This is a genomic window from Amycolatopsis sp. NPDC102522 (genome assembly GCF_055584485.1).
In genome coordinates, this window is sequence record NZ_JBVJLY010000001.1 from 756,866 (window position 1) to 814,073 (window position 57,208).

Annotated in this window: 52 protein-coding genes and 1 pseudogene (1 of these 53 only partly in view); 31 read left to right on the forward strand and 22 right to left on the reverse strand. The window is 68.5% G+C overall.

Going from position 1 to position 57,208, the window contains the following annotated elements; genetic code table 11:
- Positions 1–144 precede the first annotated feature (144 nt).
- Positions 145–1,677: a dynamin family protein gene (locus ACZ6YV_RS03395; protein ID WP_465508523.1), complete on the reverse strand. Its 1,533-nt coding sequence runs from the start codon at positions 1,675–1,677 to the stop codon at positions 145–147.
- A gap of 195 nt (positions 1,678–1,872) precedes the next feature.
- On the opposite strand from ACZ6YV_RS03395, the gene ACZ6YV_RS03400 reads away from it, so the two are divergent.
- The 3 genes from ACZ6YV_RS03400 (at position 1,873) to ACZ6YV_RS03410 (ending at position 4,229) form a co-directional block, all read left to right on the forward strand.
- A complete protein-coding gene (locus ACZ6YV_RS03400) occupies positions 1,873–3,081 on the forward strand; it encodes a sensor histidine kinase (protein ID WP_465508524.1) in 1,209 nt (402 codons plus the stop codon).
- Positions 3,078–3,734, forward strand: a complete 657-nt coding sequence (locus ACZ6YV_RS03405; RefSeq protein WP_465508105.1) for a response regulator — start codon at positions 3,078–3,080, stop codon at positions 3,732–3,734. Before ACZ6YV_RS03400 ends, ACZ6YV_RS03405 begins: the two co-directional genes overlap by 4 nt.
- Positions 3,735–3,815: 81 nt before the next feature.
- Positions 3,816–4,229, forward strand: a complete 414-nt coding sequence (locus tag ACZ6YV_RS03410; protein ID WP_465508106.1) for a VOC family protein — start codon at positions 3,816–3,818, stop codon at positions 4,227–4,229.
- A gap of 18 nt (positions 4,230–4,247) precedes the next feature.
- On the opposite strand, the gene ACZ6YV_RS03415 is transcribed toward ACZ6YV_RS03410, so the two are convergent.
- Together ACZ6YV_RS03415 and ACZ6YV_RS03420 are read right to left on the reverse strand one after the other, a co-directional pair.
- Positions 4,248–5,159: an SDR family NAD(P)-dependent oxidoreductase gene (locus ACZ6YV_RS03415; RefSeq protein ID WP_465508107.1), complete on the reverse strand. Its 912-nt coding sequence runs from the start codon at positions 5,157–5,159 to the stop codon at positions 4,248–4,250.
- A complete protein-coding gene (locus ACZ6YV_RS03420; protein WP_465508108.1) occupies positions 5,160–5,738 on the reverse strand; it encodes a TetR/AcrR family transcriptional regulator in 579 nt (192 codons plus the stop codon).
- A 190-nt stretch (positions 5,739–5,928) separates the two neighbouring features.
- Between ACZ6YV_RS03420 and ACZ6YV_RS03425 the strand changes: the two genes are divergently transcribed.
- The 6 genes from ACZ6YV_RS03425 (at position 5,929) to trmB (ending at position 11,047) form a co-directional block, all read left to right on the forward strand.
- The gene (locus ACZ6YV_RS03425; protein WP_465508109.1) at positions 5,929–6,867 is read left to right on the forward strand and encodes an ABC transporter ATP-binding protein; all 939 of its coding nucleotides are present in this window, start codon (positions 5,929–5,931) and stop codon (positions 6,865–6,867) included.
- A 29-nt stretch (positions 6,868–6,896) separates the two neighbouring features.
- The gene (locus ACZ6YV_RS03430) at positions 6,897–7,628 is read left to right on the forward strand and encodes an ABC transporter permease (RefSeq protein ID WP_465508110.1); all 732 of its coding nucleotides are present in this window, start codon (positions 6,897–6,899) and stop codon (positions 7,626–7,628) included.
- Positions 7,629–7,780: 152 nt separating this feature from the next.
- Positions 7,781–8,698 (forward strand): ABC transporter ATP-binding protein, encoded by a 918-nt coding sequence (locus ACZ6YV_RS03435; RefSeq protein WP_465508111.1) that lies wholly within the window; start codon positions 7,781–7,783, stop codon positions 8,696–8,698.
- Positions 8,695–9,447, forward strand: a complete 753-nt coding sequence (locus ACZ6YV_RS03440; protein WP_465508112.1) for a hypothetical protein — start codon at positions 8,695–8,697, stop codon at positions 9,445–9,447. The genes ACZ6YV_RS03435 and ACZ6YV_RS03440 overlap by 4 nt, the downstream gene beginning before the upstream one ends.
- A 159-nt stretch (positions 9,448–9,606) precedes the next feature.
- A complete protein-coding gene (locus ACZ6YV_RS03445; RefSeq protein ID WP_465508525.1) occupies positions 9,607–10,158 on the forward strand; it encodes a hypothetical protein in 552 nt (183 codons plus the stop codon).
- Positions 10,159–10,363: 205 nt separating this feature from the next.
- Positions 10,364–11,047: a tRNA (guanosine(46)-N7)-methyltransferase TrmB gene (trmB, locus tag ACZ6YV_RS03450; RefSeq protein WP_465508526.1), complete on the forward strand. Its 684-nt coding sequence runs from the start codon at positions 10,364–10,366 to the stop codon at positions 11,045–11,047.
- Between the two features lie 224 nt (positions 11,048–11,271).
- On the opposite strand, the gene ACZ6YV_RS03455 is transcribed toward trmB, so the two are convergent.
- Positions 11,272–13,521 carry an FtsX-like permease family protein gene (locus ACZ6YV_RS03455; RefSeq protein ID WP_465508113.1) on the reverse strand — a complete coding sequence of 750 codons (2,250 nt, stop codon included), beginning with the start codon at positions 13,519–13,521 and terminating at the stop codon, positions 11,272–11,274.
- Positions 13,521–14,255, reverse strand: a complete 735-nt coding sequence (locus ACZ6YV_RS03460) for an ABC transporter ATP-binding protein (protein WP_465508114.1) — start codon at positions 14,253–14,255, stop codon at positions 13,521–13,523. Before ACZ6YV_RS03460 ends, ACZ6YV_RS03455 begins: the two co-directional genes overlap by 1 nt.
- A 231-nt stretch (positions 14,256–14,486) precedes the next feature.
- Here ACZ6YV_RS03460 and ACZ6YV_RS03465 point away from each other — a divergent pair, with 231 nt between their 5' ends.
- The 3 genes from ACZ6YV_RS03465 to ACZ6YV_RS03475 all read left to right on the forward strand — a co-directional run bounded on the left by ACZ6YV_RS03465 (position 14,487) and on the right by ACZ6YV_RS03475 (position 18,419).
- On the forward strand, positions 14,487–16,268 hold the full coding sequence (locus tag ACZ6YV_RS03465; protein ID WP_465508115.1) for a sensor histidine kinase: 1,782 nt from the start codon (positions 14,487–14,489) through the stop codon (positions 16,266–16,268).
- Entirely contained in the window at positions 16,265–16,915 is a 651-nt protein-coding gene (locus ACZ6YV_RS03470; protein ID WP_465508116.1) for a response regulator, read from the forward strand. The genes ACZ6YV_RS03465 and ACZ6YV_RS03470 overlap by 4 nt, the downstream gene beginning before the upstream one ends.
- 196 nt (positions 16,916–17,111) lie before the next feature.
- Entirely contained in the window at positions 17,112–18,419 is a 1,308-nt protein-coding gene (locus tag ACZ6YV_RS03475; protein WP_378238968.1) for an amidohydrolase family protein, read from the forward strand.
- A 204-nt stretch (positions 18,420–18,623) separates the two neighbouring features.
- Here the strand turns inward: ACZ6YV_RS03475 and ACZ6YV_RS03480 are convergent, their stop codons facing one another.
- The 8 genes from ACZ6YV_RS03480 to ACZ6YV_RS03515 form a co-directional block, all read right to left on the reverse strand.
- Entirely contained in the window at positions 18,624–19,310 is a 687-nt protein-coding gene (locus ACZ6YV_RS03480) for an SDR family oxidoreductase (RefSeq protein ID WP_465508117.1), read from the reverse strand.
- Positions 19,311–19,405: 95 nt separating this feature from the next.
- Positions 19,406–21,133 (reverse strand): arabinofuranosyltransferase AftB family protein, encoded by a 1,728-nt coding sequence (locus tag ACZ6YV_RS03485; RefSeq protein WP_465508118.1) that lies wholly within the window; start codon positions 21,131–21,133, stop codon positions 19,406–19,408.
- A 53-nt stretch (positions 21,134–21,186) separates the two neighbouring features.
- Complete coding sequence (locus ACZ6YV_RS03490) at positions 21,187–21,807, reverse strand: class I SAM-dependent DNA methyltransferase (protein ID WP_465508119.1); 621 nt, start codon at positions 21,805–21,807, stop codon at positions 21,187–21,189.
- A gap of 364 nt (positions 21,808–22,171) precedes the next feature.
- Positions 22,172–23,806 carry a DUF7850 domain-containing protein gene (locus tag ACZ6YV_RS03495; RefSeq protein ID WP_465508120.1) on the reverse strand — a complete coding sequence of 545 codons (1,635 nt, stop codon included), beginning with the start codon at positions 23,804–23,806 and terminating at the stop codon, positions 22,172–22,174.
- A gap of 135 nt (positions 23,807–23,941) precedes the next feature.
- Positions 23,942–26,053, reverse strand: a complete 2,112-nt coding sequence (locus tag ACZ6YV_RS03500) for a PhoX family protein (protein WP_465508121.1) — start codon at positions 26,051–26,053, stop codon at positions 23,942–23,944.
- Between the two features lie 178 nt (positions 26,054–26,231).
- Positions 26,232–28,274, reverse strand: a complete 2,043-nt coding sequence (locus ACZ6YV_RS03505) for a PhoX family protein (RefSeq protein ID WP_465508122.1) — start codon at positions 28,272–28,274, stop codon at positions 26,232–26,234.
- A gap of 97 nt (positions 28,275–28,371) precedes the next feature.
- Entirely contained in the window at positions 28,372–29,589 is a 1,218-nt protein-coding gene (locus ACZ6YV_RS03510) for an MFS transporter (protein ID WP_378238976.1), read from the reverse strand.
- Positions 29,579–30,049: a MarR family winged helix-turn-helix transcriptional regulator gene (locus ACZ6YV_RS03515; RefSeq protein WP_465508123.1), complete on the reverse strand. Its 471-nt coding sequence runs from the start codon at positions 30,047–30,049 to the stop codon at positions 29,579–29,581. The genes ACZ6YV_RS03510 and ACZ6YV_RS03515 overlap by 11 nt, the downstream gene beginning before the upstream one ends.
- A 77-nt stretch (positions 30,050–30,126) precedes the next feature.
- Here ACZ6YV_RS03515 and ACZ6YV_RS03520 point away from each other — a divergent pair, with 77 nt between their 5' ends.
- On the forward strand, positions 30,127–30,825 hold the full coding sequence (locus ACZ6YV_RS03520) for an HAD family hydrolase (RefSeq protein ID WP_465508124.1): 699 nt from the start codon (positions 30,127–30,129) through the stop codon (positions 30,823–30,825).
- 114 nt (positions 30,826–30,939) lie between these two features.
- Here ACZ6YV_RS03520 and ACZ6YV_RS03525 read toward each other — a convergent pair whose 3' ends face one another.
- From ACZ6YV_RS03525 to ACZ6YV_RS03535, 3 genes are read right to left on the reverse strand one after another with little or no spacing between them, the layout of a single operon-like run.
- Entirely contained in the window at positions 30,940–31,434 is a 495-nt protein-coding gene (locus ACZ6YV_RS03525) for a contact-dependent growth inhibition system immunity protein (RefSeq protein WP_465508125.1), read from the reverse strand.
- Complete coding sequence (locus ACZ6YV_RS03530) at positions 31,409–32,584, reverse strand: putative T7SS-secreted protein (RefSeq protein WP_465508126.1); 1,176 nt, start codon at positions 32,582–32,584, stop codon at positions 31,409–31,411. The genes ACZ6YV_RS03525 and ACZ6YV_RS03530 overlap by 26 nt, the downstream gene beginning before the upstream one ends.
- The gene (locus ACZ6YV_RS03535) at positions 32,577–32,897 is read right to left on the reverse strand and encodes a hypothetical protein (RefSeq protein ID WP_465508127.1); all 321 of its coding nucleotides are present in this window, start codon (positions 32,895–32,897) and stop codon (positions 32,577–32,579) included. Before ACZ6YV_RS03535 ends, ACZ6YV_RS03530 begins: the two co-directional genes overlap by 8 nt.
- Before the next feature lie 326 nt (positions 32,898–33,223).
- Here ACZ6YV_RS03535 and ACZ6YV_RS03540 point away from each other — a divergent pair.
- Positions 33,224–33,355, forward strand: a pseudogene (locus ACZ6YV_RS03540) (HAD family phosphatase); the annotation flags it as partial.
- A gap of 105 nt (positions 33,356–33,460) precedes the next feature.
- On the opposite strand, the gene ACZ6YV_RS03545 reads toward ACZ6YV_RS03540, so the two are convergent.
- Entirely contained in the window at positions 33,461–34,543 is a 1,083-nt protein-coding gene (locus tag ACZ6YV_RS03545) for an inositol-3-phosphate synthase (RefSeq protein WP_465508128.1), read from the reverse strand.
- Positions 34,544–34,605: 62 nt separating this feature from the next.
- A complete protein-coding gene (locus tag ACZ6YV_RS03550; protein ID WP_101611504.1) occupies positions 34,606–35,151 on the reverse strand; it encodes a PadR family transcriptional regulator in 546 nt (181 codons plus the stop codon).
- Positions 35,152–35,398: 247 nt separating this feature from the next.
- Between ACZ6YV_RS03550 and ACZ6YV_RS03555 the strand changes: the two genes are divergently transcribed.
- The 3 genes from ACZ6YV_RS03555 (at position 35,399) to ACZ6YV_RS03565 (ending at position 41,524) form a co-directional block, all read left to right on the forward strand.
- A complete protein-coding gene (locus ACZ6YV_RS03555) occupies positions 35,399–35,812 on the forward strand; it encodes a DUF5318 domain-containing protein (protein ID WP_378238984.1) in 414 nt (137 codons plus the stop codon).
- Between the two features lie 508 nt (positions 35,813–36,320).
- Positions 36,321–38,729: a transglycosylase domain-containing protein gene (locus ACZ6YV_RS03560; RefSeq protein WP_465508527.1), complete on the forward strand. Its 2,409-nt coding sequence runs from the start codon at positions 36,321–36,323 to the stop codon at positions 38,727–38,729.
- Positions 38,730–38,983: 254 nt separating this feature from the next.
- A complete protein-coding gene (locus ACZ6YV_RS03565) occupies positions 38,984–41,524 on the forward strand; it encodes a transglycosylase domain-containing protein (protein WP_465508129.1) in 2,541 nt (846 codons plus the stop codon).
- A gap of 71 nt (positions 41,525–41,595) precedes the next feature.
- Here ACZ6YV_RS03565 and ACZ6YV_RS03570 read toward each other — a convergent pair whose 3' ends face one another.
- Positions 41,596–42,630: a Gfo/Idh/MocA family oxidoreductase gene (locus ACZ6YV_RS03570; RefSeq protein WP_465508528.1), complete on the reverse strand. Its 1,035-nt coding sequence runs from the start codon at positions 42,628–42,630 to the stop codon at positions 41,596–41,598.
- A 69-nt stretch (positions 42,631–42,699) separates the two neighbouring features.
- Between ACZ6YV_RS03570 and ACZ6YV_RS03575 the strand changes: the two genes are divergently transcribed.
- Both ACZ6YV_RS03575 and ACZ6YV_RS03580 read left to right on the forward strand, forming a co-directional pair.
- Positions 42,700–43,788 carry an ROK family transcriptional regulator gene (locus ACZ6YV_RS03575; protein WP_465508130.1) on the forward strand — a complete coding sequence of 363 codons (1,089 nt, stop codon included), beginning with the start codon at positions 42,700–42,702 and terminating at the stop codon, positions 43,786–43,788.
- A 17-nt stretch (positions 43,789–43,805) separates the two neighbouring features.
- Positions 43,806–45,344, forward strand: coding sequence for a glycosyltransferase family 87 protein (locus ACZ6YV_RS03580; protein WP_465508131.1), 1,539 nt, complete (start codon positions 43,806–43,808; stop codon positions 45,342–45,344).
- Here ACZ6YV_RS03580 and ACZ6YV_RS03585 read toward each other — a convergent pair.
- The 3 genes from ACZ6YV_RS03585 to ACZ6YV_RS03595 all read right to left on the reverse strand — a co-directional run bounded on the left by ACZ6YV_RS03585 (position 45,301) and on the right by ACZ6YV_RS03595 (position 47,162).
- Positions 45,301–45,636, reverse strand: a complete 336-nt coding sequence (locus tag ACZ6YV_RS03585; protein ID WP_465508132.1) for a hypothetical protein — start codon at positions 45,634–45,636, stop codon at positions 45,301–45,303. The two genes, ACZ6YV_RS03580 and ACZ6YV_RS03585, sit on opposite strands and share 44 nt — an antisense overlap.
- Before the next feature lie 44 nt (positions 45,637–45,680).
- Positions 45,681–46,190: a hypothetical protein gene (locus ACZ6YV_RS03590; protein ID WP_465508133.1), complete on the reverse strand. Its 510-nt coding sequence runs from the start codon at positions 46,188–46,190 to the stop codon at positions 45,681–45,683.
- A 192-nt stretch (positions 46,191–46,382) separates the two neighbouring features.
- Positions 46,383–47,162 carry a deoxyribonuclease IV gene (locus ACZ6YV_RS03595; RefSeq protein ID WP_465508134.1) on the reverse strand — a complete coding sequence of 260 codons (780 nt, stop codon included), beginning with the start codon at positions 47,160–47,162 and terminating at the stop codon, positions 46,383–46,385.
- A 120-nt stretch (positions 47,163–47,282) separates the two neighbouring features.
- Between ACZ6YV_RS03595 and ACZ6YV_RS03600 the strand changes: the two genes are divergently transcribed.
- The 12 genes from ACZ6YV_RS03600 to dnaB form a co-directional block, all read left to right on the forward strand.
- Positions 47,283–48,086, forward strand: a complete 804-nt coding sequence (locus tag ACZ6YV_RS03600; protein ID WP_465508135.1) for a hypothetical protein — start codon at positions 47,283–47,285, stop codon at positions 48,084–48,086.
- Between the two features lie 124 nt (positions 48,087–48,210).
- Positions 48,211–49,110 (forward strand): hypothetical protein, encoded by a 900-nt coding sequence (locus tag ACZ6YV_RS03605; RefSeq protein WP_465508136.1) that lies wholly within the window; start codon positions 48,211–48,213, stop codon positions 49,108–49,110.
- 167 nt (positions 49,111–49,277) lie between these two features.
- Positions 49,278–50,159, forward strand: a complete 882-nt coding sequence (locus ACZ6YV_RS03610; RefSeq protein WP_465508137.1) for a hypothetical protein — start codon at positions 49,278–49,280, stop codon at positions 50,157–50,159.
- A gap of 100 nt (positions 50,160–50,259) precedes the next feature.
- A complete protein-coding gene (gene rpsF / locus ACZ6YV_RS03615; RefSeq protein WP_174720483.1) occupies positions 50,260–50,580 on the forward strand; it encodes a 30S ribosomal protein S6 in 321 nt (106 codons plus the stop codon).
- A 17-nt stretch (positions 50,581–50,597) separates the two neighbouring features.
- Positions 50,598–51,110 (forward strand): single-stranded DNA-binding protein, encoded by a 513-nt coding sequence (locus ACZ6YV_RS03620; protein WP_101611516.1) that lies wholly within the window; start codon positions 50,598–50,600, stop codon positions 51,108–51,110.
- Between the two features lie 76 nt (positions 51,111–51,186).
- Positions 51,187–51,435, forward strand: coding sequence for a 30S ribosomal protein S18 (gene rpsR / locus ACZ6YV_RS03625; RefSeq protein WP_005168122.1), 249 nt, complete (start codon positions 51,187–51,189; stop codon positions 51,433–51,435).
- A gap of 12 nt (positions 51,436–51,447) precedes the next feature.
- Complete coding sequence (gene rplI / locus ACZ6YV_RS03630; RefSeq protein WP_020632570.1) at positions 51,448–51,903, forward strand: 50S ribosomal protein L9; 456 nt, start codon at positions 51,448–51,450, stop codon at positions 51,901–51,903.
- A gap of 165 nt (positions 51,904–52,068) precedes the next feature.
- The gene (locus ACZ6YV_RS03635) at positions 52,069–52,479 is read left to right on the forward strand and encodes a hypothetical protein (protein ID WP_378238996.1); all 411 of its coding nucleotides are present in this window, start codon (positions 52,069–52,071) and stop codon (positions 52,477–52,479) included.
- The gene (locus ACZ6YV_RS03640; protein ID WP_465508138.1) at positions 52,479–53,087 is read left to right on the forward strand and encodes a DUF3558 domain-containing protein; all 609 of its coding nucleotides are present in this window, start codon (positions 52,479–52,481) and stop codon (positions 53,085–53,087) included. The genes ACZ6YV_RS03635 and ACZ6YV_RS03640 overlap by 1 nt, the downstream gene beginning before the upstream one ends.
- Before the next feature lie 3 nt (positions 53,088–53,090).
- Positions 53,091–54,455 carry a PPE domain-containing protein gene (locus tag ACZ6YV_RS03645; protein ID WP_465508139.1) on the forward strand — a complete coding sequence of 455 codons (1,365 nt, stop codon included), beginning with the start codon at positions 53,091–53,093 and terminating at the stop codon, positions 54,453–54,455.
- Positions 54,456–54,552: 97 nt separating this feature from the next.
- Positions 54,553–55,350 carry an ESX secretion-associated protein EspG gene (locus ACZ6YV_RS03650; protein ID WP_465508140.1) on the forward strand — a complete coding sequence of 266 codons (798 nt, stop codon included), beginning with the start codon at positions 54,553–54,555 and terminating at the stop codon, positions 55,348–55,350.
- A 476-nt stretch (positions 55,351–55,826) separates the two neighbouring features.
- Positions 55,827–57,208, forward strand: the 5' portion of a protein-coding gene (gene dnaB, locus ACZ6YV_RS03655) for a replicative DNA helicase (RefSeq protein ID WP_465508529.1). 1,231 nt of this gene lie beyond the right edge of the window; only the first 1,382 of its 2,613 coding nucleotides appear in the window; it begins with the start codon at positions 55,827–55,829; the stop codon falls past the right edge of the window.

Below are 57,208 nucleotides of genomic sequence, written 5' to 3' on the forward strand. Positions count from 1 at the left end.
ATACATCGGGGGGGTGCCTCTGGGGTGGCGGGGCCCGGGGGACGGGGTCGGGGGGGGGGGCGGGCGGTCCCGGGGGGTGGTCGGGGGCGTTGGTCGTTCTAACGACACTCGCCACTCACGACCAACCCGACCCGCGGAAGGGCGTCAGGCCTGCGGCTCGCGGATCTGCTGCCAGATGAGGAAGTACGCCCGGTGCACAACGTGCGCGACGCGGCTCTGGGCGGGCGTCGCGCCGAAGGACGCGAAGGAGCGCCACCAGCCGGCGCGTTCCAGCGCGTGGGCCGCGAGCTCGGCGCGGGGAGCGCCCGGCTTGCCGAGCTGGGCGCCGATGTCGGCGTTGCTACCGACCCGCAGGACCTCCTCGGACAGGTCCTCGGGCATGTCGACGGCGCCGGACGCGACCAGCGTGAGCGCTTCGAGCAGCCGGAGCTGGTGTGCCTCGGGCTTGGCGAGCAGGACTTCGATCGCGTCGTGGACGCGCTGCCGTTCGGCCGGGTCGCCCGACGCGTGGGCCAGCGCGGTGACCGAAGCCAGCGCGGCGGCCGCCTTGATGCCGTCGGCGCGGGCGGCGAAGACGATGCTCAGCCGCTGGCGGACGGCTTCGAGACCGGAGGCGTCGAGCAGCTTCCGCCGCAGTGAGCCCGCGGTGATCTCCGGCTCCGCGCGGATCGCCTCGACGGCGTACCGGACGCCGAACAGGTCCAGTTTCTCCAGCAGCCGCAGCCGGGTGCCCGACGCGACGTCGCATTCCCAGCTGGTGAAGATGTCCGCCGAGATCAGCATGGTCTCGAGGATGTCGTCGTCCATCCCGGCCAGCTGGCGCAGCGCCTCGGCGTCGGGAGAGGAGAACCCGCCGGACTCGGCCGACTCCGCGATCAGCCCGATCACCGGGAGCACGTCCGCGATCCGCGGCTTCAGCGTCGCGGCCTGCTTCTCCGACAACAGCGTCGCGGCCTTCCACACGTCGCCGCCCGAGCCTTCGACCGACTCCGGCGCGATGGTGTCCGCCTTGTTGAGGACCGCGATCGCGTTGACCGGGCCCGCCTCGCGGCTCGCGGTCGCGGCGGTGAACGCGGCCAGCGCCTGCTGGTCGTCGGCGCGCACGCCCTGCGTGACGACGTAAAGCACGGCCTCGGCGCCCGCGACGGCACTGCGTGAGGTGTCGTCCAGCTCGTCCGAGCCCTCTTCGTCCTCTTCCGCGTCGTCGGGCTTGCGGTGCTTCGCCGCGCCCAGCAGCTGCTCGGTCCGCGACACCGAAGCGGCGTCGAGCGATCCGAGACCGGGGGTGTCGATGACGGTCATGCCCTGCAGTACCGCGTTGGTGAGGTAGGCCTCGATATGCGACACCTTGTCGATGTCGATGCCCAGCTCGGCCGGGATCATCCCGTCGGCGGCGAAGGGCAGCACCTGTTTGCGGCCGTCGTTGAAGACGATCTCGACGCGATCGACGGTGCCGTACTGGAACCGGGTCACCAGCCGGGTGCACTCGCCGACGTCGGTCGGCGCGACCCGGCGCCCGATCAGGGCGTTGACCAGTGTGGACTTACCCGACTTGATCCGGCCGGCGACGGCGACCTGGAGCGGCCCGCCCAGCCGTCGCAGCACCTCGGCGAACCCGGCCGCGGTACGCGCGGACACCTGCGGCTGCAGGCGGTGACAGAGATTGGCCACCGACATCGACAGCGGGCCGGCGAGACGGCCCTGCTCCGTCGCTGACGTCACGGCGCCCGCCCCCTCCCAGTCGTCGAGCGTGCCGCCCCGAATCGTGCCATGCCGCTCATCCTCGGGTCGCACCGAAGGTGGTACCGGCGACCGACGCGCGAGCGGCCCAGGCCGACATAGTGTTACCAGGTGCGACGGTTGAGCCTCTGGATGCGTGCCCACCCCATGGCGGGGGACAGTCTCATCGCCGTCGTCCTGTTGCTGACCGACCTGCTGTTCTACGTGGCGGCCGTCGAGACGCCGGAAGTCCCGATGCCGCCCTGGTACGTGGTCGTTCCGCTGGACATCGCGATGGTCGTCCCGCTGGTCTTCCGGCGAAAGGCGACACTGTGGTCGGCGTACCTGCTGCTGCTGATCGGCATCCCGCACGGGGCGCTGGAGCTGGGCGCGGCCAGCGCGTTCGCGGTGATCATCAGCATCTACTCGGTGCTGGTCTACGTGGGACGCAGGCAGGGGCTGCTGTACCTGCTGGCGACCTTCGTCATCTCCGGGATCCAGCTGTGGGTCGACCCGCCGGAGGACATCTGGGTACTGGTGATCATCGGCGTCTTCTCCGCAGCACTGTGCTGGACACTCGGCGAGTTCGCCGGCGCGAGGCGCGCCTATCACGAGGAGGTGGAAGCCAGGTTGCATCTACTTGAGACGGAACGGGACCAGGCGACCAGGATCGCCGTCGGCGAGGAACGCGGCCGGATCGCCCGCGAGCTGCACGACGTCGTCGCGCACGCGGTGAGCGTGATGGTCGTGCAGGCCGACGGCGCGGGCTACGCGGTCGACGGGAATCCCGAGATGGCGAAACGGGCCTTGCAGACGATTTCGGAGACCGGCCGCGGCGCGCTCGCCGAACTGCGGCGGCTGCTGGACGTGCTCCGCAGCGACGGTGACGACGAGCCGCGCGTGCCGCAGCCGGACGCCAGCGCGCTGACCGACCTCGCGGACCGGATCCGCCAGGCGGGGGTGCCGGTGACGCTGGCGATCGGCTCCGACGCGCTGGAAGGGCTGCCCGCCGGTGTCTCGCTCGGCGTGTACCGGATCGTGCAGGAGTCCCTGACGAACACGCTGAAGCACGCCGGTCAGGGCGCGCAGGCGGAGGTGCTGGTGCGCCGGGAGAAGGACGTGATCGACGTCCGGGTCACCGACGACGGCGCCGGCCGCGCGAAACAACTGGTACCCGCCGCCACGAAGGCGGGTTCGTCCGCCGCGCCGTCGGGACCTCGGAAACTCGCCGTCCCCGGCGGGAACGGATTGATCGGAATGAGGGAACGGGCGAACGTCTTCGGCGGCACGCTGGAGGTCGGGCCCGCTCCCGGTGGAGGGTGGCAGGTGCACGCGAGGCTCCCGGTTAGGTTGGCGACGTGATACGGGTGGTGGTCGTCGACGACCAGGAATTGATGCGCGTCGGGTTCCGGATGGTCCTGGGCGCGCAGGCGGACATCGACGTCGTCGGCGAGGCGGGTGACGGTGCGCAGGCCATCCGTCTCGCCGAGGAACTGCGGCCCGACGTCGTGCTGATGGACGTCCGGATGCCGGTGCTGGACGGGGTCGAGGCGACGAAGCGGATCGTCGAGGCCGGGACGGCGCGGGTGCTCGTGATGACGACGTTCGACCTGGACGAGTACGTCTATTCGGCGCTGCAGGGCGGGGCGAGCGGGTTCCTGTTGAAGGACACGCAGCCGGATCACCTGGTGTCGGCGCTGCGGGCGGTCGCTTCGGGCGACGCCGTTGTCTCGCCTTCGGTGACCAGGCGGCTGCTCGACCGGTTCGTCGGCGGCGGCGGGAAGCCGTTGCGGGACGCGGCCGAGCTCGACGTCCTCACCGACCGGGAGCGGGAGGTGCTCGTGCTGATCGCGAAGGGCCTCTCGAACCTGGAGATCGCCGAGACGCTGTTCCTGTCCGAAGCGACGGTGAAGACGCATGTCGGGCGGATCCTGTCCAAGCTGGATCTGCGTGATCGGGTGCAGGCCGTGGTGCTTGCCTACGAGACCGGGCTGGCGCGTCCCGGGGTCAGCTGAAACCCGGCCGGGAAAGTGGTCATTCGGTGAGCACTTTGCGGTGGATCCTTCTTTTCAGAGCCACTACCTGAGGAGAAGGAAATGCTGCGAGGTCTCACCACCACCACGTTCTACGCCGACGACATGGCCGCCGCGATCGAGTGGTACTCGGAGCTGTTCGGGATCGAGCCGTACTTCGTCCGCAACGGTCCCGACGAGAAGCCGGCGTACGCCGAGTTCCGGATCGGCGACTACCAGCACGAGTTCGGCCTGGTCCGCGGCGACTACCGGTCGCCGCTGGCCCAGCCCGGCCCTGGTGGGGCCATCGCGAACTGGGCCGTCGACAACGTCGAAGACGCCTTCGCGAAGCTGCTCGAAAAGGGCGCGAAGGAGTACGAGCCGATCATCGAGCGCGGGCCGGGCTTCGTGACAGCGGCCGTCGTCGACCCCTTCGGCAACGTTCTCGGCGTGATGTTCAACCAGCACTACCTGGACGTGCTGGCCGGGAAGAAGTAGGCCCCGGCCAGCACGGTCTCAGCGGTACAGGGAGTGGTCGGCCGTCTCCGGATCCTTGCCCTTGTCCCGGACTTCGGCCATCCACTTGCCGAAGTCCGGGCGTGAGCCGTCGACGTCGGTCAGGCCGTACTCGTTCATCAGCGTCCACGACGCGAGCGTCTTGCCCGCGAAACGGGAGACCTCCGGGTCGGTCGCCAGTTTCGCGACGCCCTGCCCGAGCAGCGCCGGGGTCTCCGAGATGGCGAAGTCGACCGGGGCGGCCTTGCCCACCGCGTCCCGCCAGGTCTCCTCGGTGATCCCGAAGTAGTCGAGCATCGCCTCCGACCGCAGGAAACCCGGCGTGACGGTCATGCCGACGCACTCGTATTTCTTCAGTTCGGCGCCGAGTGCCCGGCCGATCGCCCGGATGGCGGATTTCGCGAGGAAGTACGGGATCCCCGCGCCGACGTACTCGTCGTGGTCACCGTCGGTGACCTCGATGACGAGCCCGCCCTCCCGCCGGACGACCAGCGGGAGCAGCCGGTGCAACGCGATCAGGTGCGTGTCGATCGCGTTGTGCACCAGCGTGAGCGCGTCGTCGAGACTGGAGTTCCAGTACGCCCCGTCGAAGTCCGCGAACGGGTCGCCACCCCAGACGTCGTCGACCAGGACGTCGATCCGGCCGTCCACTTCGGACTCGATCCGCGCCTTCAGCGCGTCCACATCGGACACTTCGGTGAAGTCGGTGCGGACGGGGATCCCCCAGCCGCCCGCCGCGTCGACGAGCTCCGCGGTGTCCTCGATCGTCTCCGACCGCTTCATCGGCGACTGCCGGTCCCTCGTCGTGCGGCCGGTGACGAACACCGTCCAGCCGAGCCTGCCCAGCTCCACCGCGATCGCCCGGCCGCATCCTCGCGTCGCCCCCGTGACGACGGCCACTTTCCGGTCCATTCAGGACACTCCTTTCCACGCGGTCAGTACCGCGTCCACGTCTTGCCCCACCCGGTCGACGAACCTGCCCTTCGGCCGGATCGACCAGTCCAGCGCGGCCCCGTTCGCCACCCCCAGCAGCACTCGCGCCGCCCGGACGACACCCGGCGCCCCCGGCAGATCACGCGCCGCCGCCCGCATCAGCCGCCGTAGTTCCGCTTCCACGGCGGTGAAATGTTCACCCAGCAGGGCACGGAGTTCCGGATCTCCGATGTCCACTCCCAATTGCCCGAGGTGGTTCGCCGCGGTCTCCGCCGTCCCCAAGCCCTCGTAGACCACGACGACCGCCGCGCGCAGGGCCTCCACGGGATCGGCCGGCTCGCCGCAATCCCGCATCAGCCTTGCGACGGACTGCGTGTTCGACCGGCTCAAGGCCTGCAAGAGACCGTTTTTCGAACCGAACCGCTGGGCGACGGTGCCGACCGCGACGCCTGCCTCCGCCGCCACCTGGGCCAGCGTGAAACCCGGGCCGACCATGCCGATCACGGTCCCCGCCGCGGTCAGCAGCCGCTCGTCGGTGATGGTGCGAGGTCTCGCCATGTCGTTATTGAACCACGGTTCATTAACCCTGACGATTCAGGGTCACTCTCAGGGGTGTCACCGATCGCGTACGCCGCCAGGAGACGGCAAGCTACTTCTCAGGTCGGGTACCGGGTTGGCACCTCAGGATGACGCGCTCGGCCACCCACATGAACGACGATTGTTCTCGCAGTCGCCGAGGGGAGCAGACATGATCGAGGCAGCGGGCCTCACCAAGCGGTACGGCAAGACACTGGCGGTGAACAACCTGTCCTTCTCCGTCGAGGGCGGGAAGGTCACCGGATTCCTCGGCCCCAACGGGGCGGGCAAGTCGACGACCATGCGGATGATCCTCGGCCTGGACAACCCGACCTCGGGTCAGGTGCGCATCGGCGGCAAGCTCTACCGTGAGCTGAAGGAGCCGCTGCGGACGGTCGGCGCGCTGCTGGACGCCAAGTGGGTGCACCCCAACCGATCGGCGCGGGCGCATCTGCAGTGGATGGCGAAGTCCAACAAGATCCCGGCGGGCCGGGTCGACGAGGTGCTCGAAACCGTCGGGCTCACCAGCGTCGCCGGAAAGCGCGCCGGAGGGTTCTCCCTCGGCATGTCGCAGCGGCTGGGGATCGCGGCCGCACTGCTGGGTGACCCCGAGGTCCTCCTGTTCGACGAGCCGGTCAACGGTCTCGACCCCGAGGGCATCCTCTGGATCCGGAAGTTCATGCACCGGCTGGCCGACGAAGGCCGCACGGTGTTCGTTTCCTCGCACCTTCTCTCGGAGATGGCGCTGACCGCGAGCCGGCTGGTCGTGATCGGCAAGGGACAGCTGATTTCCCAGTCCACCACCGAGGACTTCGTGTCACGGGCCGCCGAGAACACGGTCAAGGTCCGGTCGCCGCAGCTGCCGGCGCTGCGCACCGTGCTGACGCAGGCGAGCGCACAGGTCGCCGACGCCGGACAAGCGCTCATCGTGTCCGGTTTGGACAGTGACAAGATCGGCGAGATCGCCGCGGCCAACCAGATCGTGCTGCACGAGCTCAGCCCGCAGACCGGCTCCCTGGAGCAGGCCTTCATGCAGATCACCGGCGATTCGGTCGAGTACCACACCGGTCTCGAAACCGAAGCCGCCGAAGTGGTCGCCGCCGCCCAGTAGCCGTTCACTCTCTCGAGGAAAGAAAAGCCATGACTCTGCTCGCCGTGGAACGCATCAAGCTGTTCACCACACGCTCACCCTGGTGGTGTGCGCTGATGGCCCTCGCGGTCGTGATCGGCTTCGCCGCCATCTTCGCCGGGGCCTTGCCCGCAGGCGATTTCACCGACGTCTCGAACACCCAGTTCGGCTACACCTTCGGCATGACCGTGATCATGGTGCTGGCGGCGCTTTCGGTGACCACCGAATACCGCTTCGGCACCATCCGCACCACCTTCCAGGCCATACCGAACCGCAAGTCGGCGCTGCTGGCGAAGACCGCCGTCGTCGCGCTGCTCTCGCTCGTCATCGGCGAGGTCGCCGCGTTCGCCGCCTGGGGACTCGCCTCGGCCATGCGGCCGGAAGACCTCATGCTGAACACCGCCACGGAGTGGCTCACCGTCGCCGGGGTCGGTGTGGTGTTCGCGCTCGCCTCCGTGATCGCGGTCGCCGTCGGCATCCTGATCCGGCAGAGCGCCGGCGCGATCTCGCTCCTGCTGATCTACACCCTCGCGGTGGAGAACCTGATCCGGCTCATCCCGAAGATCGGCCAGGACGTCTACGACTGGCTGCCGTTCCACGTCGCCGACCGGTTCATCACCGGTTCGGGTCCCGCCGTCGCGGACGCGCCGTTGAGCCAAGGCGGGTCGCTGGCCTACTTCGCCGGTTTCGCGCTTGTGATGCTGATCATCTCGCTGGTAGTCGCCGAAAAGCGCGACGCGTAGGAAACTTCCACAGGGGAGAAGCCGGACGTTCGCTCGGGGGAGCTGGGCGTCCGGACGGGGAGAAAAAGGGGAACAAGGACCGAGCCGCCTGTCGGGGGGCAGCTCGGTCCTTTCCTCGTTGATACTGTCGGAAACCACCGGAGGGAGGGCCGATGATCGAGGCCACCGGACTCACGAAGCGTTACGGCGACAAGCTCGCCGTGGATGATCTTTCCTTCGTCGCCGAAGCCGGCCGGGTGACCGGGTTCCTCGGCCCCAACGGGGCGGGCAAATCCACCACCATGCGGATGATGCTCGGGCTCGACAGCCCCACGTCGGGTTCGGCGACGATCGACGGCAAGGCCTACCGCGAGCTGCGTGATCCACTTCGGACGGTCGGCGGCATGATCGACGCGACCTGGCGGCACCCTGGTCGCACCGCCCGCGAGCACCTCCGGTGGGTCGCCGCGACCAACGGCCTGACCGACAAGCGGGTCGACGAGGTGCTCCGGCTGGTCGGGCTGGAGCCGGTCGCGCGCAAACGGGCCGGGCAGTTCTCGCTCGGGATGTCGCAGCGGCTCGGGATCGCGACGGCGTTGCTGGGCGACCCGCGGGTGCTGCTGTTCGACGAGCCTGTCAACGGGCTCGACCCCGAGGGCATCGTGTGGATCCGGCGGCTGATGCACGCGCTCGCCGCCGAGGGCCGCACCGTGTTCGTGTCCAGCCACCTGCTGCCGGAGATGGCACAGACCGCGCAGGACCTCGTGGTGATCGGCCGGGGGAAGCTGATCTACCAGGGCACGATGGAGGACTTCGTCGGCCGTGCGAAGGGCCTCGGCGTGCGGGTCCGGAGCCCGCATCTGCCCGAACTGCGGACGGCGCTGACCGAGAAGGGCGTCGAATTCCGCGAGGAGGACGGCGCGCTCGTCGTGTCCGAAATGGACAGCGACGGCATCGGCGAGCTCGCGTTCGCCGCGGGCGCCACCCTCCACGAGCTGAAGCCGCTCACCGGCTCTCTCGAACAGGCGTACATGCAACTCACCGCCGAAGCCGTCGAGTACGGCGCCGGTGTCCCGGAGGTGACCCGATGACCGCGGCGAACATGCTCCGCGCGGAGCGGATCAAGCTGCTGAGCACGCGTGCGCCCTGGTGGTGCGCGGGAATCGCGGTCGTCCTCGCGATCGGCTACACCGCGCTGTTCTTCGGCTTCGTACCGTTGGAGGAGCAGACGACCGTCGCCACCACGCAGACGGCCAGCGCCATGGGCCGGACCGTGGTGCTCGTCCTCGCCATCCTCGCGGCGGCGACCGAGTTCAACTGGGGCACGCTGAAGCTCACCTTCCAGGCGGTGCCGTCCCGCGTGCCCGCCTTGCTGGCGAAGGGCGCCGTCGTCGGGGTGTTCTCGGGGCTGATCGGCCTGCTCGTGGGCTTCTGCTCCTGGGGAATCGCGTATCTGGTCAAACCGGCCGCCGACCTGGGCCTGGCTTCGGGCGCCGACTGGCGCGCGGTGGCGGGGCAAGGGCTGACCTTCGCGCTGACCGGTCTCCTCGGTGTCGGTCTCGGCCTGCTGTTCCGCAGCCCCGCGTTCGCCCTCGGCTTCGCGTTGGCCTGGACACAGTTGATCGAGGCGCTCGTCATCCTGATTCCGCGCGTGGGCAATGACATCTACCAGTGGATGCCGTTCGTCGCCGCGAATCAGTTCGCCGGACCGGATCTGACGGTTTCGATGCTGAAACTCCAGCCGCCCTTGGGGCCGTGGGGTTATTTGGCTTATTTCGCCGGCATCTGCGTGATTGTTTATACGGCCGGACTGATGATCACCCATCGCCGGGACGCGTGAGCTTTTACCTCGGCCAAAGGAGTTAAGTCCACGTTAAGAGCCTGTGGCTTCTCTCACAGGATGCGGACATACTGTTCCAGACCGGGCGATGCTCGGGATGAGCCTATTTTCGGCTCTCGGCCCCGGAGGTGATCCTTGACGGTGGATTCCGGTCAGGGAGTGGAACGCACGATCCCGAAAGCCCGCACGGAAAGCACGCAGCCGCGACTCGAGCCCATGCTCGACCTCGAATGGTCACAGGCGATCGAACTGCCCCGCACGGTGGCGTCGGCGACCCGGCCATCCGATATCCGTCGCGCCTGGGTGCACCGCGCACCCGAAGATCTCGTTGTCGCGCTGTACCGCGCGTCCAGTGGAATGCACGGCGAAATCCCCGCGCCATGGTGGCTTCGCGCCATCGTGGAAGGCAGACTCGAATCGCGGGAACTCGGTTTCCGCATCGAAGATCGCATCTCCGGTCTGCTCGGCAGGCGGCCCGGCTGGGAATTCGTCCCGTGGGCCGCGGACGGAGAATCCGGATACTGGGAGTTCATGCCTTCCGAACGCGGGGCTTCCGGGCATTCGATCCCGACCACGGTGCTGAACACCAGCCGCCACGACGGCTGGATCGACCTTCTCCCCGCCCATTCCAGCTCGACGCCGGCACCGATCGCCGTCGCCGGATTCGCGGGACTGCGCTCGCGGCTGGGGGAGTTCGAAGCAGTCAGGTAGCGGAGCTGAAAGCGCGCTCCGGAACTCGACCGAAGCGAACCCGCCCCAGCCGAAGGCCCCGCTATCGCGGTGGCAGGGCGCTTGTCGACCGAAGCGACGTGGTTTACCAACGATGCGCCCTGCCGACGTGATCGCGGATGCGGGTTCACCGGCGGGCAGAGCGCCCGCGTTTAATGGGCGGGTGGAAAACGAGGACCAGCCACGGATGCGCAGCGTGGTCAGCTATGTCAACCGCGGCGGCCGGATGACCGTCGGGCAGCAGCGAGCCTGGGAAGATCTCTGGCCGTCGCTCGGCCGTACCGTCGGCGAACTGCCCGAAGGCACGGTGGATTTCGGCGACTGGTTCGGCAGGCAGGCCCCGGTCATGATGGAGATCGGCTCGGGCATGGGCGAGACCACGTCCCAGCTCGCGGCCGCCGCGCCGGAACTCAGCTACGTCGCGGTCGAGGTGTACGAGCCCGGGCTCGGCCAGCTGATGCTGCGCGCGGAGAAGCTCGGGGTGAAGAACCTGCGGCTGATGCACGGCGACGCCGTCGTGCTGCTGACGTCGCACGTCGAGCCGGGTTCGCTGTCCGGTGTCCGGCTGTTCTTCCCGGACCCGTGGCCGAAGAAGCGGCACCACAAGCGGCGGATCGTGCAGCCGGAGTTCGTCTCGCTGGTGGCGTCGCGGCTCGCGCCGGGCGGGACCTTCCACATGGCGACCGACTGGGAGAACTACGCGGAGCAGATGATGGAGGTCTGCTCGGCCGAACCGCTCCTGCGCAACCGGCACGCCGACGAGCCGGGCGGCTGGGCGCCGCGTCCGGAGTGGCGCCCGGTCACGAAGTTCGAGAACCGCGCCGACGTCGAGGGCCGGATCTCGCACGACCTGATCTTCGAGCGCGTCTAGCTGCCTAGAACGCCTGAAAGGGCCGGTCAGGACGTCCCCACGTCCCTGACCGGCCCTTTCTTCACACCCCCGTGCCTTGGGATGCCCCCTGCGCATCCCCGGTGCCCGTTCGTCCATCCCCCGACAGAGGGACGACCCGGGCACCCGGCTCGTGGGTGGTTTCCACCGACTCCACCCACGAGACCTGTCCGCCCCGGCGCCATGACGCCATTCGGGCGAACCTTTTATTCGTCGGCCAACGGCTCCGACTGCACCCGCTTGAGCGCCGGGGTCGAGACGGATGCCCCGAGCAACGCCACCCCGATTCCCAGCACCACGGGCGCCAGCAGCCACGGGCTCAGCACGACACCGTCCTTTTCGACCATGCTGTAGAGCCCCACGCCGACTCCGATCCCGACCGCACCCGCGCCGATGGTGGCCACCATCGCGGGCAGGGCCGCTTCCATCCGCAGCGCCCTCGCCAGCACCCGGACCGGTGTACCGGCCGCGATGAGTGCCCCGAAGGTGCGACGGCGGTCCATGACCGAACCGGCTGTCGCCACGGCCGCGCTGCAGCCGGCGAGCACCCCGGCGGCGATCAGGCCGATCACGGTCACCCGGCGCAGGTCGCCGAGTTCCTGCTGCTGGCCGATCAGGTGCAGGCCGCGGCTGACGACTTCCTGTCCGGGAGCCGCTCCGACCAGCGCTGTCCGCACGACCTCGCCGTTCGCCGGTGCCGTCGGCACGACCACGTCGTAGCGCTCCGGCGTGACCCCCGCGGGCACCAGGGCCGGATCGATGACGATCGTGCCGTAGGTGTCCTCGTCACTGGACGGGAAGAGGTGCACCGGAGTCTTCGCGTCCAGCGGCGTACCGGCCTTGTCGTAGTTCGACGCCACGCTGTAGGCTGGCGGGTCGAGCTGGGTCCGGCTGTAGATCGCGGGACCCGGCTGACAGGTGCCCTCGATGTTCACCCGCAGCAGTTTCGTGGCGTCCTCGCAGGTCATCACGAAGGCGCGGCTCGTCGTCTGGTTGCGGGTCCCCGTCTCGCCGGTGGTCAGGTAGACCTGGCCGAGGGCGATCGCCTTCTCGGTGACCCCGTTGCGGGCGAGGGACGAGTTGGTCTTGTCGGCGATCTGCTGCGCCTGGGTCACGTCGGACTCGGCGTAGAGGACGTTGTCCTTGAAGGTCCGTCCGCCGCCCGCCATCGACTCGAACGTCGGCAGCAGCGTGAGCGCCATCGAGCCGGTGAACACCGCGAGCACGACACCCGCCGTGGCCCGGTACGCGCTCTTCGGGTCGTCGCGGAGCCTGCGTCCGGCCAGGAGCGAGGCCGGTTTGCGCCAGATCCGGACGAACGTGCCGCCCACCGCCGAGGTGACCCACGGTCCGACGATCGCGGCCGACCCGACCAGCAGGAAGAGGCCGAACATCACCATCGGCAGGCTGCCGTTGTCCTGGCTGACCGCGACCAGGAAGAAGGCGCCGGCCACGGGGACCGCGAGCAGCCGCCACCAGTGCAGCGGTTTGCGGGCGTGGGCCGAAGCCGCGAACAACGGCGTCTTCAGGACGCGGCGGATGCCGAGGATCCCGGCGAAGACGACCAGCAGCGGGATCGTGATGGCGACCGCGACGGTCGAGACGATCGGAAGACTGAAGTCCGACGCGAGCCACGTCCCGCCAGCCCAGGGGACGAACGTCGAGAGGCCTTGGAGCGCCGGTGCCACGAGAATGCCCAGCAAGGCGCCGACCACCGCGGACAACGCCGTCTCGGCGGCGACGATCTTCATCACCTGACTCGGGGTCGCCCCTGCCAGCCGCAGCGCCGCCATCCGCACTTCGCGCCGGGCGGCGGTGAGCCGGGCCGAGGACGCGACGAGCACCAGGCTCGGCACGAGCAGGACGATCACCCCGACCCAGGCGAGCAGCAGGAGCATCGGGTCGGGCTTCGCTTCCCGGTTGGGGAAGCCGTCCGCGGCGAGCGCGGACTTCGGCATCGACTCCGGGGTGTGGCCGACGACGGCGACCAGCTGCTCCGGATACATCAGCGAATCGGGCCCGAGCGCGTCGACGAGTTTGCCGAACCGCTCCCCGAGCTGGGCCTGCGGCGCCGACTGGATCAGTTTGCCGAGTTCGGGCGAAACGATCGCCTCGCCGGGAGCGGGCAGCTTCGGGATGCCCGGCGGCAGGCTGAGCATCGGCGCGGTGCCGGTCTGGGCGATGTCGACGCGGATGATCTCGCGATCACCCGAGTAGTCCTTGTTCGCCGCCATCAGCAGCGGCGCCGGACGCTGGGTCTGCCCCGAATCGGCGTAGTAGCTGTGGATGTCCTGCCACATCGCCCGCTGCGAACGGGCCTGCGTGGCGCCCGGCAGCGAGGCCAGCAGGAGCACCAGACTGGTCGCGACGGCGACCCCGACCGCGGTGAGGATGGCCGACGTGCGGGTCCGGCGGTCGACCCGGAGCACCCGCATGGCCAGCTGGAAGCTGTTCATCAGGCAGCCAGCCTCGTCGCGATCAGGCCGTCGCGGATGGAGACGGTGCGCGGCATGGCTTCGGCGAGTTCACGGTCGTGCGTCACGACGATCACCGCGGCGCCACTGTCTGCGGCCGCCGAGAGCAGCGCGTCCATGGTGGCGCGGCCGGTGCGGGTGTCGAGCGCGCCGGTCGGCTCGTCGGCGAAGATCACCTTCGGCCGGTGCGTCAGCGCCCGTGCGATCGCGACGCGCTGCGCCTCACCGCCGGAAAGCTCACCTGGGCGGCGCTTTTCCTTGCCCGCGAGGCCGAGTTTCGCCAGCCATTCGCGGCCGGCCTCGATGGATTCCTTGCGGCCCTTGCCACTCAGCAGCGACGGCAGCGCGACGTTCTCTTCGGCGCTCAGTTCGGCGACGAGCATCCCGGACTGGAACACGAAACCGAACTCGGTGCGGCGCAGCTCGCTGCGCTTGCGCTCGTTGAGCTGGTCGACCCGCTGCCCGGCGAGGAAGATCTGCCCGGAGTCGGCGCGGAGGATCCCGGCGAGCACGTGCAGCAGGGAGGTCTTGCCCGAGCCGGAGGGCCCGACGATGGCGACCGCGTCACCCGCCTGGATGTCGATGTCGATCCCGGCCAGCGCGTGCTGCGTGCCATATCGCTTCACCAGCCCGCGTCCGGAAAGAACCGCACTGTTATCGCGCCTGCCGTGATCGTGCTGCCAGGGCGCTGCTTCGGAATTCACGTTACCTCCCATGCAAAGGCGCCCTGCCATCACGATCACGGGACCTGACGGTCAAAAAGGGGCGCGACTTCAAAAGATCAAAAGACCTCGGTCACTTCAGCCGCGATCAGCTTCTCGAATCCGCTCACTGTCCACTTCGGGCAGACGGCCAGTGCTGATCCCGCGCGCATCGGCCGATCGGCCGACCCGGCTCGGGCCGGTCGGCCAAGGTGCGGACGGCGGCGGATCCTCTACCGTCACGGTGTGACAGCAGGGCCATCCCAAAACAAGCTCTACGCACGGGCGAGCGCGCTCGTGCGCCGTATCGGCATGCCTGCGGCCGTCCTGCTGGCCGCGCTCGCGTTCGACCTGGCCTTCATCACCGACGCCGCCTTCGACGACGCCGGCCCCCGTTTCATCGACCTCCTGCTGTTCCCCGGCATCTTCGCGATGGTGTTCTGCGCGCTCTGGGCACAGAAACGGGCCGCGGTGGCCGCCGTCGCGGCTTCGGTCGTGCTGGTGGCGTACACGCTGGTCGTCCGGTATTTCGGCGTCCCGACCTATTCGAGCGTGCTCGCACACCTGTCCATCACCGAGGTGGTGGCGGGAGTGGAAATCCTGTTCTACGCCGCGCGCCGGACGCGTCCTGGCGTCGCGGTAGCCGTGATCTCCGGCCTGGTGCTGGCCACCCTGACCGCGGTGTCCGGCCGGTACAGCTACAACTATTACAGCGGCTCGGGCAGCACCATGGCGCAGGCGATGCTGTTCGGCGGCATCCTGCTGGGCGGCACGCTGGTCTTCGCGATTCCCGGGCGCGACCGCATGACGAATCCGAAAAGCTACGAGAAGCTGCAGAAGCTCAACAAGCTGGTGATGGGCCAGTGGCCGCTCATCGGCATGCTGGGCATCGCGCTGATCCTGGAATTCGGCTTCACCTACACCGGCGGGGCGCACGGCCTGCCCATCCTGGTCTGCTCGATCACCGCCGCGATCATCGCGGTCGCCGCGCCGCGCCGACCGGCCGACGCGATAGTCGCGCTCGCCGCCGTCATGCTGCTTTCCGCGATGGTCACACCGTTCCTCCGGCTCGGTTACGACTACCCGCTGCCCGGCGGCGTGCCGGGGACACAGATCGTCGCGGGGATGGGAGTGGTCGTCGCGCTGGTCCGCGCGGTCGGGCTGGCCAAGGCCATGCCACGGCTCGCGGTGCTGACCGGGGTCGTCGCGGTTTGCTCGATCCTCAACACCAAACGGCCGACTTCCAGGCTGATGACGGACCCCGACGACATCGCCGGGTACGGGATCGTCGCGCTACTGCTGCTCGGCATCTCGGTGGCCATCGGCCTGGCGCTGCGTTCGCGGGACTCGGAGCGCACGCAGGTCATCCAGTCGGCGATCAGCGACGCGCAGACGTCGGAGCGGATGGCGCTCGCACGCGAACTGCACGACGTCGTCGCCCACCACGTCACCGGGATCGTCGTGCAGGCGCAGGCGGCGAAAATGATGGGCGAGAAGAACCCGCAGGTCGCGGTCGAGGCGATGGGCCGGATCGAGGATGCCGGGGTGGAGGCGCTCGCGGCGATGCGGCGGCTCGTGCGGAGTATGCGCGGGGACGCCCCGGCCGGGAGCAGCGAATTCAGCGAGCAGGCCACCACCGATCTGGCCGCCGACCTCCGGACACTGATCGAGCGAGCGAATCACGGCGTGAAGACGTCGATGAAGCTCGAACTGCCGCCGAACGTGCCGCACGAGGTCGGGCGGTCGGCGTTGCGACTGGTGCAGGAGTCGCTGACGAACGTCGGCAAGCACGCGTCCGGCGCGAAGGAGACGCTGGTGATCGCCGAGGTGACCGGGAACGAACTGCACCTCCAGGTGACCGATGACGGACGCGAGCCCCAGCGCCGTCCGGTCGGCGGGTCGGGCGGCTACGGTCTGATCGGTATGCGCGAACGCGTCGCCCTGCTGCACGGCCGGCTGTCCGCCGGACGGGCGCCGGGCGGCGGATGGCGCGTCGAAGCGTGGCTACCACTTGAAGGAGAAGAGTGATCCGGGTACTGATCGCCGACGACCAGGACATGGTGCGGATCGGCTTCCGGATGATCCTGGACGCGCAGGACGACATCGAGGTGGTCTCCGACGTCCCGGACGGTGTCTCGGCGGTCGCGAAGGCGCGTGAACTGCGGCCGGACGTCTGCCTGCTGGACATCCGCATGCCGGGGATCGACGGGCTCGAGGTCACCAAACAACTGGCGGGCCCGGACGTCGTGGATCCGCTGAAGGTGGTGGTGGTCACGACGTTCGACCTGGACGAGTACGTGCACACCGCGCTGCGCAACGGCGCGAGCGGGTTCCTGCTGAAGGACGCCGGTCCGGCGCTGTTGATCGAAGCGGTGCGCGCGGCCGCGCGCGGGGACGCGCTGGTGTCGCCGCAGATCACCGTCCGGCTTTTGAAGCATTTCGACGGCGGCACGGTGAAACGCGAGGTCGTCCCGCCTTCGGAGCCGCTGACCGCGCGGGAGCTGGACGTGGTCAAGGCGGCGGCGAAGGGGCTGACGAACACCGAGATCGGGGCCGAGCTGTTCCTGTCGCTGTCGACGGTGAAGACGCATCTGGCGTCGGTGCAGGGCAAGGTGGGCGCACGGAACCGGGTGGAGATCGCGGCTTGGGCTTGGCGCAGCGGCGTCGTGGACTAAGCGATGCGGTTCTGTACCCGATTTGAGGCGACCAAGGTCCCTTGATCCCTTGAAGTCGCGCCCCTTTTGGCCGAAGGCCCCGCTATCTCGGCGGCAGGGCGCCCGACAAGGATCGGCGACTCGTCCGCCCAAGCCGGCGCCCTGGCGACGAGATAGCGGTCGGCGCGATGAACAACACAGTCCGTAAGCTCCGGTCATGCAACGCCGTTTCCACGCTCCTGTCGTTCTCCCCGCCGACCCCGCCTGCTCGTTGCTGCGTGACGCCGTGGTCGATGTGGACGAGGCTGGGCGTATCACCCATGTCGGTCCCGTGTCCGGGGCTCCCGAAACGTCCGCTCCCGTGACCCGGTTGAGCGGTCTTCTCCTGCCTGGTCTGGTCAACGCGCACGCGCACAGTCCGATGACGCTGTTGCGCGGGATGGGCGGCGACCTGCCGCTGCTGCGGTGGCTGACCGAGATCATCTGGCCTGCCGAGGCGAAGCTGAAGCCCGCCGACATCCGCACCGGGATGATGCTGGGCTCGGTAGAAATGCTGCGGCACGGGGTGACGACCAGCGCGGAGATGTACTTCGAAGGCGAGCAGCTCGCCGACGCGGTGCTCACCACCGGGGGCCGGGTGATCCTGGGCCCGCCGATCATGGAGCTGCCGGGGATGGACTGGCGGGCGATGCTGAAGAGCGTCGAACGCTGGATCGACACCGATGGTCTCCGGTTCGGCCCCGGCGAGCGGATCGAGGTCGGCTACGGACCGCACTCGGCGTACATGCTGAACGAAGAGGCGCTGCGGGCGACCGCGGAATCGGCGGCCGAACGTGGCGCGCTGGTGCAGATCCACGTGGCCGAGGCGGCGCTCGAAGACGTCAAGCAGCGTGAAGAGCACGGCTCGGTGCCCGCGCTGCTGGAGAAGGTCGGGATGCTGCGGGGCCGGACGCTGGCCGCGCACGCCATCCACCTGTCGGACGAGGACATCGCGCTGTTCGCGGCGCGCGGGGTCGGGATGGCGCACTGCCCCGGCTCGAACGCGAAGCTCGCTTCGGGCATCGCGCGGGTCACGGAGCTGCGGAAGGCGGGTGTCGCCATCGGGCTGGGCACGGACGGCCCGGCGTCGAACGACGACATCGACCTGTGGGAGGAACTGCAGCTCTCGGCGATGTTCGCGCGGCTCGCGACCGGCGACTCGACCGTGCTGACCGCGGGCGACGCGTTCCTGCTCGGCACCCGCGGCGGCGCGGACGCGCTGGGCCGCACCGACATCGGCGCGCTGGAACCCGGCCGGTGGGCGGACCTGGTGCACGTCGACCTCGACGACCCCGCCTTCGCCGCGGGCCTCGACGTCCCCGACGAGCAACTGCTCTCGAACCTGGTGTGGGCCGCGGGCTCACGCCGCGTCCGCGACGTGTGGGTGGCGGGCGACCAGGTCGTCGGCGACGGCGAATCCCTGCGCGTCGACCGCGCGAAAGTACAGGCCGAAGTCGCCGAAACCTCAGCGCGGCTGCGCTCTTAACTCACCTACGCAGCCCCCCACCCATCCCAGGGGGCGGCCCCGAGGCCAGTCTATCGAGAGTTGGGGGCGGGGACCGGGGGAAAGCCCAGGTCGGGGCTGGGTTGTCCACAACGGTGAGGGGCTGTGGACAACCCGGGTAGGTGCTCCGGGAGCTGTCCCCAACGCCACATTGGGGACATGCGGACGGCGCCCAGCGGGCGTGAGTCAGACCAGGCCGCGGGGCCGGAGGGTCACGTCGGTCGGGTGCGCGTCGCCGGTGGCGGAGACCGCGGCGAGGACGGCGGCCGCGACGGATTCGGGACGCAGGAAGCGTTCCGGCTCGTACGAGCGGCCCTCGTCGGCGATGATCGCCTGCTGCATTTCGGTGTCCGTGCGGCCGGGGTAGATCGACGTCACCCGCAGCGTGGACTCCTCTTCCCGCAGCGCGTCAGCGAAGGCGCGGACGGCGAATTTGCTCGCCGCGTACGGTCCCCAGCCCGGACGGGCGTTGTGCCCGGCACCCGAGTTGATCACGACGACATGGCCCTTCGCGGCACGCAGGGCGGGCAACAGCTGCCTGGTCAGCGTGACCACGGCGAGCACGTTGACCTCGAAGTTCGCCCGCCAGTCGGCGTCGGTAGCTGTCTCGACAGTGCCGAGCCGCGCGACGCCCGCCGAGTGCACCAGCACGTCCAGTTCGCCGAACTCGGCGGTCGCCGCTTCCAGCGCTTCGGCGTCGGTCAGCTCGACCGGCCACGCCCGAGCACCGGGCAGCGTGCCCGCCAGTTCACCGAGCGCGTCGGCGTCGCGGCCGCCGAGGAGCAACCGGTGGGTGGGGGCGAGCGCGCGGGCGGTCGCGGCGCCGATGCCGCGGGTGGCGCCGGTGACGAGAGCGAGAGGAAGATCAGCCATGGCCGCCACGCTAGTACGGCGGTCTCGCGTGCTCGAAAGCGTATCTCGCGTGATCAGAGACGGAACTCGCGTGATCAGAAGGCGAACTCGCGTGATCAGGGGGCGCAGACGACCGGCGGCGTCGCCACCCGCGGGAACCGTACGGAGCCGCGCGTGAACGACCCGGTGAGGTTGTCCACGAACCGGCCGGCCGTCAGCGGATCCCGCACCGACGCGCCGATCGCCACGATCTCCGGGCAGTCGAGCGCCGCTCGTGCGGCGGCGACGTCCGCGGCACGGGCAGGGCCGCCCTCGGCGATCGGAAGCCGCGCCGAATTCGCCAGTTCCCACACCGGGGGCAGCCATTTCTGGTGTCCGGGCCGCCCGTCGGGGAGCGCCGTCGAATGCGCGGCGAACGGGTTGGCGAGGCCGTAACCGTCGCGCAGCCGCATGTCGAGCGGGATCAGCAGGCCGAGCGCGCCCATGCTGTCCGCGGCGACGGTCACGTACGGCCGGTCCGTCGGGTACGCGTACCAGCGTCTGGTCGCGTAGTCCTGGATCAGCACCGCCGGCCCGTCCACCCCGTGGATGGCGTCCAGCGTCGACGGCATCAACGGATGGTCGGCGTAGTCCTCGGCCAGGATCGGATATTCGTGCCCTGTCGCTCTCGACCAGTACGACCGCTCGTCGGTGATGCCGACGGCACGCGGCTCGGCGGAGTACGGTGGACGAAGCGACCCGGCGGCCACGAACGCCCAGATCCCGACGCCCACCAGAAGCGCCGTCGTCGCCCTCGTCACCGGCAGGGCCAGCACGGGTAACAGCAGGCAGAACAGCGCCGGAAGCAGCATGCGCCCGTGCATGAAATCCCCGCCGACCCTGATCACGTACAGCGAGAGCAGCACCGCGCCGACGACCGGGACAGCGGTCAGCACCACGAACGTCTTGTCCATAGTGGACGAAACCGTGACGACCGCGGCGGCGAGCAGCACCAGCGGGAGCCAGAGCCAGTACGGCTGGACGAGGTCGACCAGGTACGCCCAACCGCGGGTCCAGTTCGCCTCTGACGCCTCCTTGACCAGGGCGGTGTTCGGCGTCAGCAGGCCGTAGTAGCCCATCCGGAATACCTGATACGCCAACGGGAGCACAGCCGCCACAGCCAGCAGGCCCACCGCGCGACGGCGTCCCGGCCACGCGAGCACGAGCAGCGCGATCAAGGCGACGGCACTGAAGAGCGCGAGATCCGGCCGTACCAACGGCCCCAGCCCGGCGATCAGGGCGACCGGCCAGGTGCGCAGCTCCTCCATTGTGGACAGACGACGGACGAGCAACCACCAGGTGCCGCCCAACCACAGGGTGATCAGGCCGGTCTCCAGCCCGGACGTCGCGAAGTCGCGGAACGGCGGCAGCGCGCAGACCACCAGCGCCCCGGCGGGCGCGAGTCCGTGGAACGCCAGCGGCTGGTAGAGCCGCCGGGCGCCGTCCAGGCCGAAGAACAGTCCGGCGACCGAGAAGACCAGTCCGGTGACCACGGAGATCCACTCCAGCGACACTTCCGGGATCAGCCCGAGGACACTCAGCGCCGCTGTCCACAAAGGACTGGTGTTGGTCTCGACCCGCTCGCCGATGTTGAACACCGGCCCGTTGCCCGCGAGGATCTGGCGGACCGTCCGCAGCACGATCAGCCCGTCGTCGCTCATCCAGCGGCGGCGCCAGGCGAGGTCGGCGTAGACCATGAGCACCAGGCCGAACCCGAACCACGTCCAGGTCGACGACCGGCGGAACCAGGCGCGCGAAGACCCGCCGGACGTGTTCTCGCCCGTGGTCGTGTTCGTCTGCGTCATGGCTCCGCCCGGCTCGGTTTTGTGGGCAGGAGATCAGGCCCACGGCCCACGAGTCAAACCGCGCGGGCGGCCAAGCAGGACTGCGGTCGCTTCCTCCCTTCCATGGTCAGCCGCGCGGTGACCTCGAATCCGGCCTGGCCCAGCAGCTCGGCGACCTTGCCGGGATCCAGCAGGTACGCGTCGTAAGTGACCGGGTGGCCGTACGCCATTTGCGGGCTCAGGCGCTCGTCGCCGACGTGGAAGCCGACCAGCAGACGGCCATCGGGCGCGAGCGTGCGGCGGAACTCCGCGAACAGCGCCGGGAGCGCCTCGGGCGGCAGATGGAAGATCGACCACCAGGCGACAAGGCCGCCCAGTTCACCGCCGGGGAGGTCGAGGGCGGTCATCGAACCGACCTCGAACCGCAGGTCAGGGTACTGACGGCGGGCGATTTCGACCATCTTCGGCGACAAGTCGACACCGGAGACGTCGACGCCGAGCGACGCCAAGTGGGCGGTGACATGACCCGGGCCGCAGCCGACGTCGGCGACCGGGCCGCGCACCTGCTCGGCGAACGCGGCCAGCATCGCGCGGCCGATCGGCTCCTGGTCGAAGAGCGAGCTGACCCGCACCGCGTAGTCCTCGGCGACGGTGTCGTAGGACTCGCGGGTGGCATCGAGATGAGAGGAGGTCACGGTGGGCGACGCTAGCGGCACCCACCGACAATTCACGCTCGTGAGTGGCTGGGACGGTTCTAACCCTTCTAGCCCCTCACGAGGCGCTGGACCGAGGCGTCACCGCCGCTTGGGTCGCTGGCAGCACGTGAAGGACTCCTTCATTGCGTCTAGCGCTGTGAAGGGGGCCTTCACGTACTTGGGGGAGGTGTGAAGGTCGAGTTTCCTCGGCTGAGCAGAGGGAAGGGGTCCTTCACGCGAGGCCGCCGTGACGGCTGGTGCGTCTGGGGCGAACGTGGCGATCGCGAAGGTAGTGAAGGCCTCCTACCGCGGCCAGAATCCGGTAGGTACCGAAGAATGCCCTGGCCCGAGCCGTCCTACCCATTCACGGGGCGATCAGGCCGGCGTCCCTGGTCAGGTCCTCCGGCGCCCCCGGCTTGGCCACCGGCGTGCACCCTGTCGCGGGGTCCGCCGCCGAGTCGGTGCCGTTGTACTGCGCCGCACCGGACCGGGTCAGTTGCCGGGAACCGGCGTCGAAACACACCTGGTACGAGCCCGGGAGCACGTTCCCGAACGAGTAGCGTCCGTCCGGCCCGGTCACGGTCGAGCCGATCTCCTTCGCGGAAGCGTCCTTCAGCGTCACCTTCACGTCCGGGACGCCGAGCTCGTCGCGGCCCTGCAGGCCGTCCTTGTCCTGGTCCAGCCACACGAAGTCGCCCAGTTTGCTCATCGGCGCGTTGAGCCCGGCGGCGAGCGTCAGGTCCTGGCGTTTCAGCGGGCCGACCGTGGTGGTCGCGGTGCAGCCTGTCGCCGAGTCGGCGTCGGAGTCCTTCGCGTCGTCGCCAGCGTCCTTCGCCGTGTAGGTGTAGCCCGCGAACTCGGGCGGAAGCGCGCTGATGTCGAAGCAGACCTGGTAGATGCCGTCTTTCAGCTTGGTGAAGCGGTACTTGCCGGCGGCGTCCGTGGTGAGCGTGCCGAGCGCCGTGCCCGAAGCGTCCTTCAGCGTCACCTTCACGCCCGGGACACCCGGCTCGCCGTCATTTTGCAGGCCGTTGCGGTCGACGTCGTTCCAGGCGAACTCCCCGATCTCGTCGATCGCGGGTGGCGGGGTGACCTTGATGGTCGTGGTCGCGGTCTTCTTCGGCACCGTGCCGCTGGAGACGGACACGGTGCTGACGTGGCCGTTGTCCGCCTCGGTGACGTTCTTGTGGTCGCAGGTGACGGTCGCGGACTTGCCGCCGTCGAGTGTCGCGATCGGCGTGGGCTGCACGTCGCAGTACGGGTCGTCGACCTTGACGCCCGTCAGCGTCGTGGTGCCGTCGTTGGTCACGGTGAACCGGTAGTTCGCGGTGGTACCCGCTTCGAGGGTGGCCGTGGCACCCCAGGCGCCACTCGCGGGATCCCGCACCTCCGCCTTCGCCGAGAACGAGGCGACCTGCAGGTGGACGCAGTCCCACATGACCCAGTTGCGGTCGGTGGCGACGAAGAACTTCACCGAGCTCGCCGACGGCGGCGCGATCGACTCCGGGAAATCCTGCCTCGCCAGTTTGCCGTCGGTCTCGACGGCGTGCGTGACCTTGAGCTTGTTCTCCAGGACGACCTTGTTCGACGCGTTGTAGAACCGCAGGCCCGTCTCCTGGACGGCGTCCGCGCGCCGGAGGTTGACGTCGTTCGTGCCTGTCCAGTCGGTCAGTGTGTAGACAGCGCCGGGCACGAACTTCATGGCCGCGTAGGCGGTGCTGACCAGCTTGTCCGGCGTCGAGATCAGCGCGTACTTGCCGCCGTCCTGCTGGTAGCCGCCCGCCGTCGACAGCCGGGGATACTTGCTCTTCGGTGTGCCGGCGGGCACCGGGGCGGCCGGGTTGAACGTGTACCCGGACGGCGGGCTGCCCTGCTCGACGCTCGGGTTCGTCGCGACGCCGCCGGTGCAGCCGGCCGGGACGACCGGAGCCTGCGCGTACGCGGGAACGGCGCCCAGCACGAGCGCCCCTGCCGTGATCACCACCAATGCCCTGTTCACAGGGCTGAAGCTAGTTATCCGTCCCCGGTTCCGTAATCGCTGAACCGTGTCGACGATCGCCCCGATCAGGCAGAACCGAGAGTGACCGGGACGCCGATGCCGTCTTCCCACGGCAGCGGCGTCCCGGTCACGGCCTTACTTGACGCCGATGCGGCCGACCTGGCCCCAGCGCCCCTTCTTCCACACCGAGACGATCGACGGCCGCGGCTGCGTGGTTCCGCCGTCCGGCCAGTGCGACGTCGGGTTCGCGGAGCTGGCCGCGTTCTCACCGGGGTGCTGCACGGCGACGAGCACCAGGTGGTCGGTCACCACCGGGCCGCAGGTCTCCGCGCCGACGGGGACCGACAGGAACTGCTTGACGTGGCCGCGTTCCGGACCGTCGACAGGCACCGAGAACAGGCCGTCGTTGGAGCCGAGCGCGTTGCCGTCGGTGGAGATCCACAGGTTCCCGTGGCGGTCGAACGCCACGTTGTCCGGGCAGGAGATCGGGCTGACCTGGTCCTTCGGGAAGCCGCCGAAGTAGGTGTCGGCAGCCTTCGGGTCACCGCAGACCAGCAGCAGCCGCCAGGAGAACTTCGTGGCCGCCGAGTCGCCGCGGTCCTCGTCCCATTCGAGGACGTGCCCGTTGCGGTTGTTGACGCGCGGGTTCGGCTCGTCGACGCCCGCCTTGCCCGCCGCGCCGCGGTCGCTGTTGTTCGTCAGCGCGGCGTAGATCCGGCCGTTGACCGGGTTCGGCTCGATGTCCTCGGGGCGGTCCATCTTGGTCGGCTGGACCTTGTCCGCCGCCTGCCGCGTGAACACGTAGACCTCTTCGGCGGTGAAACCGTCCACAAAGGACTTGGTGCCGGAGGCCAGCGGGATCCACTCGCCGACGCCGTCGAATTCGCCGTCCTTGGGGAGCTTCCCGGTGCCGTCGATCTCGCCCGGGCTGTCGCCGGTGAAGCGGGCGACGTACAGGGTGCCGTCGTCGAGCAGCGCGGAGTTGTGACGCCGCGCGTGCGCGCTCTTGCCCGGCTTGTACTTGCCCTTGGAGACGAACTTGTAGATGTACTCGAAGCGCTCGTCGTCACCGGAGTAGACGGCGACGCGGCCGTCCTTGGTGATCTTGATGTTCGCGGCCTCGTGCTTGAACCGGCCGAGCGCGGTGTGCTTGACCGGCGTCGAGTTCGGGTCGTTCGGGTCGATTTCGACGACCCAGCCGAATCGGTTCGCCTCGTTGGGCTCCTGCGCGAGGTCCCAGCGCTTGTCGAACCGCTCCCACTTGCGGGTGGTCCCGGCGCCCGAGAAGCCGTAGCGCTTCAGGCGCGCGGCCACGACCGGGTCGGTGACGCTCGACGCGTTGGCGAAGTACTGGTTGACGTTCTCCTCACCGGAAAGCACGGTGCCCCAAGGGGTCACGCCGCCGGCGCAGTTGTTCTGCGTGCCGAAGACCTTGCGGCCGGTCGGGTCCGCGGAGGTCTTGAGGAACTTCGAACCGGCCGCCGGGCCGCGCACCTCGAAGGCGGTGTTCAGCGTGATGCGGCGGTTGAACGGGCTCGGCACGGCGCGAAGCGCGCCGCCGATCGGGTCGCGGAAGGTCTGGACGACCGAGAGACCGTGCGCGGCCCAGGCGATCTTGACCTGCTCCTCGGTCGGGTTGGCCGGGTCGTACTGGTCGGCCGGGAACATGTGGACCTCGGTGGTGTACTCGTGGTTCACCACCAGCAGGTTGCGGATGCCCAGCGGGTCCTGCGGGATCAGGCCGACGAAGTCGTTGTTGTAGCCGAACTGCTTGGCCTGCGCGGCCGCGGTCTGCTTGCGGAAGTCGAACTTCGGCGCGCCGAATTCGACGGCGTCGCCCCAGCGGATGACGACACGCTGGTCGTAGCCCTCGGGGATGGTGACCGCGTCGACCTTGTTCGGCGGGACCGCTTCGAAGTCGGTGCCGGGCACCGGACGGCCGGGGCGGCCCGGCCTGCCGTGGCCCGCGGCCGCGACGTCGGCCGGTGCAGCCGGGGTTTCGGCGGCGGCGGCGGTGCCGGACAGCGCGGCGAAGCCACCGGCCGCGGCGGCCATCACGGCGCTCGCCTTCAGCGCGCCACGACGGGACAGCATGCTCTTGACGACGTCGCCGAAGTACTCGTTGTCCGAGGTGTTGGGCTCGGGGTGGGCGCACGCGTTGCCGCAGCGGTACTCGCAGGTGACCGCGGAGCGGCCACCGGGGTGGGAGGTGATCAACGGCAGAAGCCGCTGAGGCTCGAAGGACACAGGGCCTCCATGGTCGCGGTGGGTACACGTAGTCCAGTCGGGGGAACGCCGTGACGTTAAGCGACCAAAAAGAGCCGGTCCTGACCAGAAGATGAACAGCGCGAGAACGAGCGATGGCGCGCTGCCGGACCGGCAGCGCGCCATCGACGAAAAGTACTGCTAGATCGTTGCTTGTCGACTAAGAACCGATGTCCGACAGGCCGTGCCTGCCGGGTTTCCACACCGCCACGACCGAGGGACGGGGCTGCTTTTCGCCGCCGTCCGGCCAATGGGAGGCCGGTTTGTCGGCATTCGCCCCGTCGACTTCACCCGGATGCTGGACACAGACCGTGACGATCTTCTCCTCGACGATCGGGCCGCAGGTCTCCGCGCCGCGGGGCACGGTGAGGAACAGCTTCAGCTCGCCGCGGTTGCGGCCCTCCAGCGGCACCGAGTAGAGGCCGTCGTTGATGCCCAGCGCGCCCGCCGAATCGGTGGAGATCCACAGGTTGCCGTGTTTGTCGAAGGCGACGTTGTCCGGGCTGGAGATCGGCGAGACCTGATCCTTGGGGAACCCGGCGAAGTAGGTGTCGGGCGATGACGGATCGCCGCACACCAGGAACAGCCGCCAGCTGAACGTCAGCGCGAGCGCGTCCCCTCGGCGCTCCTCGAACTCCAGCACCTGACCGTGTTTGTTGTTCAGCCGCGGGTTGGGCTCGGTGGCGCCTTCCTTGCCGGGGTTGCCGCGTTCGACGTTGTTGCTGAGCGCGCAGTAGATCCGGCCGGTGTGCGGATGCGCCTGGATGTCCTCCGGGCGGTCCATCTTGGTCGCGCCCACCTTGTCGGCCGCCTCGCGCGTGAAGACGTACACCTCTTCGGCGGTCATTCCGTCCACAAAGGACTTCTTGCCGGAGGCGAGCGGGATCCACTCGCCGCTGCCGTCGAATTCGCCGTCACTGGGCAGTTTCCCGGTGCCGTCGATCTCGGCGGCCGGGCTGTCGCCGGTGAACCGGCCGACGTAGAGCGTGCCGTCGTCGAGCAGGGTCATGTTGTGCCGCCGGGCATGCGCGCTGTCGCCCGGCTTCATGCGGCCCTTGGAGATGAACTTGTAGATGTACTCGAAGCGCTCGTCGTCGCCGGAGTAGGCGACCACGCGGCCGTCCTTGGCGACGCGGATGTTCGCCGTCTCGTGCTTGAAGCGGCCCAGATGCGTGTGCTTGACCGGGGTGCTGTCCGGATCGTTCGGGTCCAGTTCGATCACCCAGCCGAAGCGGTGGGCCTCGTTCGGTTCCCTGGCGATGTCCCAGCGCGCGTCGAACCGCTCCCATTTCCGGGTGGTCGCGGTGCCCTTGATGCCGTAGCGCGCGTACCGCTTGCGCGCCACGGGATCGGTCACCGTTTCCGCGTTCCCGAAGTACTGGTTGATGTTCTCCTCACCGGACAGGATCGTGCCCCACGGCGTGACCCCGCCCGCGCAGTTGTTCATCGTGCCGAGCACCACCGAGCCGGTGGGGTCGACGGCGGTCTTGAGCAGATCGCTGCCCGCCGCCGGGCCGGTCACCTTGAACGGGGTGTGCAGCGTGATCCGCCGGTTGTAGCGGGACATCTTCGGCCGCAGGTGTCCGGTGTCGCGTCCGCGCGACACCTGGACGACGGTGAGACCGTGGGCGGCCCAGGCGATCTTGACCTGTTCCTCGGTCGGGTTGTTCCGGTCGTAGCCGCGGAACATGAACTCTTCCGAGGTGTACTCGTGGTTCGTGACCAGGAGCGAGGAAAGTCCCCAGCGGTCGAGCGGCAGCAGCGCGGCGAAGTCGCAGTTGTAGCCGAACTGCTTCGCCTGCGCCTCGGCGGTCTGGGCGTCGAAGTCGAACTCCGGCGCGCCGGGCAGCACCGCGTCACCCCAGCGGATCACGATGCCCTGCTGGTAGCCCTCGGGCACCACGACGGCGTCGAGCGTGTTCGGCTGGACGCGCTGGTAGTCGGTGCCCGGTGGTGGTTTCGGGCGTCCCGCGGGGGCGGCGGAGGCGGGTGCGGCGAGTGCGAGCGGTGTGCCGGCGGCCAGCGCGACGACGGCTGTCGCCTTCAGAGCGCCACGGCGGCTCACCGCGCCGAGCACTTCGGCGAAGGTGGGGTTGTCCGAGGTGTTCGGCGCGTCGTGGAAGCACGCGTCGCCACAGCGGTAGGTGCAGGTCACTGAAGCTCGGCTTGGTGAGTGGCCGGCCAGCAACGGAAGGAACTTCACGCGGACCTCCGGTCAGGCAGTTCGGGAGGTCGACGCTAAGACAACGGACCAACGGGAGGAAACCCCCCGTTGGTCCGAAGTTCACTAATTGTTCGATTTACATCTCTTCGCCCACGAGGACCGCTTCGGCCGGGATCGTGTGCGGGTCGGCGGCCTTCTCGCGGATCGTCAGCAGGGCCCCGGCGAGCACGCAAAGGATCGCGGCGATCACGAACGGTGCCTGCTTGGCGCCGAACCACTCGGCCAGGTGACCGACGACGGTCGCGGCGACCGCGCCGCCGAGCCAGCGGCAGAAGTTGTACCCGGCGCTCGCGACCGGACGCGGGGCGCCGCTGATCGACATGGCCGTCCCGGTGAAGAGCGTGTTGAGCAGGCCGGAGACCAGTCCCGACAGGATGATGCCGACGACCAGCACCGGTTTGCTCGGGATGGCCATGATCAGCAGCAGTACGGCGTAGCCGAAGACGGCGACCACGGTCGCGTGCCGCTCACCGAGTTTCGCGGCGAGTTTCGGCGCCAGCACCACCCCCGCGACGGCGACCGAAAGGCCCCAGCCGCAGAAGATCAGGCCGACGGCGACGGCGCTCCACTCCAGCACGAACGGCGACCAGGCGAGCACCACGAAGAACGCGGCGGTGTAGAGCGCGGAACCGATCGAGGTACGCAGCAGCCCGCCGTGCTTCAGCGCGCGGAACGGGTCGAGCAGGCGGATCTTCGGCCGCTCGCCCTTCGCGTCCCCGGTCAGGAAGATCGAGCACAGCACGAGACCGCACAGCATCAGCAGCGAAGTGCCGAGGAAAGGGCCGCGCCAGGAGATGCTGCCGAGCAGGGCGCCCAGCAGCGGGCCGACCGCGAGGCCGACGCCGAGCGCGGCTTCGTACAGCAGGATCGCGCCCGCCTGGCCGCCGGTCGCGGCGCCGACGATGACCGAAAGCGCGGTCGCGATGAAGAAGGCGTTGCCGAGGCCCCAGATCGCGCGCAGCCCGATGAGCTGCTCGATCGACCCGGACGCGGCGCACAGCGCGGTGGCGACGACGACCAGCGTCAGCCCGACGACCACGGTCCGCTTGGCCCCGAACCGGGCACTCATCGCGCCGGTCACCAGCATGGCGACCGCCTGGACGCCGAGGTAGCTGGAGAACAGCAGCGTCACTTCGGACGGCGTCGCCTGCAGGCCTTCGGCGATCGACAACAGGATCGGGTCGACCAGCCCGATGCCCATGAACGCGATGACCGCGGCGAACGCGGTGATCCATACCTGTTTGGGCTGTCCTTTGAGGGCGTCCAACAGGCTCGAGTGGGGCTCAGCGCTCATCGCGGATCAGTTCCTCCTTCTTGTCTTCCTGGATTTCTTGCCGCAGCAACTTCGTGAGGGCGGGAAGCGCGGCTTCGATCGCGACGCGGTCGTTCTCGTCCAGGCCGAGGAGCCGCTCGCGGAGGAACTCCTCCCTGGCGACGATCAACTGGCGATGGAAGCGCTGCCCGACCTCGGTGACCTTGACGAGCACGGCCCGGCCGTCGGCGGGATCCCGACGACGGCTGACAAGGCCGAGCCGCTCGAGACGGCGGACGACGTCGGTCATCGTCGGCATCCGGACCCGTTCGAGGTCGGCGAGCGTGCTCATCCGCCGCGGGCCGCCGTTCAGCAGCTCCGACAGCACCGAACCCTGGGTGAGGGTGAGCTGCACCTGCGGGGTCTCCCGGCGGACGAGGTAGTACAGCCGGAACACCAGCGGGCGGAGCCGGTGGGCGAGGTCGGCGACTTTCGTGGTCACTTAGCCATGCTAACTAATATTACTGAGCATGGCTAAGTAATATGCCGCACAGGGTGCCACGGCCTAGGGTTGGGGGCGTGGAAGCGGTGATCTTCGATCTCGACGGTGTCCTGGTGGATTCGGAAACGATGTGGGACGAGGTCCGGCGAGCGGTCGTCCACGAGTTCCACGGCACGTGGCGGGACGAGTCGACCAGGGCGATGCAGGGGATGAGCACCCCGGAATGGGCCGCCTACCTGGCGCACGACCTGGGCGTGCGGCTCCGACCGGCGGACGTCGCGCAGGTGGTGATCGAGCGGATGGCCCGGCGGTACGCGGAGAAACCGCCGATCATCCCGGGCGGCCCGGACGTCGTGCGTGAGGTCGCGAAGCACTGGCCGGTGGCGATCGCGAGTTCGTCGCCGCCGCTGCTGATCAAGGCTTTCCTGGACATCACGCGGCTGCCGGTGCCGACGGCGGTGTCTTCGGAGCAGGTCGGCGCGGGGAACACCAAAACCCGGAAAATGCGCACCAACGGACTGGCGCTCGAAGGTAAGGGCAAACCTGCGCCAGATGTGTACTTGTACGCCGCTGACCTGCTAGGAGTCGCCCCGGAGAACTGCGCAGCGGTCGAGGACTCCACCAACGGGTTGAAAGCCGCTTTAGCGGCAGGCATGACGGTCTACGGGGTCCCCAATCCGCACTTTCCACCCGACCCCGACGTACTCAAGCAAGTCACGGTGCTGTCCAGCATCACCGAGCTACCAGCGGCATTGCACGCACTGCCCAAGTCATAGCGAGCGCGAAACGCAGCTACGCGCCTGTTTGCTTACTGAGCCGATCCGGCGCGGCCGCACGCAGGCAGGCAGGGGCAGGTCAGTCCTCCTGTCCGGCCACGCCGCATGAGCTGGTTAGCCGGTGGCAGTCACGAAGCGATTAATTGTCTTCCAGATAGAAGCGTGTGGCGCATCATGCTCGTCGAGGTTGCCTAGCGTTTTGATTCCCTCGAGGATTCGCTCCACCCGTGCGCGTTGGTCGGGATATTTGTGCCAGTAGGTGGACGGATTCTTGAGAACAGCTTCAAGCAAGTCGCCAGGATAGTAGTCACCCTCCGCAAGCGGATTGTGTTCGAGCCTGGTCAGCGCCAAGGGCGTGAGTACTTCGACGCCTTCCTGTTGACCCAACAGCAAACGCAGGTCTTCAACGTCCAGGGTGCCGACAGGCTTGCGCCTGAGCTCATGTGCCGTCGCAACAAGCCGGGTGGCATCGACGGGGGCATCACCCCAGTAGCTGTCTTCGATCTGCTCCAGCGACAACGCTTCTGGCGAACTCGGGGTAGTCACAGGTTCTCTTTCTTGTTTGTTGTCTTGCTGTAAGTCATTACCGGTCCCACAGGCGACCGACACGCTGAACAGTGTAGTCGAGAAGCTTGCTTGCCTCGGACAGCTCGGCTTCAATACCGGGCCGATCCCCAGCGTCGAGTCGCGAATCACCAAGTTGCCGCTTAAGGCGATTGATCTGGTTTACCAGGCCCTTCTGAGCGTTACTCACTTCATCCACGTGGTCCCACGGCTTACCGCTGGATTTCCGGGCTACGACCTCGCCGTTCAACTCCCGCTTGGCGCCGTCGAGGTCCTTCTCGGTGAGATGTTCTTTCATACGATCGGTTTTGCTGGGGCTGGACTGGCTTGCCCTGGCCTTCACCGGGGTGACCTTGTCATCCGTCACCGCATGCTTGGCAAGGTCACCGACCGCGCCGACAACCATGGTGCCACCCACTGCCATACCGGCGGCCGACACTGCATTCAACGGCACACCAGCGACAGCACCAATACCCGTCGCGTCCAAGGCAATGCCCAAGCCCTCACCTGCCGCGCTGATGTAGGTCAGACCCGCGCCCGCGGCAGCGATCGCAACGTCTGCCGGGTTATTCAGCATCGCGTTCCCGAACGAAGCCAAGGCATTCACCGCCTGCCCGCCCATGTCCGCGAGGAAGTTGCCCGCATCGTCCAGCCAACTCGACGATTGCGGCGCAGCGCCGGCTTCCCCGTTCAGAAAACCGCCCACGCTGGTGCCGGCATCATTGAGCTGGGCACGCGCGGTATTCAGGATGTCTCGAGCCGCTTGGCGACCTGCCTCGCCTGGGTCGGAAAAGGGCGGTACCGGCTGTTGACTCTCCACCGCTGCCTTCGCGGCGGCCTCATGCTCGGCCTTCGCCCGTTGGCTGGTCTGCTGTGCCTTGTCCCATGCCACGATTGCTTCACGTGCCTGCCCCTGAGCCCACCGCAGGGTGTCGGCGAAGCTGATGACCAGCTCATTCGCTCGATGCAGGGAATCAGCGGCATCGAACCATTTGTTCGGCTCATAGCTGAACTTCTCATGGAACGCACGACCGGCAGGACCTTCCCACGCCCCGGTGTCAATGGCACGCAGGCCCTCAGCAGCCGAGCCGGCCGAGTCACCGCGACCTTGCAGCACGCGGGCATTTTCGTAGATTGCCTCGGGTTTCCCCGGAATCAGGGCCGTGGGGTCGTTGGTCTCTCCGAGTTCAGCCATCCTCGACCACCGACCCTGCCGGGTCGCTGGTGAGTGTTTTGGCCGCAGCTTCATCGACAGCCCGGTACGCGGCAACCGCCTTGGCCAGCACCTCCCCGATCGAATCAGCGTCATCGGTCAGCGTGTCAAGGCCATCACTCCAACGGACGCAGAAATTCATCAATGCGTCGTGCATTCCGTTATGCCCGTATTGCTCCGATTCTCCACATAAATCGCGGAGTTCGAAGCTCGATTGATCATCCACGCTTCTCTTAATCCCGGAACCAGCCTCCTCGAGCTTGCCGACATCGACGTGAAACCCCGGTCCATCCATTACAGATCTCATCCCCTCGACCACTGTCGATACCGACATCGTCCTCGACGGACGGTCACTGAGCAATTACCCGTGACAAAAACGCGCTTGGGGTGACACTCTTGCCCGAGTCTCGAATGCGTGATCACGTGCGCTGGTCGACGCGCTCGAGGACACCGTCGCCCGGCTCGTGAACACCGGGCCGCCGAGGTTCGCGACGTCGTGCACAACGTGCTCTCGACATGGGTGTGAGACCTGCGGGAGACACACGGCCTACGCGAATGCGGGACGCACCACGACGTCGACGCGCGACGCGAGAAGCCACTCGACGGCGGCGGACATCGCCCGCGCGTTACCGAAACTGCGCGGCCGTCGAAGACACGACGAACGGGTTGCGCGCGGTGCCGAATCCGCACGTCCTGCCGGATCCGGCGCAGACGACGGTGGTCGGGTCGATCACGGACCTTCCGGCGGCATAGCCCAAGGAGAGCTGAAAGGGACTTTCCCACATCTGAAGCAGCAAAAGGCTCCCTTCACCGCGTCACATGCGGTGAAGGGAGCCTTCAGCTCACGTCAGAAAAAGATCACGCCTCGCCGGCGATGAACTTCTCCACCTCGTCGCGCGCGGTCGCGTCGTCGTACTGCTCCGGCGGCGACTTCATGAAGTACGAGGAAGCCGACAGGATCGGGCCGCCGATGCCGCGGTCCTTCGCGATCTTCGCGGCGCGCACGGCGTCGATGATGATGCCCGCCGAGTTCGGCGAGTCCCACACCTCGAGCTTGTACTCCAGGTTCAGCGGCACGTCACCGAACGCGCGGCCCTCGAGCCGGACGTAGGCCCACTTGCGGTCGTCGAGCCACTGCACGTAGTCGGACGGTCCGATGTGGACGTTGCCCTTGCCGAGGTCGCGGTCGACCTGCGAGGTGACCGACTGGGTCTTCGAGATCTTCTTCGACTCGAGCCGCTCGAGCTCCTTCATGTTCAGGAAGTCCATGTTCCCGCCCACGTTGAGCTGCATCGTCCGGTCCAGCTGGACGCCGCGGTCTTCGAACAGCTTCGCCAGCACGCGGTGCGTGATGGTGGCGCCGACCTGGGACTTGATGTCGTCGCCGACGATCGGCACACCGGCCGCGCGGAACTTCTCCGCCCACTCGGGGTCGGAGGCGATGAACACCGGCAGCGCGTTGACGAACGCCACACCGGCGTCGATGCACGCCTGCGCGTAGAACTTGTCGGCCTCTTCGGAGCCCACCGGAAGGTAGGAGACGAGCACGTCGACCTCGGCCTCGCGCAGCGCCGCGACGACGTCGACCGGGGTCTCGTCGGACTCCTCGATGGTCTCGCGGTAGAAGCGGCCAAGCCCGTCGAAGGTGTGACCGCGCTGCACGGTGACGCCCAGCGGCGGCACGTCGGCGATCTTGACGGTGTTGTTTTCGCTGGCGAAGATCGCCTCGGACAGGTCGCGGCTGACCTTCTTGGCGTCCACGTCGAACGCGGCCACGAACTCGATGTCGCGGACGTGGTACTCGCCGAACACGACGTGCATCAAACCGGGCACGCGGGTGCTGGGATCTGCGTCGCGGTAGTACTGAACGCCCTGGACCAGCGAGGCCGCACAGTTGCCGACTCCCACGATGGCCACCCGAACGCGGCGGTTCTCGCCCATGCCGGTTTCTCCTTCATTCGTCCAACAGTTGTAGATAGTGCTCAGCGGGCCCGGGGAGCGCCTCAGGTCTCCGGTCCGCGCTGCTCGGCCTGTTCGTGCGCGATCAGCTCGTTGAGCCAGCGCACCTCCCGCTCACTGGACTCCAGCCCGAGCCGGTGCAGCTCACGGGTGTAGCGGTCGATCTTCTCCTCGGCCCGCGCCATTGCCGTCCGAAGTCCTTCTCGGCGTTCTTCGACCCGGCGACGGCGGCCTTCCAGGATTCGCATCCTGACGTCGGCCGGTGTCCTCGAGAAGAACGCCAGGTGGACGCCGAAGCCCTCGTCGTCCCATGTCTGCGGGCCGGCGTCGCCGAGCAGCTCGGCGAACCGTTCCTTGCCCTCGGCGGTGAGCTTGTACACACGCTTGCCCCGGCGTGCCCATGCCCGGTCTTCCACCTCTTCGAGCTCCTCGACGAGGTAACCGGAGCGGAGCAGCCGACGCAACGTCGGGTACAGCGAGCCGTACGAGAACGTCCGGAACATCCCGAGCGTCTCATGCAAACGTTTGCGCAGCACGTAACCGTGCATGGGGGTCTCGTGCAGCAGCCCCAAGATCGCGAGCTCGAGCACACCGCACCCCCTTCCGGGAACAAACCGCGACCGGTCGCGTTGGCCACCGAGACCGGCTCGGTCAACCTACCGGCCCACTATATCGCGCCGATACATCGAAGTGGTGTAGCTAACCCCGATCGAGCGCTCCGGAACCGGATGAAATTCACCGGAGAGTTATCGAAACGTCGGCGTGTCCGATCGCGCACCCTCCGTCCCGCCGAGAACGGGGCGTGGACCACACAGCAAGAGCCCGTACTCTGTTGGCGTGCGAAACCAGCGGCAGGTCGTGGACTACGCCTTACAGCGGCGCGCGCTGCTCAAGGGCGTCCACTCCGGACGGGTCGGCACGAACGACGTCTGCGACGCGGGCCCGTACCTCCTGCGGGCCGCGAAATTCCACGGACGCCCAGGTGAGCAGGACTGCCCGGTCTGTCACCGGGAGGAACTGACCCTGGTGTCCTGGGTGTACGGCGACGAGCTCAAGCACGTCGCCGGATCCGCCAAGACACCGGACGAACTGGTACGGATGGACGGGCACTTCGCGGAGTTCACCGTCTACGAGGTCGAGGTCTGCCGGAGCTGTCACTGGAACCACCTGGTGCGGTCCTACGTCCTCGGTACAGGAGATCCGGGAAACACTCGGCCACGGACCCGGTCGCAGAGGACAGCGGGTCAGTGACAGGTATCGAAAACGCAGTTGAGCACAGAGCGGCGTCCCCCGAAGCGCCGGTCTGGGAGGCCCATTCGTGAACGACGACCGCAATCGCTCCTGGCCAGGCCAGGAGCCTGATGCACCTCGCCGTGCCCAATGGCCGGGAGAAGAGGCCGAGCCCGGCTGGCCGGGCGAGGAACCCCCGCGCCGCCCCCAGCGCCGGACACCTCCCAGCGGCGCCCCCCGCGCGGCACAGCCACGGGCCGAGCGCCCGCGTTCCGCCGACCCGCGTTCCGCCGCCCCGCAGTGGCCGGGCGGCGATGGCGGCGGTCCGGAATGGCCGTCCGACGACGAACCGCGCCGTCCCGCGCCCCCGCGCCGCCCCAACGGCATGCCCCCGCGCAGGCAGGGACCCCCGCCGCCCGGCAACCGCCCGCCCCAGCGGTCCCAGCAGGGTGCCGTCGGTCACCGCCCGCCGCCTCCGCCCGGCAACCGCCGCCCCGCCACCCCCGTCCCGGACGACCAGGCGACCGCGATGGTGCGGCCGGTCGAGCCGGACCCGTACGAGCGCGAGCCGGACCTCATCACGCACCACGCGCACAACGGCACCGAAGACCCGTACGGCTACGACCCGTACGACGACCGCTATGACGATCGTCACGAGAGCGCCGCGCTCGGCGCCGAGGGCGAAGCCCCGCACGACGACGAGCCCGCCGAGGGCGAAGAAGACGGCAAGAAGAAGGTCCTCACGCCGAAGCAGCGCAAGAAGCGTCGCTGGCGGATCATCCGCCGCGTCCTCTACGCGATGTTCGGCCTGTTCGTCGTCGTCCCCGCGATCGCGTTCGTCATCACCTACTTCCTGGTGGACGTCCCGTCGCAGGAGAGCGTCGCGAGCCTGCAGAGTCAGCCGATCACGCTGATGTACGCCGACGGCAGCCCGATGGGCAAGATCGCGCCCGCCAGCGGCGGCAGCCGGTACCTGCTGAAGCCCGGCGAGGTCCCCGACGCGGTCAAGAAGGCCGTGTACGCGGCCGAGGACTCGTCGTTCGAGACCAACTCCGGCTTCGACGTCGGCGGCATCCTGCGCGCGGTCTACAACAACGTGACCGGCGGCCAGGGCGGCGGTTCGACGATCTCCCAGCAGTACATCAAGAAGGCCACGGCCAACGAGGCGCCGACGCTCACCCGTAAATGGACCGAGCTGGCCAAATCCTTCAAGATGAACAACCAGATGTCCAAAGAGGAGATCATCACCGCCTACCTCAACACCATCTACTTCGGCCGCGGCGCGAACGGCATCGAAGCGGCCGCGCAGGCCTACTTCAAGAAGCCGGCCAAGGAGCTCAGCGCTTCCGAGGCGGCGCTGCTCGGCGGCCTGATCCAGGGGCCGAGCAAGTCCGAGAACGAGGCCTACGCGCTGAAGCGCTGGACCTTCGTGATGGACCAGATGGTGGCGAACAAATGGCTCGACCCGGGTGCGCGCGCCGCCGCGCAGTTCCCGAAGCCGATCCCGAAGGCGCAGGCGAAGGCCGACGACGCCGGCACGCTGAGCCTGCACATCCGCAACCGGGTGATCGACGAACTCGAAGCCCGCGGCTACGACCAGGACCGGCTGCACCAGGGCGGCTTCAAGATCACCACGACGATCGACCCCAAGGCGCAGAAGATGGCCGAGGAGTCCGTCGCCGAGGGGATGAAGGGCCAGACGGACGAGAGCATCCTGAACGCGCTGGTCGCGGTCGACCCCAAGAACGGCGGCGTGGTCGCCTACTGGGGCGGCCCGGACTGGACGAAGAACGCGGAGGGGCAGGACGTCCCGGCCCACGACTGGGCGAACGTCCCGCACAACCCGGGTTCGGCGTTCAAGGCCTTCGACCTCGCCGCGTTCCTCAAGATGGGCAAGGGCCTCGGCGAGACCTTCGACGGTTCCAACAACCGGAAGTTCGACACCGGAACCGGAAGCCAGCGCACGATCCGGAACGCGGGCGAGAGTTCCAACTGCGGCACCCAGTGCACGGTCGCCGAAGCGATGAAGGTCTCCGCGAACACCGTGTTCTACGACATGGTGATCAACAAGACCAAGGTCGACCCGGTGGCGAAGGCCGCGAAGGAAGCCGGTGTGCGGACGGAGAACGAGGGCGGCAAGTCCGTTCTCTACCCCGACCTCAACATCGCGCTCGGCGGTGGCCGCACGGTGACCACGGCGGAGGACATGGCGGCCGGATTCGCCACCTTCGCCGGCGAAGGTGTCCGGCAGAAGCAGCACTTCGTCGCCAAGCTGACCAACTCCGAGGACGAGGTCGAGTTCGACGAGACTGCCCCCAAGGGCTCTCCCGCCTTCAGTGACGACGCCGACAAGAGCAAGCAGATCGCCGGCAACGTCACGGACGCGCTCGAAGAGGTCGTCCCGTACTCGAAGCTGAAGTGCCCGAAGGGCAGCGAGTGCGCGGGCAAGACCGGGACGCAGCAGTACGACTTCAACGAGGACAAAGACCCGGCGAACTACAAGGATCGCAACGCACAGACCTGGATGGTGGGCTACACGCCGAGCATCTCGACGTCGGTGTGGGTCGGCGGCGACGGCAACAAGCCACTGCACGACAAGAGCGGCAAGCCGATCTACGGGCGGACGATCGCCGGTCCGATCTGGGAAGACTTCATGTCCCGGTACATGACCGGCAGGCCGTCGGAGAAGTTCGACAGCGTCAAGGCGATCGGCAAGGACGCCAGGTCGGTGCCGACGACGACGGTCCCGAAACCGCCGCCGGTGACGACGACCACGCCCGAGACGCCGTCGACCACCCCGACGCCGACGATTCCCACCGAGCCGACGGAGCCGACCGAAACCGGCGGCTGGCCGACGAAACCGACCAAGCCCACGAAGCCGACCAGACCGGGACCGGGGACTTCGGATCCGTTGTTCCCGAACGGCGAAGATCCGTGATGACCGAGCGAAACGGCTGAGAGAGGGTGTGCCGGGCGATGGCCGGCACACCCTTTTTCGCGCGTCCGGCAAGATCGGCACGACAAGGAGCGAGCCCGTTGTCACTGTTCGTCATGCCGGGCGCTCGCCGTCCGCCGCCCTAGAGTCCTTTTTCGTCGCGTCGGTGAACCTGAACCGATCCGATACGTCTTATACAAAGGAGACCTGCGACCGCAGGACCGCGCTCACCGACGGAAGGTTCGGAGGACGTCCCAGTGAACGACGATCCCCACGGCGGATGGCCAGGTCAGGACCCTGACCCCGCCCGTCGTCCGCAACGCCCGGCCGGACCGCCCCGCCGCCCCGCCGGAGGACCGCCTCCGGGATACGGGCAGCGACAGGGTCCCGGCCAGCAGGGCCCAGGGCAGGCACCGTGGCAACGACAGGGGGCGCCCCAGCAGGGGCAGCCGCCACCACCGCGACGTTCGCAGCGACCGCCGGTCGCGCCGCAGCACGAGCCGGACCTCATCACGCATCACGAGCACAACGGCACCACTGACCGCGGCTACGACGATCGCTATGAAGAGCCGTACGAAGACGAGCAGTACGCCCCGGAGACCGACGAGAACGGGAAGCCGATCCTCACCCCGGCGCAGCGCAAGAAGCGCCGCTGGCGGCGGGTCCGGCGGGTGCTGCTGGCCTTGTTCTGCCTCTTCGTGGTGATCCCGGCGATCGCGTTCGTGATCACCTACTTCGCCGTCGACGTCCCGTCGCCGCAGGCCATCGCGGCCACGCAGGGCCAGGCGGTGACCTACTACTACGCCGACAACACCGAGATGGGCAAGGACGTCCCCAAGGGCGGCAACCGGCAGATCCTGACGCCGGAGCAGATCCCGGACATCGTCAAGAAGGCCGTGATCGCCACCGAGGACGCCTCCTTCGAGACGAACTCCGGGTTCGACATCGGCGGCATCCTGCGCGCGGTCTACAACCAGGTGACCGCGGGCAAGGGCGGTGGTTCGACCATCTCCCAGCAGTACATCAAGGTCGCCAGCGGGGACGACGAATCGTCGCTCACCCGTAAATGGACCGAGCTCGCCAAGTCGTTCAAGATGAACCAGACGTACGAGAAGAAGGACATCATCTCGGCGTACCTGAACATCATCTACTTCGGTCGTGGCGCGTACGGGATCGAATCGGCCGCGCAGGCGTTCTTCGCCAAGCCGGCCGGCGAGCTGAACGCCTCCGAGGCGGCGCTGCTCGCGGGGCTCATCCAGCAGCCGGGCCGTTCGGAGAACCCGAAGGTCGCGAACGACCGCTGGACGGTCGCGCTGAACCGCATGGTGGAGAACAAGTTCCTGTCCGCCGCGGACCGCGCGAACCTGCAGTTCCCGACGCCGGTGCCGCAGACCGACAAGCAGCAGGCCGGGGTGGTGAACCCGTTCATCCGCGACAAGGTCAAGGAAGAACTGGCCGCGAACGGCATCACCGACGACGTCTATTACACGCGTGGCTACAAGGTCTACACGACCATCGACCCGAAGGCGCAGGCCGCGGCCGAGCAGGCGATCGCCGACGGGATGAAGGGCCAGACCGACGAGAACCTGCTCAACGCGCTCGTCGCGGTCGACCCCAAGACCGGCGGTGTGAAGGCGTATTACGGCGGCCCGACCCTCGTGAAGGGGCCCAACGGCCAAGACCAGAAGGGCCGTGACTGGGCGAACACGCCACAGAACCCCGGCTCTTCGATGAAGCCGTTCGACCTCACCGCGTACATGCAGATGGGCAAGGGCGGCATCAACTCGACGTTCGACGGGTCCAACAACCGGCAGTTCGGCAAGCAGACGATCCGGAACGCCGGTCCCGGCAGCTCGTGTTCGGCGCAGTGCACGGTGTCCGAGGCGATGCAGCGGTCGGCGAACACGGTGTTCTACGACATGGTCGTGAACGTGACCAAGCCGGGGCCGGTGGCGCAGGCCGCCAAGGACGCCGGGGTCAAACCCGCCCCCGACGGCACCTCCGAACTGTTCGGCGACAACAACATCGCGCTCGGCGGTGGCAAGACGGCCGTCACCCCGGAGGACATGGCCGCCGCGTACGCGACTTTCGCGGGCGAAGGCCAGCGACGGGACAAGCACTTCATCGTCAAGGTGACCAACTCGCAGGACGAAGCCGCGTACTCCGCTCCCGAGGAGGCGAAGTCGGCGTTCGCCGACGACTCCGACAAGAGCAAGCAGATCGCGGGCAACGTCACCGAGGCGCTCAAGGGTGTCATCCCGTTCTCGAAACTCAAGTGCCCCAACGGCCACGAGTGCGCGGGCAAGACGGGAACCCAGCAGCACACCTACCGATCGGGCGAGCCCAATTCGGCGAAGGACTCCAACTCGCAGACCTGGATGGTCGGCTACACGCCGTCGATCTCGGCGGCGGTGTGGGTCGGCGGTGACGGCGACAAGGCGCTGAAGGGCAAGAACGGCAAGGCGATCTTCGGTTCGACGATCGCCGGGCCGATCTGGCAGAAGTTCCTTTCGCTGTACCTGAACGGCAAGTCGGGGGAGCGCTTCGACAAGGTCAAGATCATCGGCGGGGACGACAACAACACCATCCCGTCGACGCAGACCCCGCCGGAGGAGAACGACGACCCGGGCGAGACCGGCACGCCGTCCACCGGCCCGTCGACCGCCCCGTCGTCCTCGCGGAACGAAGAGAATCCGCCGTCGAGCTCGAAGAACCCGCCGTCGTCCAGTGAGAACAACGGCGAAGAGGGCGGTAACGGCCCCGGCCGAGGTGGCGGGGGCAGAGGCGACAACGGCTAGCTCCGTCCAAGTACATGAAGGCCCCCTTCCTTGCGCTAGACGCAAGGAAGGGGGCCTTCATGTACTTGGGGCTAGAGGGTGACGACGCGCCGTTCGGAACCGGCGAGGTGAGCGGCCTCGATGACCCGGAGCGCTTCGACGGCGGAGGCGGGATCGACCGGGAAGTCGCCCTTGCCGAGGAGCGCGTCGCGCACCTGCCCGTAGAAGTCCTCGTAGCGGCCGACCTCGGTGGGCACGGTCTCGACGTCGTCGTTCACGCCGAGGACGCCGGCGTCCGACGGCGGTTCCACGGCCCAGCCGGGATCGCCGGGGCGCAGCCCGTCCTTGATCTGGGGCTCCTGGACGTCGAGGCCGTACTTCGTGAACGTCGCCTTGTCGCCGAGCACGCGGAACCGCGGGTTCCGGGTCCCCGCGAGCGCGGACGCCCACAGGTGCGAGCGCACGCCGTTGGTGTGCTGGAGGGCGACGAAGACGTCATCGTCGACGGACACCCCGGCGCGGCGCTTGTCGACCTCCGCGTAGACCTCGGAGACCGGGCCGAACAGCTGAAGCGCCTGGTCGACGATGTGCGCGCCGAGGTCGTAGAGCAGCCCGCCGGCCTCGGCGGGGTCGCCGAATTCACGCCAGTTGTCCCGCGGCTTCGGCACCCAACGGTCGTAGCGGGACTCGAAGCGGAAGACGTCGCCGAGGCGTCCCGCGTCGAGGAGCTTCCGGACGGTGAGGAAGTCCGAGTCGAACCGGCGGTTCTGGAACACCGTCAGGCCGACGCCCTTGGCCTTCGCGGCCTCGACGACCTTCGCTGCTTCGTCCGCCGTCGGCGCGAAGGGCTTGTCGACGACGACGGGCAGGCCCGCCTCGATCGCGCGGAGCGCGAGAGGGACGTGCGTGCGGTTCGGCGTGCTGATGACGACCAGATCCAGCTCGCCCGCCTTCGCGAACAACGCGTCCGCGTCCGGCAGCACGTCGGCGGCCGGATAGTCGGCGCTGGCCTGCCCGACCCGGTCCGGGTTCGAGGTGACGATCGCGGCCGGGGTCAGCCCCGGCGTCGCGTCGACCAGCGGGGCGTGGAAGACGCGCCCGCCGGTGCCGTATCCGAAGATCCCCACTCGCAAGTCAGCCATACCCCATTAAACAACAGTGTTGCGTAATCAGCCAGTCATGGCAGGATGCGCGCTATGCCGGAGACCGGGGTCAATCTGCGCGGGCTGCGCCAGCACAACCGAACGCTGCTGCTCACGCACATCCTGCGCGCGGGCGGCCTCAGCCGCGTCGAACTCGCCGAACGCACCCGGCTCACCCAGCAGGCCGTCTCGAAGATCGTCCCCGAACTGCTCGAAGCCGGCCTGCTGGACGAAGAACGCCAGCCCGCGTCCGGGGTCGGCAAGCCGCGCACGCTGCTGCGCGTGCGCGCGAGTGCCCGGCACGCGCTCGGCGCCCAGCTCGACAGGGACTCCTTCCGGGTACTCATGACCGACCTGACCGGGAAGGTCATCGCGTCGCAAGGCGGGCCGCTGACCCCGGGATTCACCCCCGACCAGGCCGTTTCCGCCATCGGCGAGGCGACCGAAGCGCTGCTAGACGGCGTCGAGCGAGAACGAGTGCTCGGCCTCGGCGTCGGCTCCGTCGGCCCGCTCGACCACCGCCTGGGGGTGGTCCGGGACGCCACGAACATGCCGGGCTGGCACCACGTCCCCCTGCGCGACCTGCTCGCGAAACGCACCGGGCTACCCGTGCGGCTCGACAAGAACACCAACGCCGCCGCCTTCGCCCAGCACTGGCCGGAGGGCGACCAGGCCGCCACCGCCGTCGTGCTCGTCGGCACCGGGATCGGCGTCGGCCTGCTGATCGACGGCAGGCTGTACCGCGGACCGAGGACCAACGCGGGCGAATTCGGGCATACGACGCTCGCCTTCGACGGGCCGCGCTGCGCGTGCGGGCGCCGCGGCTGCGTCGAGGTGCTGCACAACGCGGCCGCGACCACCGAAGAGGCGGCCGGTCTGCTGGGGATCGGGCTCGCCGACCTCGTCCAGGTCCTCGACCTCGAGCGTGTCGTACTGACCGGGCGTTCGGTGCGCGCGGAGCCCGAGGTGTACCGCGACACGGTCGCCGCGCGGCTGCGGGAACTGCTGCCTTTGCCGCACTGGCAACGGATCCAGGTCGATCTCGACGAGATGGGCGACGACGTCGTCGCGTTCGGCGCGGCGGCCGAGGTACTCGCCGGGTTCTACGACAGCGGCGATATCACCGGGTGGTCACCCGGATAGGCGCTAACATCCGCCACGTGTCCGACCAGACGACCCAGCCCGAGGCTCCGCTCTCCCTCACCCCCGGCGAGCGGGTCATCCCGAGCTGGAACGAACCCCTCGTGGCCGCGGCCTCCCGGCCGATCGGCGGACCGCTCGGCGAACACGCGGCCGTGGGACGGCACTGGTTCTGGTCACCGCAGCGGGTCGGGCTGCTGCTGGCCTGTCTCGCGCTGCTGCTCTCGTGGTTCGGCAAGGCGTCCTGCATCCAGGAGTACACCGACGATTCCGGGACGCATCAGCTCGACTGGCGGGCGGGCCGCCCGTTCGTCGCGATGTGCTACTCGGACATCATCCCGCTCTACAGTTCCGAGCGGCTGAACAATCCGGACACCTTCCCGTACGTGACTTCGTGGACCGAGGACGAGGGAACGGCGAAGGAGACCACGCGGTACATGGAGTACCCGGTCGCGACAGGGCTGTTCCAGTGGATCAACGCGAAGCTCGCCGAAGCCTGGCTCTCGGTCGCGGAATCGGGCTGGCTGCCCGGCGCGCTCCCGGTCGCCGTCTACTTCAACATCTCGGCGCTCTGGCTCGCGCTGGCCTGGCTCGTCACGGTGTGGGCGACCGGCCGATCGCTGAAACGCCGTCCGTGGGACGCCGTCCTGGTGGCGATCGCGCCGCTGGCACTGGTACACGTGTTCACCAACTTCGACGCCATCGCGACCGCGTTCACCGCGACCGCGCTGCTCGCCTGGTCCCGGCGGCGGCCCGAGGTCGCGGGGTTCCTGCTCGGCCTCGGCGCCGCGGCGAAGCTGTATCCGCTGCTGCTGCTCATCCCGCTGTTCTTCCTGTGCCTGCGCGCGGGCAAGGTCAAACAGTGGGCGCTCACCGCCGGCCTCGCCGTGGCGACGTTCGTGGTGGTCAACGTCCCGTTCGCGCTCGCGGCGCCGACCGGCTGGTGGGAGTTCTTCCGGCTCAACACCGTGCGCCCGATGGACCCGGACTCGCTCTACAACGTGATCGCCCACTTGTCCGGCTGGGCCGGTTTCGACGGGAAACTCGCCGCGGGCCAGACACCTGCCGTGCTCAACTTCGTCGTCGCGGTGCTGTTCCTCGCCGCCTGCGCCGGCATCGGGTACATCACGCTGAAGGCGCCGCGCCGTCCGCGGCTCGGGCAGCTGGCGTTCCTCGTGGTGGCCGCGTTCCTGCTGACGAACAAGGTGTGGAGCCCGCAGTACTCGCTGTGGCTGGTGCCGCTGGCTGTGCTCGCGATCCCGCGCTGGCGGCTGCTGCTCGGCTGGATGATCATCGACGCGCTGGTCTGGGCGCCGCGGATGATGTACTACCTCGGCGTCGACCACAAGGGCCTGCCCGAGGACTGGTTCCTCGGCACCGTCGTCGTCCGCGACCTCGCGGTGCTGGGCCTGTGCGCGCTGGTGATCCGCGACATCTACCAGCCGCGCACAGACCCGGTCCGCCTCGCCGGGGACGACGATCCGGTGGGCGGATTCCTCGACGGCGCCCCCGACTCTAAGCGCGTTTCAGCACCTCGGGCCCAGGACGCTCCAGCCTGATCCGCTTGCCGAAGTCCTCGGCGCCGAAGTCGTTGATCTGGACGACGACCGCTTCGGGCGAGGTTTCGACGAGGCGGCAGGTGACCCAGCCCTCGCCGTGCTTGACCGACCAGCGGTCGGCGAGGACGGCCAGCCCTTCGGCCTCCAGCAACGCGACGGAGTCGTCGAAGGCGGCGGGCCCGCCGAGCGGGTAGCCGAAAACGGTCAGTGCCTGCCAACGGGTTTCCGGCGCGGGGACGACGTAGCCGACGTGCTCGCCGTCCTGCGCCCGGTACACGGTCCGATTCTTCATGCGGATCAGGTTCGACCCTCCCGTGGCGTGAGGGTCAAGCCGATTCAGCGGACGATGTAGCCGCCCGTGCTCGTCTCGAAGAACGGAACCGGGCCCGTGCACGGCAGGACGTCGTGCTCGATGCCGCCGTAGGCCCAGCTCCAGCCGAGCCGGTCGTGACCACGCGGCACGTCCTGGACCGAGAAGCCGACCCTGCGGCCGACGACGGTGATCGGGAGGCCCGGGATGTCGGCGCGTTCGATCACGCCGGTCAAGATGGCGAGGTTTCCGGCTCGCGAGACGCAGTCGACCTTGCCCTCGAAGTCGGCGACGAGCTTGCCGTCCTTGGTCACGTGATTCACGTGGAACCGGCCCGAGGACTTGCCGGGTTCGCCGAACGCGGCGAAATCGAACCGGACCGGGTCGTTGTCGTAGCCTGGGAACGTCAGCGGTCCACCCGCCGACCCGATAACGGCCGCCCCCGGCGCCGGCGCCGCGTTCGCCTGCGTCGCCCCCAGCGTTGCCGCGGCGACGGCGAGTACGGCGACCGCGGTGATCTTTGCCTTGATGGTCATGACTTTCCCCTTCGGTACCGGGTGTTTCCCGGTCGGGGTCGAGCCTTTCGCGATCGGCGTGCCCGGCCCTCCCGCTGGAGAGGGAACGATCTCCCGCCCGAGTAGCACGGCTGCGGTTGATCGCGGGTCCGGTCGGTCGTGAGTGGCGAATGGCGTTAGAACGCGACTTGCCACTCACGACCCCCGCCGACCTCAGGCGGAGGCGATCCGCTCGCGGAGGTAGGCGATGTCCGCGGCCTGGCCGTCGGCCGGGGTCTCGACGATCACGGGCGCGCCCGCCTCGGCCGCGACGGCGGCCAGCACCTCGGGGTCGATCGTGCCGTCGCCGCCGACGACGTTGGCGTGCCTGTCCCGTGTGGAGCCGAACTCGTCGCGTGAGTTGTTGAGGTGCACCAGGTCGATCCGGCCGGTGATGGCCTTGACCTTCTTGACCGCCTCGGTCAGGTCCCAGCCCGCCGCGTACGCGTGGCAGGTGTCGAAACAGAAGCCCGCGCCGAATTCGCCGACCTTGTCCCAGAGCCGGGCGATCGTTTCGAGGTCGCGGGTCATCGCGCTGTCGCCGCCCGCGGTGTTCTCGATCAGGATCGGCACGGCGAAGCCGCCCTTTTCCTGTTCGCGCTCGAAAAGCTTGCGCCAGTTGACGAGACCTTCTTCGACGTCTTCCGCGGAACCGACGTGACCGCCGTGCACGACGAGCCCTTTCGCGCCGATTTCGGCCGCGCCGTTCGCGTGTTGCGTGACGTTCTTCCGCGACGGGATCCGGATGCGGTTGTTCATCGACGCCACGTTGATCAAGTACGGCGAATGGATGAACACCTCGACCGGCGACTCTTTGATCGCTTCGCCGTGCGGGTGGGGTTTGGGAGCCTTCCAGCCCTGCGGGTCGGAAAGGAAGAACTGGAGGACCTCGGCTTCGCGTTCGGCGACCGCGGAGAGGGGATCGTCGTCGCGGACATGGGCACCGATTTTCATACTGGCAACTTACCTGCGCCGATTTCTCCCCTGCGCGGACCGGATGGTCACGCTCGTGGGGTAGCGTGAGCGCGTTCCGTTAAAACCGCGTTGGGTCTTGAGGGGCGGAGGACGAACTCGATGGGGAAGACTGCCGGGCGGATCACGGCTTGGGGATTCGCGTTTTCGGTCACGGCCGGACTCGCTTTCCCGATGACCGCGATGGCCGCCGAGGGCCCGAATCCGACCCTTTCCGGCGAATGTGACGCCACGCTGCAGAACGGGAAGTCCGCCAACGGCCTCGTTCTCGACGCGGGCGCCCCGCTGAACTCGCCCGAGGCACTGACGGTCGGTTTGGACTCGAAGGCCAAGACCGCCGAGGGCCGGAAGCCGCTGCTTTCGCTGCCGGTCGGCGACTTGGTCAAGACGACAGGCCTGACCGACAACGCGGTCGGCGATCTCGCCGCGAAGGGTCTCTGCACGCCCGCGCAGGGCGCGGTGAACGCGGTCGGCAACCTGACGCAAGGCGTCACCAAGGACGTCCCGCCGATCGTGGACCCGCCGAGCCCGAAGCCGCCCCAGCCCGAGCCCCCGAAGCCCCAGCCTCCGAAGCCGGGGCCGGGCCAGCCCGGCGGTCCGGGCAGTGAACTCCCGGTCGAGACCGGCCAGGGTTCCTCCACCGGCATCGGCGGCGACTCGATCGCCGGCGTCATCAGCAACGCGGCGCTGCTTCCCGGCAACTTCGTCCAGGCACCGGTGATCACCGAGATCATCCCCGGCGAGGTCCCGCCGCCCACCGTCGACGAGAAGGACACCGGCAACGCGCAGGCCGTCCAGGCGCCGATCACCCCGGCCAAGCTGCCGCTGCTGCTCGCGGTGCTGGCGCTGGCCGTCGTCGCCGCGGCTCTGGTCCGCGCCTGGCTGCGGGGCAAACCCGCCGCCTGATCTTCACCGTCAGTGACGCCCGCTTCCACTCGAATGCCTGACCTCTTCGAGTGAGCGGGCGTTACTTGTCTCCATTAGCGTCGTTGGGCAGGTAGGTGACCCCGACGACGGAGGAGTCGAAGGCATGCGCGAACGGACACGGAGGGCGACAGCCCTGGGTGCTTCGGCCTTCATTCTCGCGGGCTCGGCCGCCCTCGCCCTGCCCGGCACGGCCGCCGCCGCCGAGACCAAGACCGCCACCTGCGGCGGATCGGTGAGCGCGAAACCCGGCGACAAGATCCTCGGCAAGACGCCGCTGCTCGGCATCCCGCTCGACCTCGGCCAGGCAGGCCCGATTTCCGGAGTGCTCACGGGCACGATCAACGCGCTGCTCGGCACGGTCTGCAGGGTGACGGTGACCGTGGTGAACGCCGTCGTCGCGCCGGTCCCGGTCATCGGCGCACCCGCCGCGGAGGCGCTGAACGGCGCCGTCACCGGCACCACCCAAGCACTCACCGGCGGCGGCAAGCCCGCCCCGGGCACTCAACCCCAGCCCGGAAAACCCGCTCCTGGCACGCCCGGCAGCGGCGGTCCGCAGACGGGCGGCCCCGGCGGCACCCCGGCGCAGGGCGGTACGCCCGCGGGCGGCGGGATCCCGGCGGCGAACAGCCCGCTGCTGCCCGGCACGTTCACCCCGAACTTCGGCGGCCTGCCGTGGGGCATCAGCACGGGCTACGCCCCGATGCGCGACTACAGCTCCATCCCGATGGCGACGGCCGGTCTCTTCAGCCCGTCGCCCGGTATCCGGTACGGCGGGCAGATCCCGGGTTACGCACCGCAGTTCGGCATCGCCGCCGAGGGTGAAAAAACCGCCGTCGATCCGGACGTCCAAAACGCGGGACAGGCCGAAGCGCTACCTAGTGTGAGCGACGGATTCACTCAGGACGGGAAACTGCCGCTGCTGATCGCCGTCTTGGCACTCTCCGGAGTCAGTGCGGGCCTGGTCCGCACCTGGGTCCTCCGCCGAATGGCCGCTACAAGTTAGTCCTACCTCCATCCATGCCCCCGCCACCACCTCAACGGAGGAGCTTCGCTCCCAGTCCTCCAGTATCTTCTTGGTCACTCCCTCGTTATCCCCGTTGGTAGTGCTTTCCCGCTGGTGAAAACCAGACGCACTGCCTCACGCCCCCACCGACCCGGAGGATCGCGCTCGTGCGGAAGACCACCATCTGGCAGACCACCCGCAAGGCGCTCACCGTCACCGCACTCGCGACCATGGTCACCGGTGGCGCGCTCCTGACGGCGGGCACCGCCTCGGCGGCCACCACGCTGGCGAACGCGTGCAACGGCACCGTCAACGGCGGGATGGGCGACACCGTCGCGATCACCGGCTCCTCGGTCAAGGAACTGGTGCGGGCGGGCGCGAAGGAAGCGGGCACGCTGGCCCTCTACGACGTCGCCGCGAACGACATCGCCAAGGTCAACAAGATCGACATCGGCACGGTCCCGCAGTCGGCGGGCGGCACGGTCGAGGCGAAGGCCATCGGCGCGGCCGTGCGACAGGCGGTCAAGGAGACCAAGTCCTGGGGTCTCGGCCTGAACCCGGACAAGACGCTGGACTCCATCGAGCACAAGGTCACCGGCAGCTGCGGCCTGACCACGGTCGCGACGAACTACGTCGCTCCCACGCTGCCGAACCCGGGAACGACCGCCCCGCAGCAGGGCGGCACCGGCGGAGCCGCGAACGGCGCTCCCTCGAACGGGAACCTGCTGCCCGGCGGCAGCAACGGCACCGGCTACGCCCCGCCGCGCGAGTACGGCAACCTGCCGGTCGCGCAGCCGGGTGTCGCGGTGGCGCCGGGCGTGCGTTACCCGGCCAACAGCCCGCTCCCCGGTGAGGGCGCCCCGCAGTACGGCACCGACGGCCAGGCCGGACAGGGCCCCGACGTCCGCAACGCGGGCAACGCCGAAGCGCTCGCGACCGACGGCATGCCCGGCGGCGACGTCCAGCTGCCGATGCTGCTCGCGGTGCTCGTGCTCGCCGGCGTGACCGCCGCGCTGGTCCGCACCTGGGTCCTGCGCCGCGTCGCCTGACCTGAGGCGAAGGCGCCGAACGCCCCCAGGTACGCTTACCTGGACAAACCCTCCTGCCACGGACAGTCCGTGGCCGCGAGCCCATAGGAGGTGAGTGGTTGTGTCACGCCATTACGAGGTAATGGTCATCCTTGACCCCACGCTCGACGAGCGCACGGTCGCCCCCACGCTGGACACTTTCCTCAACGTCATCCGCACTTCGGGCGGAAGCGTCGAGAAGGTCGACGTCTGGGGCCGTCGCCGGCTCTCCTACGAGATCAAGAAGCACGCCGAGGGCATCTACGCGCTCCTCGACCTGAACTCCAGCTTCGAAGCGGTGAAGGAGCTGGACCGTCAGCTCTCGCTGCAGGAGACCGTGCTCCGCACCAAGGTCATGCGCCGCGAGATCAAGCGCGCCGCTGCCGTCGCCGCCAAGGCCTGAGCCGAAGGACTTTCCCGATGGCTGGAGACACCGTCATCACGGTGATCGGCAACCTCACGTCCGACCCGGAGCTTCGCTTCACCCCTTCCGGTGCGGCGGTCGCGAACTTCACTGTCGCGTCCACCCCGCGCACGCTGGACAAGCAGTCCGGTGAGTGGAAGGACGGCGAGGCCCTGTTCCTGCGCTGCAACATCTGGCGTCAGGCGGCCGAGAACGTCGCCGAGTCGCTGACCCGTGGCGCGCGAGTCGTCGTGCAGGGGCGCCTCAAGCAGCGGTCTTTCGAGACCAAGGAAGGCGAGAAGCGCACCGTTGTCGAGCTCGAGGTCGATGAAATCGGCCCCTCGCTGCGTTACGCCACCGCCAAGGTGAACAAGGTCAGCCGTGGCACCGGTGGCGGTGGAGGCGGCGGCTTCGGTGGAGGCGGCGGTGGTGGCCAGAGCGGCCCGCCCGCCGACGACCCGTGGGGCTCCGCTCCGCCCGCCGGTGGCGGCGGCGGTGGCGGCGGCTTCTCCGACGAGCCGCCCTTCTAGCCAGGCGCTCCACCGCGGGCTTCGGCCCGCGAGTCGCCTCGACACAACCACTACGTAGGAATTCAGGAGTAAAACCGTGGCCAAGCCACCCATCCGCAAGCCCAAGAAGAAGGTCTGCGTGTTCTGCAAGGCCGAGAAGAAGGGCCGCCCGGAGAACATCGACTACAAGGACACCAACCTGCTTCGGAAGTACATCTCCGACCGCGGGAAGATCCGCGCCCGTCGGGTGACCGGCAACTGCAGCCAGCACCAGCGTGACATCGCCATCGCGGTCAAGAACTCCCGCGAAATGGCGCTGCTGCCCTACACCTCGACCGCACGCTAAGGAGGCACGTCAATGGCGAAGATCATTCTCACCACCGACGTCGCCAACCTCGGTGGGCCCGGCGACATCGTCGAGGTCAAGGACGGCTACGCGCGTAACTACCTGCTCCCCCGTGGCTACGCGATCGTGGCCACCAAGGGCGCGGAGAAGAACGTGCGCACGATCAAGCGGGCGCAGGAGAGCCGTCGCATCCGCGACCTCGACCACGCCAAGGAGATCAAGGCGACGCTGGAGGGCCTCGGCGCCATCCAGCTGAGCGGCAAGGCGGCCGAGGGCTCGAAGAAGCTCTTCGGTTCGATCACCACCGGCGAGATCGTGGACGCGATCAAGGCCGCGGGTGGCCCGCTGCTCGACAAGCGCGTCATCGAGCTGAAGGACCACATCAAGACCGTGGGCAAGCACTCGGTCGGCGCCCGTCTGCACCCCGACGTCCGCGTCGACGTGCGGCTCGAGGTCAAGGCCAAGTAGCACCGCTTCGACAAAGGGCGGGACGTCTCCATCACGGAGACGTCCCGCCCTTTGCTTTACGCGGAACCCCACCCGGCCGGACGACGTCTTAGGCTTGACGGGGGATCAGGGCATTATCGAGACTCGACGTCGAGGCACGGGGACTCAAAAGGGGATCTGGAACCAATGGCTTACGACAGCAACGCCGAGCGGAACCGGCAGGAGAAGGTCACGGTGTCCGCACCGGCCAACCCGGACAAGCCTTCGTCGACGTCGGGCGGGGGTGGCGGCGGGTTCGCCTTCGACAAGGACAAGATCGAGGGCATCATCAAGAAGTGGACGGACCTGCAGGTCGAGCTCAAGAAGGACTACCGCGACGCGAACCTGATGGCGAACGTCAAGGCGCCGGGCAAGGAGTTCGCGAGCGGCGACTGGGAGAAGCTGGCCAACCCGTCGGGCAAGGCGTTCCTGGAGCAGAACCAGAAGATGCAGGACTACGTCCAGAACTACATCGATCAGCTGACAGCCGCGAAGCAGAAGATCGCCACGAACGAAGCCGAGACGCAGGCCTCGCTGAACAAGCACAAGGCCGTGTGATGCGCCGTTCCCTCGTTCTCCTCGTCGCGGCCGGTGCGCTGGTCGCCGGCTGTTCGGGCACCAAGAACGGCACCGCCTCTTCGGAGCCGTCCTATACGACCGGGGCCGGTTCCCCGGGCACCACGAGTGCGGCGAACGGCTCGTCCGGCTCCGCGCCGAAGGTGTCGAATCCTCTGAAGACCTCGTCGATCGAGAGCGACGCCTGCGCCGCGCTTTCCGCGGCGAAGCGAGCCGAGCTCGGTCTCGGCGAAGGTGAGCCCGGGACCACGAGTGCCGGGCCTGGCTGTTCGCTCTTCGCCGCCGACGAAAAGCTGAACCAGATCGACATCAGCCCGGTGATCGCGAACAAGAACGGCCTGAGCGACGTCTACGACACGAAGGCCAACAACGAGTACTTCGAGCCGACCGAGGTCGGCGGTTACCCGGCGGTCTACGCCGCGTCGCTCGACCACCGCAAGAAGGGCAAGTGCGGTCTCTTCGTCGGCGTGACCGACCAGCTGTCCGTGAACATCCTGGTGCAGTACGACAGGGGGCCCGGCGCGAGCGATCCGTGCCCGGTCGCGCTCAAAGTGGGGGAAGCGATGATCCAGACGTTGAAGGAGGGCTGACCGATGTTCCTGCTGCCGATCATCGCCGGGTATTCGGCGTACAACCTGGCGACCACGAAATCCGGCGACTTCGAAGCGTCGGGCGGCGATCGCAAGATCGACTGCTACAACATCTGGGAGAAGATCGTCACCGGTCCGGGGACCGGGTCGATCCAGGAGGGGCAGGCCGCGGCGACCCGGCTCAAGGCCGGCTACCAGGACAGGCTGACCACCATCGACAACCTGTCGAAGGAGATGGACGCCGCCTGGACCGGTAAGAGCGCCGAAGCCGCGCAGCAGTCCGGCGCGCATCCGCTGCGGACGTGGATGGACGACTCCGGCAAGAAGCTGGTGGACTCCGACAAGTACCTCGGCGAGCAGAACACCGCGTTCACCACGGTGAAGGCGAAGGTGCAGCAGGTCCCGAAGGACCCGCCCAAGAACAACCTGCTCAACTCCATCACGCCGTGGACCACCGACACCGACCGCTCGATCCGGGACTACAACTCCAAGGGTCAGGCGAACGTCGACGCGTTCAACGAGTACTTCAAGGCCAGTTCCGAGAACGGCAAGGGCCTGCCCACCTACAACAAGATGGAGGGGCAGAAGTCGAACGTCGACGTCAACGGCGGTGGCGGCGACAAGGACAAGGACGGCGGCGGCCAGGGCGACCGCAACGGGAACAACGGCATGCCGGGCATCTCGACGCCACCCGGTTCGATGCCGCCCGGCGGGATGCCGAACGTCCCCGGTTCGAACATGCCGGGCATCGGTTCCCCGGGTGCGAACATGCCCGGCGCGAACCTGCCGGGCAGCAACCTGCCCGGGTCGAACCTGCCTGGTTCGAACCTGCCCGGGTCGAACATGCCGGGCGCGAACCTGCCCGGCGGGCAGTACAACCCGAACCTCCCCGGCAGCAACTACAAGCCGCCGTCCTGGGACGACGGGACGAACGCATCCGGCTTCACTCCGCCGAAGATCCCCGGCGCCGGCGGCTTCGGCCCGGGTGGCGGCGGAGGCGGTGGCGCCGGATTCGGCGGCGCCGACATCCCCGGTGCGGGCGGCTTCGGCCCGGACGGCGGCTTCGGCCCCGGTGGTGGCGCCGGATTCGGCCCCGGTAGCGGGAGTGGCTCGGCCATGCCGGGCAACGCGGGTGCGATGGGCGGCGCCGGTATGGGCGGCGGCGCGGCAGGCGCCGGTGCCGGTGCCGGAGCGGGTCGCGGCGCGGGCGGGATGATGGGCGGCGGCATGGGCGGTATGGGAGCCGGTGGCGCCAAGGGCAAGGGCGGCGAAGACGAGGAGCGCAGCTCCAAGTTCCTCGTCGGCGACGACCCCAACGACATCTTCGGAACCGACGAGCTCACCGCTCCGCCGGTGATCGGGGAGTAGTACCTACAGCCAGGCCGGGCGCGTGCCAAGATTGGTACCGCGCCCGGCTTGTCCTGTCACGGGCTGGACGAACAAGAACGACTAGGGGGCAGTTCCGGTGCTGGACAAGCAGGTCACGATCACGACCGGCACCCTCATCACGCTGATCCGCCGCCGGGGCGGCGAGCCGCACACGATCCTGTCGGAAACCCCGACCTGGTACGACGAGGGCGCGCAGCGGGCCGAGGACGAGCGGACCAACGAAGAGCTGGCGAGCCAGGGCCTGTTCGGCCCGCGGGGCCTGCACCCCGGATTCAAGGCGACGCTCGAAGCGATCGCCAGACCGTCGCTGGAGTACTACGGCTGGGTCGACGGCGGATTCGACGGCAAGGCGCTGAGCTTCACCCTGCTCGCGGGGAGCACCGGCGGCGAAGGCTTCGTGCTCGCCCGCCACAGCGAGCACGACGGCGTCGCGCTCGCCTCGGTGCGGCCCGAAGAACTGCTCACCGAGTTCCTCGACCAGATCCCGAAGCTCGCGCCTGGACGCGGGCGTCCGGTCGCCGTCCCGAAGAGTCAGATCGAGGCTCCGCGCTCGTCGTCGACGGCGCAGGACGACGGCTTCGAGGTGCTTCGCAGCGGGCGGCAGAGCGCCGGCAGCCAAGAGGCGGACGAGCTTCGCCGCATCCTCACGCTCCGCCGTTTGGGGAGCGGCAGCCTGTACGTCGCCGCCCGCGGCCGGAGCGGCGCGCGGCAGCGGATCGAACGCCCGGTGAACTACATCGATACGTCCGAGGGCCGGTGGCTGACCGAGGAGATACCGGGGAGTGGCGAGCCGAGGATCGCCTTCACACCCGCCGACCAGCAAGTTCTCGGAGAACGACTACGGAGCGCACAGGGCAGGTTGTTCGCCTCCTGAATTCCGAGCCGTTCAGCCCGTCGGGTCACCCCTCTACTCTCCGTGGTATTCATCCACAGGGCACCCCTGTGCGCTGCCGTGCGACACGCCGAACGACGAGTTTCGCTCGACACGCCGCACAGAGTTGAATTAAGTTCTCCACAGTGTCTCCACAGGGTCTGACCAGCACTTTTGTCAGACCACCCCGCCGTTGCCCACAAGTTGTACACAGGCTATAGGCCACCTGTGAAGGGTTGCCCGCAGTCATCCCCAGGTTATCCACAGGGCGGTCCCCAGGCGAAATTGCGCTGGTCCTTTCGAGGGGCCTACCGTGCCCGCCGGGCCGGTACGCACAGTTGCGTCCGTCCGGCCCGGAAGGTGAACAAAAGGGGAGCGCCGAGAGTCGCGGGAGGGGCGGACGGGCGCGAGCGGGACGACCGGGGAAAATCTGGCATAATCGAACGCGTGTTCGATGTCTTGAGGAGGTGGCAGCATCGGTGGCGCTGACCGACGACCGTAATCCGGCGTACTCGGAGTCCGACCCGGGTCCCAGCGACCCCGGTCCGCGCGGCGGCGAATACGACCGTCAGCCGCCGCAGGACATCGCGGCCGAGCAATCCGTGCTCGGCGGCATGCTGCTGTCGAAGGACGCCGTCGCCGACGTCATCGAGGCCCTCGGGCCCGACGACTTCTACCGTCCGGCGCACCAGGCGATCTACGACGTCATCCTCGACCTCTACGGGCGAGGCGAACCCGCCGACCCGATCACCGTCTCGGCCGAGCTGGAACGCCGCGGCGAACTCGGCCGAGTCGGCGGCGCCCCGTACCTGCACACCCTGATCGCGACGGTGCCCACGGCGGCGAACGCCGGGTACTACGCGGAGATCGTCTCCGAGAAGGCGGTGCTGCGGCGCCTGGTCGAGGCGGGCACGCGGATCGTGCAGTACGGCTACGGCGCGGCCGCGGCCGACGGCGCGAACATCGACGAGGTCGTCGACCGCGCGCAGGCCGCGATCTACGACGTCACCGAGCGGCGCACCACCGAGGACTACGTCGCGCTGGAAGAACTGCTCCAGCCGACCATGGACGAGATCGACGCGATCGCTTCGCGCGGCGGGCAGTCGCAGGGCATCCCGACCGGGTTCGCGGACTTCGACGATCTGACCAACGGCCTGCACCCGGGGCAGATGATCATCGTCGCGGCGCGTCCCGGTGTCGGGAAGGCACTCGCGCTCGACACCCCGCTGGCCACCCCCGACGGCTGGACGACCATGGGCGAAGTCCAGCCCGGCGACCGGCTGATCGGTGCGAACGGCCGACCGACGACCGTGGTCGCCGCGACCGAGGTCATGGACGGCAGGCCTTGCTACGAAGTCGAGTTCTCGGACGGCACGGTGATCCTCGCGGACGCGGAACACCAATGGCTGACCGACACGAGGGCGTCCCGCCGTTCGACGAGCGGCCCGGAGGTACGGACGACGGAAGAGCTGGCGGCCGCCCTGCGATGCGAGACCGCGGATCGGCGCGCCAACCACTCTGTCGGGACCACGGCTCCGCTGCAGTTGCCTGAACGCGATCTCCCGCTTCACCCCTACGCGCTCGGAGCCTGGCTGGGTGACGGCCACTCGGCCAGTGCGCGCTTCACCACGGCGGATCCGGAGATCATCTGCTATCTGGAAGCGGAAGCCGGGCTTCTGGTGGAACGGCGCGGCGAACTGTCGTACACGCTGCGGCTGGTCCCCCCGGACCCGGTGGACTACCGGCGTTGCGAGGTATGCGGAGAACCGTTCGTTCCCCAACCCTCCCAAGTACGGACGTGCGGCCGTTCCTGCGGCGGCAAGGTGCGTTTCCGGAGTTCTCCGGTGCCCGCGCCGACCTG

What these genes read in the sequence shown, in the direction of transcription:
- ACZ6YV_RS03415 (WP_465508107.1), bottom strand. Translation starts at nt 5,159, where the DNA reads ATGGACCGGAAAGTGGCCGTCGTCACGGGGGCGACGCGAGGATGCGGC.
- ACZ6YV_RS03475 (WP_378238968.1), top strand. Translation starts at nt 17,112, where the DNA reads ATGCAACGCCGTTTCCACGCTCCTGTCGTTCTCCCCGCCGACCCCGCC.
- ACZ6YV_RS03420 (WP_465508108.1), bottom strand. Translation starts at nt 5,738, where the DNA reads ATGGCGAGACCTCGCACCATCACCGACGAGCGGCTGCTGACCGCGGCG.
- trmB (WP_465508526.1), top strand. Translation starts at nt 10,364, where the DNA reads ATGCGCAGCGTGGTCAGCTATGTCAACCGCGGCGGCCGGATGACCGTC.
- ACZ6YV_RS03640 (WP_465508138.1), top strand. Translation starts at nt 52,479, where the DNA reads ATGCGCCGTTCCCTCGTTCTCCTCGTCGCGGCCGGTGCGCTGGTCGCC.
- ACZ6YV_RS03400 (WP_465508524.1), top strand. Translation starts at nt 1,873, where the DNA reads ATGCGTGCCCACCCCATGGCGGGGGACAGTCTCATCGCCGTCGTCCTG.
- ACZ6YV_RS03535 (WP_465508127.1), bottom strand. Translation starts at nt 32,897, where the DNA reads ATGGATGGACCGGGGTTTCACGTCGATGTCGGCAAGCTCGAGGAGGCT.
- rplI (WP_020632570.1), top strand. Translation starts at nt 51,448, where the DNA reads ATGGCGAAGATCATTCTCACCACCGACGTCGCCAACCTCGGTGGGCCC.
- ACZ6YV_RS03605 (WP_465508136.1), top strand. Translation starts at nt 48,211, where the DNA reads ATGCGCGAACGGACACGGAGGGCGACAGCCCTGGGTGCTTCGGCCTTC.
- ACZ6YV_RS03460 (WP_465508114.1), bottom strand. Translation starts at nt 14,255, where the DNA reads ATGGGAGGTAACGTGAATTCCGAAGCAGCGCCCTGGCAGCACGATCAC.
- ACZ6YV_RS03410 (WP_465508106.1), top strand. Translation starts at nt 3,816, where the DNA reads ATGCTGCGAGGTCTCACCACCACCACGTTCTACGCCGACGACATGGCC.
- ACZ6YV_RS03560 (WP_465508527.1), top strand. Translation starts at nt 36,321, where the DNA reads ATGGTGCGGCCGGTCGAGCCGGACCCGTACGAGCGCGAGCCGGACCTC.
- ACZ6YV_RS03585 (WP_465508132.1), bottom strand. Translation starts at nt 45,636, where the DNA reads ATGAAGAATCGGACCGTGTACCGGGCGCAGGACGGCGAGCACGTCGGC.
- ACZ6YV_RS03480 (WP_465508117.1), bottom strand. Translation starts at nt 19,310, where the DNA reads ATGGCTGATCTTCCTCTCGCTCTCGTCACCGGCGCCACCCGCGGCATC.
- ACZ6YV_RS03435 (WP_465508111.1), top strand. Translation starts at nt 7,781, where the DNA reads ATGATCGAGGCCACCGGACTCACGAAGCGTTACGGCGACAAGCTCGCC.
- ACZ6YV_RS03485 (WP_465508118.1), bottom strand. Translation starts at nt 21,133, where the DNA reads ATGACGCAGACGAACACGACCACGGGCGAGAACACGTCCGGCGGGTCT.
- ACZ6YV_RS03545 (WP_465508128.1), bottom strand. Translation starts at nt 34,543, where the DNA reads ATGGGCGAGAACCGCCGCGTTCGGGTGGCCATCGTGGGAGTCGGCAAC.
- ACZ6YV_RS03510 (WP_378238976.1), bottom strand. Translation starts at nt 29,589, where the DNA reads ATGAGCGCTGAGCCCCACTCGAGCCTGTTGGACGCCCTCAAAGGACAG.
- ACZ6YV_RS03430 (WP_465508110.1), top strand. Translation starts at nt 6,897, where the DNA reads ATGACTCTGCTCGCCGTGGAACGCATCAAGCTGTTCACCACACGCTCA.
- ACZ6YV_RS03530 (WP_465508126.1), bottom strand. Translation starts at nt 32,584, where the DNA reads ATGGCTGAACTCGGAGAGACCAACGACCCCACGGCCCTGATTCCGGGG.
- ACZ6YV_RS03455 (WP_465508113.1), bottom strand. Translation starts at nt 13,521, where the DNA reads ATGAACAGCTTCCAGCTGGCCATGCGGGTGCTCCGGGTCGACCGCCGG.
- ACZ6YV_RS03635 (WP_378238996.1), top strand. Translation starts at nt 52,069, where the DNA reads ATGGCTTACGACAGCAACGCCGAGCGGAACCGGCAGGAGAAGGTCACG.
- ACZ6YV_RS03575 (WP_465508130.1), top strand. Translation starts at nt 42,700, where the DNA reads ATGCCGGAGACCGGGGTCAATCTGCGCGGGCTGCGCCAGCACAACCGA.
- ACZ6YV_RS03440 (WP_465508112.1), top strand. Translation starts at nt 8,695, where the DNA reads ATGACCGCGGCGAACATGCTCCGCGCGGAGCGGATCAAGCTGCTGAGC.
- ACZ6YV_RS03595 (WP_465508134.1), bottom strand. Translation starts at nt 47,162, where the DNA reads ATGAAAATCGGTGCCCATGTCCGCGACGACGATCCCCTCTCCGCGGTC.
- ACZ6YV_RS03425 (WP_465508109.1), top strand. Translation starts at nt 5,929, where the DNA reads ATGATCGAGGCAGCGGGCCTCACCAAGCGGTACGGCAAGACACTGGCG.
- ACZ6YV_RS03590 (WP_465508133.1), bottom strand. Translation starts at nt 46,190, where the DNA reads ATGACCATCAAGGCAAAGATCACCGCGGTCGCCGTACTCGCCGTCGCC.
- ACZ6YV_RS03395 (WP_465508523.1), bottom strand. Translation starts at nt 1,677, where the DNA reads ATGTCGGTGGCCAATCTCTGTCACCGCCTGCAGCCGCAGGTGTCCGCG.
- ACZ6YV_RS03645 (WP_465508139.1), top strand. Translation starts at nt 53,091, where the DNA reads ATGTTCCTGCTGCCGATCATCGCCGGGTATTCGGCGTACAACCTGGCG.
- ACZ6YV_RS03600 (WP_465508135.1), top strand. Translation starts at nt 47,283, where the DNA reads ATGGGGAAGACTGCCGGGCGGATCACGGCTTGGGGATTCGCGTTTTCG.
- ACZ6YV_RS03620 (WP_101611516.1), top strand. Translation starts at nt 50,598, where the DNA reads ATGGCTGGAGACACCGTCATCACGGTGATCGGCAACCTCACGTCCGAC.